At 50.4% G+C, this 57,671-nt stretch carries 51 protein-coding genes and 3 riboswitches (2 of these 54 cut by a window edge); of the genes, 33 read left to right on the forward strand and 18 right to left on the reverse strand.

Annotation, left to right across the window (positions count from 1 at the left end):
* Positions 1–360, reverse strand: partial view of a secondary thiamine-phosphate synthase enzyme YjbQ gene (locus DMN77_RS11420; protein WP_068780056.1) — the 5' portion only. The gene continues 42 nt to the left of window position 1, outside the view; only the first 360 of its 402 coding nucleotides appear in the window; the start codon lies at positions 358–360; its stop codon lies off the left edge, out of view.
* A 997-nt stretch (positions 361–1,357) separates the two neighbouring features.
* On the opposite strand from DMN77_RS11420, the gene DMN77_RS11425 reads away from it, so the two are divergent.
* On the forward strand, positions 1,358–2,422 hold the full coding sequence (locus DMN77_RS11425; RefSeq protein WP_068780191.1) for a sulfate/molybdate ABC transporter ATP-binding protein: 1,065 nt from the start codon (positions 1,358–1,360) through the stop codon (positions 2,420–2,422).
* 303 nt (positions 2,423–2,725) lie between these two features.
* Here DMN77_RS11425 and DMN77_RS11430 read toward each other — a convergent pair whose 3' ends face one another.
* From DMN77_RS11430 to DMN77_RS11440, 3 genes are read right to left on the reverse strand one after another with little or no spacing between them, the layout of a single operon-like run.
* Complete coding sequence (locus DMN77_RS11430) at positions 2,726–3,820, reverse strand: ABC transporter permease (protein WP_179015037.1); 1,095 nt, start codon at positions 3,818–3,820, stop codon at positions 2,726–2,728.
* Complete coding sequence (locus tag DMN77_RS11435; RefSeq protein WP_082790039.1) at positions 3,817–4,830, reverse strand: ABC transporter ATP-binding protein; 1,014 nt, start codon at positions 4,828–4,830, stop codon at positions 3,817–3,819. The genes DMN77_RS11430 and DMN77_RS11435 overlap by 4 nt, the downstream gene beginning before the upstream one ends.
* Before the next feature lie 2 nt (positions 4,831–4,832).
* Positions 4,833–5,993, reverse strand: coding sequence for a COG1470 family protein (locus tag DMN77_RS11440; RefSeq protein WP_179015038.1), 1,161 nt, complete (start codon positions 5,991–5,993; stop codon positions 4,833–4,835).
* A gap of 259 nt (positions 5,994–6,252) precedes the next feature.
* Between DMN77_RS11440 and DMN77_RS11445 the strand changes: the two genes are divergently transcribed.
* Genes DMN77_RS11445 through DMN77_RS11455 form a run of 3 tightly spaced genes read left to right on the forward strand, consistent with a single transcriptional unit; the run spans position 6,253 to position 8,476 of the window.
* Positions 6,253–6,834 carry an RNA polymerase sigma factor gene (locus DMN77_RS11445; protein ID WP_179015040.1) on the forward strand — a complete coding sequence of 194 codons (582 nt, stop codon included), beginning with the start codon at positions 6,253–6,255 and terminating at the stop codon, positions 6,832–6,834.
* Entirely contained in the window at positions 6,827–7,657 is an 831-nt protein-coding gene (locus DMN77_RS11450; RefSeq protein ID WP_179015041.1) for an anti-sigma factor domain-containing protein, read from the forward strand. The genes DMN77_RS11445 and DMN77_RS11450 overlap by 8 nt, the downstream gene beginning before the upstream one ends.
* A 24-nt stretch (positions 7,658–7,681) precedes the next feature.
* Positions 7,682–8,476 carry an MBL fold metallo-hydrolase gene (locus DMN77_RS11455; protein WP_256872357.1) on the forward strand — a complete coding sequence of 265 codons (795 nt, stop codon included), beginning with the start codon at positions 7,682–7,684 and terminating at the stop codon, positions 8,474–8,476.
* 107 nt (positions 8,477–8,583) lie between these two features.
* Here DMN77_RS11455 and DMN77_RS11460 read toward each other — a convergent pair whose 3' ends face one another.
* From DMN77_RS11460 to lplA, 3 genes are all read right to left on the reverse strand, one after another.
* Positions 8,584–9,387, reverse strand: a complete 804-nt coding sequence (locus DMN77_RS11460; protein ID WP_179015043.1) for a Cof-type HAD-IIB family hydrolase — start codon at positions 9,385–9,387, stop codon at positions 8,584–8,586.
* Positions 9,388–9,685: 298 nt separating this feature from the next.
* Complete coding sequence (locus tag DMN77_RS11465; protein WP_068780062.1) at positions 9,686–9,904, reverse strand: hypothetical protein; 219 nt, start codon at positions 9,902–9,904, stop codon at positions 9,686–9,688.
* A 285-nt stretch (positions 9,905–10,189) separates the two neighbouring features.
* Entirely contained in the window at positions 10,190–11,194 is a 1,005-nt protein-coding gene (gene lplA / locus DMN77_RS11470; RefSeq protein WP_179015044.1) for a lipoate--protein ligase, read from the reverse strand.
* A 352-nt stretch (positions 11,195–11,546) separates the two neighbouring features.
* On the opposite strand from lplA, the gene cobD reads away from it, so the two are divergent.
* The 11 genes from cobD (at position 11,547) to DMN77_RS11525 (ending at position 22,931) form a co-directional block, all read left to right on the forward strand.
* Positions 11,547–12,641, forward strand: coding sequence for a threonine-phosphate decarboxylase CobD (gene cobD / locus DMN77_RS11475; protein ID WP_483874236.1), 1,095 nt, complete (start codon positions 11,547–11,549; stop codon positions 12,639–12,641).
* A complete protein-coding gene (locus tag DMN77_RS11480) occupies positions 12,638–13,366 on the forward strand; it encodes an adenosylcobinamide amidohydrolase (RefSeq protein ID WP_179015047.1) in 729 nt (242 codons plus the stop codon). Before cobD ends, DMN77_RS11480 begins: the two co-directional genes overlap by 4 nt.
* Positions 13,366–14,334, forward strand: a complete 969-nt coding sequence (gene cbiB / locus DMN77_RS11485; RefSeq protein ID WP_179015258.1) for an adenosylcobinamide-phosphate synthase CbiB — start codon at positions 13,366–13,368, stop codon at positions 14,332–14,334. The genes DMN77_RS11480 and cbiB overlap by 1 nt, the downstream gene beginning before the upstream one ends.
* Before the next feature lie 140 nt (positions 14,335–14,474).
* On the forward strand, positions 14,475–15,335 hold the full coding sequence (locus DMN77_RS11490; protein ID WP_179015049.1) for a hypothetical protein: 861 nt from the start codon (positions 14,475–14,477) through the stop codon (positions 15,333–15,335).
* A 401-nt stretch (positions 15,336–15,736) separates the two neighbouring features.
* A complete protein-coding gene (locus DMN77_RS11495; RefSeq protein WP_179015050.1) occupies positions 15,737–17,056 on the forward strand; it encodes a hypothetical protein in 1,320 nt (439 codons plus the stop codon).
* A gap of 96 nt (positions 17,057–17,152) precedes the next feature.
* Complete coding sequence (locus tag DMN77_RS11500) at positions 17,153–18,169, forward strand: NAD-dependent epimerase/dehydratase family protein (protein ID WP_068780068.1); 1,017 nt, start codon at positions 17,153–17,155, stop codon at positions 18,167–18,169.
* 29 nt (positions 18,170–18,198) lie between these two features.
* Positions 18,199–19,239 (forward strand): dihydrodipicolinate synthase family protein, encoded by a 1,041-nt coding sequence (locus tag DMN77_RS11505; RefSeq protein WP_068780194.1) that lies wholly within the window; start codon positions 18,199–18,201, stop codon positions 19,237–19,239.
* Between the two features lie 17 nt (positions 19,240–19,256).
* Entirely contained in the window at positions 19,257–19,940 is a 684-nt protein-coding gene (gene sdaAB / locus DMN77_RS11510; protein WP_179015052.1) for an L-serine ammonia-lyase, iron-sulfur-dependent subunit beta, read from the forward strand.
* Positions 19,937–20,821: an L-serine ammonia-lyase, iron-sulfur-dependent, subunit alpha gene (gene sdaAA / locus DMN77_RS11515; protein WP_179015053.1), complete on the forward strand. Its 885-nt coding sequence runs from the start codon at positions 19,937–19,939 to the stop codon at positions 20,819–20,821. Before sdaAB ends, sdaAA begins: the two co-directional genes overlap by 4 nt.
* Before the next feature lie 2 nt (positions 20,822–20,823).
* Positions 20,824–22,011: a M20 metallopeptidase family protein gene (locus DMN77_RS11520; protein ID WP_179015055.1), complete on the forward strand. Its 1,188-nt coding sequence runs from the start codon at positions 20,824–20,826 to the stop codon at positions 22,009–22,011.
* Between the two features lie 17 nt (positions 22,012–22,028).
* Positions 22,029–22,931 carry a Gfo/Idh/MocA family protein gene (locus tag DMN77_RS11525; protein ID WP_179015056.1) on the forward strand — a complete coding sequence of 301 codons (903 nt, stop codon included), beginning with the start codon at positions 22,029–22,031 and terminating at the stop codon, positions 22,929–22,931.
* 368 nt (positions 22,932–23,299) lie between these two features.
* Here the strand turns inward: DMN77_RS11525 and DMN77_RS11530 are convergent, their stop codons facing one another.
* Positions 23,300–23,449: a hypothetical protein gene (locus tag DMN77_RS11530; RefSeq protein ID WP_179015058.1), complete on the reverse strand. Its 150-nt coding sequence runs from the start codon at positions 23,447–23,449 to the stop codon at positions 23,300–23,302.
* 436 nt (positions 23,450–23,885) lie between these two features.
* Between DMN77_RS11530 and DMN77_RS11535 the strand changes: the two genes are divergently transcribed.
* The 15 genes from DMN77_RS11535 to DMN77_RS11605 all read left to right on the forward strand — a co-directional run bounded on the left by DMN77_RS11535 (position 23,886) and on the right by DMN77_RS11605 (position 40,957).
* Complete coding sequence (locus DMN77_RS11535; RefSeq protein ID WP_256872366.1) at positions 23,886–24,533, forward strand: TetR/AcrR family transcriptional regulator; 648 nt, start codon at positions 23,886–23,888, stop codon at positions 24,531–24,533.
* Between the two features lie 16 nt (positions 24,534–24,549).
* Positions 24,550–25,155, forward strand: a complete 606-nt coding sequence (locus DMN77_RS11540) for a histidine phosphatase family protein (protein ID WP_179015060.1) — start codon at positions 24,550–24,552, stop codon at positions 25,153–25,155.
* A gap of 212 nt (positions 25,156–25,367) precedes the next feature.
* Positions 25,368–26,819: an aryl-sulfate sulfotransferase gene (locus tag DMN77_RS11545; protein ID WP_179015061.1), complete on the forward strand. Its 1,452-nt coding sequence runs from the start codon at positions 25,368–25,370 to the stop codon at positions 26,817–26,819.
* Between the two features lie 16 nt (positions 26,820–26,835).
* A complete protein-coding gene (locus DMN77_RS11550; protein WP_179015063.1) occupies positions 26,836–27,885 on the forward strand; it encodes an ABC transporter substrate-binding protein in 1,050 nt (349 codons plus the stop codon).
* A gap of 14 nt (positions 27,886–27,899) precedes the next feature.
* Positions 27,900–28,676 (forward strand): ABC transporter ATP-binding protein, encoded by a 777-nt coding sequence (locus DMN77_RS11555; RefSeq protein ID WP_068780077.1) that lies wholly within the window; start codon positions 27,900–27,902, stop codon positions 28,674–28,676.
* Positions 28,677–28,687: 11 nt separating this feature from the next.
* Entirely contained in the window at positions 28,688–29,464 is a 777-nt protein-coding gene (locus tag DMN77_RS11560) for an ABC transporter permease (RefSeq protein ID WP_179015064.1), read from the forward strand.
* Positions 29,465–30,599: 1,135 nt separating this feature from the next.
* On the forward strand, positions 30,600–31,562 hold the full coding sequence (locus DMN77_RS11565; RefSeq protein WP_256872367.1) for a TRM11 family SAM-dependent methyltransferase: 963 nt from the start codon (positions 30,600–30,602) through the stop codon (positions 31,560–31,562).
* A 132-nt stretch (positions 31,563–31,694) separates the two neighbouring features.
* A riboswitch (cobalamin riboswitch) is annotated at positions 31,695–31,904 on the forward strand.
* Between the two features lie 394 nt (positions 31,905–32,298).
* A complete protein-coding gene (locus tag DMN77_RS11570; RefSeq protein ID WP_256872358.1) occupies positions 32,299–33,312 on the forward strand; it encodes an ABC transporter substrate-binding protein in 1,014 nt (337 codons plus the stop codon).
* The gene (locus tag DMN77_RS11575) at positions 33,309–34,355 is read left to right on the forward strand and encodes a FecCD family ABC transporter permease (RefSeq protein WP_068780081.1); all 1,047 of its coding nucleotides are present in this window, start codon (positions 33,309–33,311) and stop codon (positions 34,353–34,355) included. Before DMN77_RS11570 ends, DMN77_RS11575 begins: the two co-directional genes overlap by 4 nt.
* A gap of 5 nt (positions 34,356–34,360) precedes the next feature.
* The gene (locus DMN77_RS11580; protein ID WP_372775847.1) at positions 34,361–35,140 is read left to right on the forward strand and encodes an ABC transporter ATP-binding protein; all 780 of its coding nucleotides are present in this window, start codon (positions 34,361–34,363) and stop codon (positions 35,138–35,140) included.
* A 120-nt stretch (positions 35,141–35,260) separates the two neighbouring features.
* Complete coding sequence (gene cobT / locus DMN77_RS11585; protein ID WP_068780083.1) at positions 35,261–36,340, forward strand: nicotinate-nucleotide--dimethylbenzimidazole phosphoribosyltransferase; 1,080 nt, start codon at positions 35,261–35,263, stop codon at positions 36,338–36,340.
* Positions 36,337–36,930, forward strand: a complete 594-nt coding sequence (gene cobU / locus DMN77_RS11590) for a bifunctional adenosylcobinamide kinase/adenosylcobinamide-phosphate guanylyltransferase (RefSeq protein ID WP_179015069.1) — start codon at positions 36,337–36,339, stop codon at positions 36,928–36,930. Before cobT ends, cobU begins: the two co-directional genes overlap by 4 nt.
* Positions 36,927–37,733 (forward strand): adenosylcobinamide-GDP ribazoletransferase, encoded by an 807-nt coding sequence (gene cobS, locus DMN77_RS11595; RefSeq protein WP_068780085.1) that lies wholly within the window; start codon positions 36,927–36,929, stop codon positions 37,731–37,733. The genes cobU and cobS overlap by 4 nt, the downstream gene beginning before the upstream one ends.
* A gap of 116 nt (positions 37,734–37,849) precedes the next feature.
* Positions 37,850–39,466 (forward strand): cobyric acid synthase, encoded by a 1,617-nt coding sequence (locus DMN77_RS11600; RefSeq protein ID WP_179015263.1) that lies wholly within the window; start codon positions 37,850–37,852, stop codon positions 39,464–39,466.
* Positions 39,467–39,494: 28 nt separating this feature from the next.
* Positions 39,495–39,635: riboswitch (cyclic di-AMP (ydaO/yuaA leader) on the forward strand.
* Positions 39,636–39,817: 182 nt separating this feature from the next.
* Positions 39,818–40,957, forward strand: coding sequence for a KamA family radical SAM protein (locus tag DMN77_RS11605; RefSeq protein WP_179015071.1), 1,140 nt, complete (start codon positions 39,818–39,820; stop codon positions 40,955–40,957).
* 77 nt (positions 40,958–41,034) lie between these two features.
* Here DMN77_RS11605 and DMN77_RS11610 read toward each other — a convergent pair whose 3' ends face one another.
* The gene (locus tag DMN77_RS11610; protein WP_068780087.1) at positions 41,035–42,723 is read right to left on the reverse strand and encodes a methyl-accepting chemotaxis protein; all 1,689 of its coding nucleotides are present in this window, start codon (positions 42,721–42,723) and stop codon (positions 41,035–41,037) included.
* A 343-nt stretch (positions 42,724–43,066) separates the two neighbouring features.
* Between DMN77_RS11610 and DMN77_RS11615 the strand changes: the two genes are divergently transcribed.
* Positions 43,067–43,768 (forward strand): queuosine precursor transporter, encoded by a 702-nt coding sequence (locus DMN77_RS11615; protein WP_179015072.1) that lies wholly within the window; start codon positions 43,067–43,069, stop codon positions 43,766–43,768.
* A gap of 81 nt (positions 43,769–43,849) precedes the next feature.
* On the opposite strand, the gene DMN77_RS11620 is transcribed toward DMN77_RS11615, so the two are convergent.
* Entirely contained in the window at positions 43,850–44,938 is a 1,089-nt protein-coding gene (locus DMN77_RS11620) for a M24 family metallopeptidase (RefSeq protein WP_179015074.1), read from the reverse strand.
* An 808-nt stretch (positions 44,939–45,746) separates the two neighbouring features.
* Between DMN77_RS11620 and DMN77_RS11625 the strand changes: the two genes are divergently transcribed.
* Entirely contained in the window at positions 45,747–47,273 is a 1,527-nt protein-coding gene (locus tag DMN77_RS11625; RefSeq protein WP_179015265.1) for an MDR family MFS transporter, read from the forward strand.
* A 114-nt stretch (positions 47,274–47,387) separates the two neighbouring features.
* Here DMN77_RS11625 and DMN77_RS11630 read toward each other — a convergent pair whose 3' ends face one another.
* From DMN77_RS11630 to queC, 5 genes are all read right to left on the reverse strand, one after another.
* Positions 47,388–48,371 (reverse strand): 2-hydroxyacid dehydrogenase, encoded by a 984-nt coding sequence (locus DMN77_RS11630; protein ID WP_179015076.1) that lies wholly within the window; start codon positions 48,369–48,371, stop codon positions 47,388–47,390.
* 115 nt (positions 48,372–48,486) lie between these two features.
* Positions 48,487–48,984, reverse strand: a complete 498-nt coding sequence (queF, locus tag DMN77_RS11635; RefSeq protein WP_179015077.1) for a preQ(1) synthase — start codon at positions 48,982–48,984, stop codon at positions 48,487–48,489.
* A 71-nt stretch (positions 48,985–49,055) separates the two neighbouring features.
* On the reverse strand, positions 49,056–49,799 hold the full coding sequence (gene queE, locus DMN77_RS11640; RefSeq protein WP_179015079.1) for a 7-carboxy-7-deazaguanine synthase QueE: 744 nt from the start codon (positions 49,797–49,799) through the stop codon (positions 49,056–49,058).
* Positions 49,799–50,287: a 6-carboxytetrahydropterin synthase QueD gene (gene queD / locus DMN77_RS11645; RefSeq protein ID WP_068780093.1), complete on the reverse strand. Its 489-nt coding sequence runs from the start codon at positions 50,285–50,287 to the stop codon at positions 49,799–49,801. The genes queE and queD overlap by 1 nt, the downstream gene beginning before the upstream one ends.
* Positions 50,284–50,952, reverse strand: coding sequence for a 7-cyano-7-deazaguanine synthase QueC (gene queC / locus DMN77_RS11650; protein WP_179015086.1), 669 nt, complete (start codon positions 50,950–50,952; stop codon positions 50,284–50,286). The genes queD and queC overlap by 4 nt, the downstream gene beginning before the upstream one ends.
* Before the next feature lie 139 nt (positions 50,953–51,091).
* A riboswitch (PreQ1 riboswitch) is annotated at positions 51,092–51,135 on the reverse strand.
* A 190-nt stretch (positions 51,136–51,325) separates the two neighbouring features.
* Between queC and DMN77_RS11655 the strand changes: the two genes are divergently transcribed.
* On the forward strand, positions 51,326–52,828 hold the full coding sequence (locus DMN77_RS11655; RefSeq protein ID WP_068780095.1) for a copper amine oxidase N-terminal domain-containing protein: 1,503 nt from the start codon (positions 51,326–51,328) through the stop codon (positions 52,826–52,828).
* 110 nt (positions 52,829–52,938) lie between these two features.
* Here DMN77_RS11655 and DMN77_RS11660 read toward each other — a convergent pair whose 3' ends face one another.
* The 3 genes from DMN77_RS11660 to DMN77_RS11670 form a co-directional block, all read right to left on the reverse strand.
* Entirely contained in the window at positions 52,939–53,550 is a 612-nt protein-coding gene (locus DMN77_RS11660) for a DUF2087 domain-containing protein (RefSeq protein ID WP_068780096.1), read from the reverse strand.
* 161 nt (positions 53,551–53,711) lie between these two features.
* Complete coding sequence (locus DMN77_RS11665; protein ID WP_179015088.1) at positions 53,712–56,699, reverse strand: glycoside hydrolase family 48 protein; 2,988 nt, start codon at positions 56,697–56,699, stop codon at positions 53,712–53,714.
* A gap of 64 nt (positions 56,700–56,763) precedes the next feature.
* Positions 56,764–57,671 carry the final stretch of a glycoside hydrolase family 9 protein gene (locus DMN77_RS11670; protein WP_179015089.1) on the reverse strand. Its footprint extends 1,822 nt past the window's final position, so the window shows 908 of its 2,730 coding nt (coding positions 1,823–2,730); its start codon lies beyond the right edge, outside the window; its stop codon occupies positions 56,764–56,766.

The raw sequence follows: 57,671 nt of genomic DNA on the forward strand, positions 1-57,671 counted from the left end.
ACCGTCGAATTCACAAAAATAGATGCCTTGCCACCGCCCGAGCAGCAGCTCGCCATCCTCTAGGATCACAGTCTGGGACGTACCGGTGGTCATTGCCTTCAGATGAGCGGCCGTATTGCCCTCCGCATGACGGTATTGCGGATGTTCCCAAGGGTATACTTCATTCAGCCTCATTAACACATCACGCTTGACGTCCGGATCGGCATTCTCATTAATCGTAATTCCTGCGGTAGTGTGCGGACAATAGACGATGACATGACCCTGTTTAACCCCGCTTTTATGTACAAATGCCGTAACTTCTCTTGTAATATCACGCATTTCATCCCGCTTGGCTGTGGATAATTCAAGCTTATAAAGCATCGTTGACCTCCTCTGATTAAATATTTTTGGCTTAGTATATCACAATTTTAGCATATCGCCATCATGAGACCTATTTATTGAAACATCAGAACTCTAACGGAAACCACAGCCGTTATTATGCCCATTTTGGTCAGGTTGGAATTATAACGGAAATCAGGTTCGCTATTTGCTGGCTAACAGCCTGTTTCCATAGTAATTTTCTGACATAAGGTCGTCCATTTCCGTTAGATTGAAAAATGTGGCTTTATCGCCATAATAGCGTCTTCTATTTCCGTTAAAAGCAGTATCCCTATGGTTTGTCAGAATCGGTCAGAATTCAAGCCCTATTTTTTTCTTTTCTGGCTGTCAGGCGATGGATAGACGACTTCCTTATTGTTTACGGATACTGGAAACCTTTGATTGACTGAGGTTAGACGGTTATAAGCATTTTGGCAATTTCCACGCTGCTTAACATAAAACAATAACCAGAATGTTATGAGGCTTGCTAAAACCGGGCAAGAAAAGAAGCCACGGCATAAGCTGCGACTCCTGTTAAGCTATTTATTTTACCCGCTACTGAAAATCGACCTAATTGAACCCATATATGACTTGCAGAATTTACTAAGGGAATTCAACGGCTAAAAAATCGAGAATAGCTTGGCTAAACTCAATATCTTGAGCGGGGTCCTCTGAATATTGTTCATAACAGACAAAGTGTTCGTTGCCTTGACGGATAAAGGTCGTTACGTCTATATCATGTTTCTTGGCCTTATTAAGCAGCTTCTCGAACTGTTCGTAGGGGATTTGTGTTGTTCATGAAGCTATCGTTTCAGCTTTTTAGTGCGCCGCGGAGACTAGAAATATTTGGTTGACTGAGGTTGGACGGTTTGATAAAGTGTTTAATAAGAATAAAACCAAGTAATTTCATATGAAATTATGGGATGTTAATTATACGCAACTGGTGGCCCTGCTCCAACGACCTGCTGCCGGAATTGATGAAAGGATGTGGCCTCTTCCGATGCATATAGAAGTACGAAATCTGGATAAGCATTTTGGCAATTTCCATGCCGTGAAAGACGTGAGCTTTGAGATTGAAAAGGGACAGTTGATCGGATTGCTCGGACCGAGCGGAGGGGGCAAAACCTCGATTCTTCGCATGCTGGCAGGGCTGGAGCAGCCGGAATCAGGGGAGATTCTGTTCCATGGACAACGGGTGAACGAGCTTGCGCCGCAGGAACGCGGAATCGGCTTTGTATTCCAGAGTTATGCATTATTCAAGCATATGACGGTATTCGATAATATCGCTTTTGGACTCCAGGTCAAAAAAGTGACCAAAAGTGCGATAAAAGAGCGTGTGATGGAGCTGGTGGAGCTAACGGGGCTTAAAGGGTTCGAGGGGCGTTATCCGCATCAGCTTTCCGGTGGGCAACGTCAAAGAGTCGCCTTCGCCAGGGCGCTTGCGCCAGAGCCGCAGCTTCTGCTGCTCGATGAGCCCTTCGCCGCGATCGATGCGAAGATCCGCCAGGAGCTGAGGTCCTGGCTGCGCGAGTTGATTGAACGTGTCGGCATTACATCGATCTTCGTCACCCATGATCAGGACGAGGCGATTGAGGTCGCGGATGAGATTATGATCATTAGCGAAGGCCGGCTGGAGCAGAAAGGTTCGCCATGGGACATCTACCGGGAGCCGCGGACACCGTTTGTCGCTTCCTTTATCGGACAATCAACGCTGATTGATAACCCGTCCGAGCTAAGAGGCTTCGAGACGGAGGTATCCGGTTCACAAGCAAAGGCCTTAATCCGCCCGGAATATATCGAGATCGGCAGCGAGCGGGATTTCTCCCTACTGTCTGCTACGTCTGTCGGAGTTGTGAAGCATGTACATTTTCGCGGCAGCGAATGGCTGGTTGACGTTGAAGTGGGGGGGAACGTATTAACGACCTTCCGCTCGCTGGAGAAGGAGACGCTTGAGATCGGGCAGGAGATTCGCGTTCTTGTCCATCGCGCCTATCTATACAATGAGCAGCGCAGTTGGATTGTTGAGAATCCGTTGAAGCGTGATCCGATGAGCGCTATGATATAGACGGGTGATGAGGCAATGGTTGAAGGGCTATCGTATTTGGATTACCGTTCCTTGCAGCGTTGCTTTATGTGAATACAGCCAGTCTCTTTAAGAAAATAAAGCGCGAAGAAGATACGACGAACAATACGGCTTGGGGCGCTATATTAGTTGCTATTATTGTTATTGGGTTCCTCTTACTAATTCGTATTTCAGGATAGAATAAGCAAATGACCTGGCGTTTCCGCCAGGTCATTTATGTGTATGAGCATAGTATCTAAGGAGAAGACAGGGGGCTGATTAGAAGTCCTTGGCTCTCAGCAGAGCTTATACCCTTGAACGGATCTCCTGGCGAATGAACAGATAGTAGGAAATACCGAAGCAGACCATCGTCTCGGCGATCATCCCGGTTAACTGCGGCCATACCAGAATAAGGCTTTGTCCCAGGGACAATGGGCTGGAAATGGCTCCGACAAGCTGATCCATCGTGAGCGGACCGAGTGAGCGGATTCCCGGTGAGAGCATCGTCGTAATCGTCTCCGTAAACAGATAGGTTGGAGAAAGGCGATTCAGAGTGAGGATCAGGTTCATCTGGTGAATCTGCGTCGCGACGTCCGCCGTTTGCGAGACGGCGGTGATGCTGTCGATCAGCCCGGTGATCATGCTATAGAAGATGGCAAAGAACAGCCAGATGGCCATCGAAGACAACGCAGAGGTTGCCGCCTGCCGAAACCGGATGGAGAACAGGATTGACAGATTGAGCCAGAAGCCGATATAGACGACGGCGATAATCAGGAACAGAATGACCCTCAGGAATTCCTCCGGTGTTGGCGGATAGCCGATGACGAACAGACCGAGTCCCATAATTAAAAAGCCAAGGGAGAATACGACGACAGCGATCAGGAACAAGGATGAGACAAATTTGGCGATAATAAAATCATCCCGGTACATCGGCTGCGACAACAGCTTTCCAAGTGTGCCTTTGTTGCGCTCCGAATTGACAGCATCGAAGCCAAGCGCGATGCCGATCAACGGACCAAGCCAGGCCAGAAAACTGGAGAAGGGCGGTATGGCGAGCGTTGGGCTCGTAAGTGTGAACATCCGCAGGAACATAAAGGTATTGCCCGATCCCTGGCTATTCGCTGAGCCACTGCGGATTGCCGTTACAGCAGAGAAGACCGAACCGATGCAGGCCAGCACGATGATGCCGATCAGAATTCCAAATCTCCAGCTGCGGATGTGGTCACCGATTTCCTTATGGACCATCACCCAGAATGGTGAAGTACTTCGTTCATGTTCATCCGCAGCTTGATCGCTGCTATGCCTTTGTCTCGGTGGAAGCCCAAGCTTCGCCTCGAAGCGGTCCAGGATCTCAATCCAGCGTGACCAGGCTGATTGTTGTTTGGCTGTAGTGTCTGTCATCGCTCTCCCTTCCTTTCGAAATATCGATGATATATATCGTCAAGGCCATAATCCTTGCGCCGCAAATAGACTAGATCAGCATTGCTGCGAATGATGGTCTCGGCAATTTGCGAGGTAAGATCCCGATCACAGACAATGGTCGCCAGATCGTATTCCTCGTTATCCTTACTCTCCGCAGTGCTCTGATTCCGATAAATCTCCAGCACTCCTTCAAGCCCGGATATGCTGCTCAGAAGTGGTTCAGTCCACTGATTTGTTCCCACCTCAATATTAATCGAGCCATCATCGTTCAGCTGATGTGAGAGCGTTCGTATATCTCCGCAGGCGATCAATTGTCCTTGGACAAACAGGCCGACCCGGTCACATATTTGCTGAACCTGATGCAGGTGATGGGATGACAGCAGCACGGTCAGGCCTTGATCGCGGCTGAGCGATGAGATTAGCTGCAGCAGCTCGCGCACTCCCTCGGGGTCAATCCCTAGCGTAGGCTCATCGAGAATGATAACCTCCGGATTCTTGATGAGAACATCAGCCAAGCCCAGTCGCTGCCGCATCCCGCGTGAGAACGCACCGACCTTCTTGCGCATTTGCTCGGCAATACCGGTCTTCTCCAACAGAGTAACAGCGCGGGATTCTGCTTCGTCCCTTGATATTCCATTCAGCCTCGCCGTATAGATCAGATTGTCGAGCGGAGTTCTGTCTTCATAGAAGCCGATATCATCAGGCAGGTATCCGACTCTTCTCTTTACTTTCAGCGCTTCACGGGTAGGATCGAATCCACAGATCCTTGCTTGCCCGAAGCTGGGATCGGTAAGTCCGAGCATCATCAGGATGGTAGTCGTCTTCCCGGCGCCATTAGGTCCAAGCAGCCCGAAGATCTCCCCTTTATTGATGGTCAAATTCAAATGATTAACCGCTTTATAGTCGCCATAGCTCTTGGTTAGCTCTACAAGTTCAATGACCGGCTGATTCCGCACAGCTTGAGTGGAAGTTGCCATCGTGTTACTCATCTTCACCGTCTCCCAAACTTGCGGAACAGATAGTAGATAGCTGCACAGACGGCCAGGATGATAATAACCCCGATCCAGCCCCAGAGGACAGAGGATTTAACCGTGATGCGCAAATCGGCAGATGAACTCTTATTTGCGGAAGAGGCGGTCAGACTAACGACATAATCTCCGGCCAGCGATTTATCGCTTGATTTGATCGTTGCGGTGACTTGCTTGCTTTCGCCCGGGGCGATCGAGGTAATCGACGAAGGCTCAAAGGAGACCTCCCAGTCCGTAGGCGCATTGGAAGTGAAGGAGAGATCCTGCAGCTCCGCCGATCCTGTGTTGTTCACAACAAAATTCAGCTTGCGCTCTCCTCCAGCCTTAATATCTGCGCTCAGCAGATCGTTTGTCGTCGTGAACTGCATATTGTATGTTCCGGTGACGACTGCCTCCAGGGTGGCTTGAGCGTTCGATTCCCCGCTGGTCGCGGTGATCGGAATTTTGTAGGAGCCGGCTTTCACCTGCTCTGATGGCTTCACCTGAATGGAGATCGTCTTGTCCGTGTTCGGTTCAATCTCGACGGAAGTTACACTGCTTGAATCCGCATTGAAGCGGACATCCCAGCCCTGCTCTGCCTGTGCACTCAGCGCGTAGGTTTGCTTCTGAGAGGTTCGATTCTTGAGGACAGCGCTATAGGTAAAGGTAGAATCAGAGTGTCCTTCCATATTGGCTTGGTCCACAGACAGTTCCGATTTAAAAGTACCTTGCTCCGAGACGTTAATAACGAGCGGGAGAGAGGTATCATCTGCATTTAGCCTGAAGTTATAGCGACCTTTATTAATTTTGAGCGGGACTTCGAGCTGTAAATTGATGGTCTGTGTATCACCTGCTTTGACGGCCACACGGGAGATCTCTCTGCCTCCAGCGGTTAGGTTGTATTTCCAATCCGCAGAAGCGGAGTCCAACGATAGATTGGCAGAAGACGTAGAAGTACCGTGGTTAATCATATCTATGGAGTAAGAGACGGTTTCACCTGGAGCTGCTGACCATTCGAGGTAGGGCGTATAAAGTTCGAGTGCGCCGGCAGCGGCGGCCTGATTCGGGCCTGTAAAGGATGTGCCAACCAATACAAGGAGCATGAGCAGCAGCATGGCCGCTGTCTTTCGTAAAGATCGAAGCATATTGAATCCTCCTAAGTTAAAATGATCAAGGCGAACGACCGGGCTATTTCAATATAAAAATGTGTTAGCGATGGGCCCCTCGCTAACCTTGACCCCCTTCATCGTTGCCATCTATGGATGGTACGAACGAGATTTCAGTTTGGATCTATCATGTTCAAAATTTTTTGAACTCTCACGCAAAGGGGTTTTCAAAAGCTGAGCTTTTTGATACAACGGGAGATAGAAGAGAAGAGGAGAAAAATTGCGGGAGGGAAGGGGCATGGACCTGCAAAATGAAGAGATGTCAAGGCGGCTTCGCGAAATGTGCGATGGTTCGGTCGAAGCCTTTGACAGCTTCTACGGTTATTATTCTCCCTTTGTGATGCAAGTGGCCGTTCGCCTGTTGGGCGAGCGGATGGAAGCGGAAGATGTATGTCATGAGGTGTTCCTTGAGGTGCTGCGGCGGGGGAGTCAATACGATGCTGGCCGGGGTTCGCTCAAGGCCTGGCTTGCAGTGATGACGAGAAGCCGCTGTCTGGATCGGCTTCGGCGAAATCGACGGATGCAGTATCTCGATGCGGAGGAGCTTGAACAAGCTTCTGCTTCCCAGGAGGAAGTCGTCATTTCCAGACTGGAGCGAGAAGCGCTGCGATCGGCTGTATATAGGCTGCCGGATACTCAGAAGAAGGCGATTCTCGGTTCTTACTACTCCTCCCGGACGCAGCAGCAGATGTCTGAGGCTTGGAACATACCGATTGGAACGGTAAAATCCTGGGTCAGGTATGGAATAGCCAATCTGCGCAAGCAGATGGAGAAGCAGGGTTGGGTCAATACGGCGGAAAGGGGGCGGCGGCATGAATAATGATAAGCTCCATAGCGATGCGGGGACGGACTTGCAGCATTTATGCCAGGAAGGCTATACAGAGGAAGCTTGGATCAATTACCTGATCGGTACGGAAGGTTCATTCAAGCGAACAGAAATGAGCCGCCATTTAGCACGGTGCCCGGCCTGTCAAAAAAGGTGCGAACAGTGGCAGGAATTGCTGCCGGACAAGGATGGAAAGATGACGCTGGCGAGCGATCTGCGGGCCATAGATGACACCACTCAAATCGAGCAGGCTATGAAGCCATCGAAGCGGATTTACAAAAAGCTGCGGTTCAGAGTGCGGATGCTTGGAATAAGGCGGAGCGCCGGAAGATTCCTGTCTGCCAAACGCAGGCTGGTGATAGCGCTTGGGGCCGTATGCATATTGCTAGCGGCGGTCGGCGGGATTATGCGGATGAATGACCCTGAAACGGAATGGAACAGCTATGTGAAAACCTATGAACCCGCGGCGATGAATGTGATGTCGAGTCCGGACAGCGAATTCTATCCGATCAGTCTGGGAAGACCTGTACCAAAGTCGGGAGTTGTCTGGTACAATTCTCACTCTGGAGAGCTGCTGATGCTTGTGGGCGGTCTGATACCTCGTGAAGATCAGGTCGTCCGGGTATGGGCGGTCAGGGAAGGAAGCCGCGATGACCTGGGAGTGCTTCAATACCATGCTTACCGAGCCCATTTGTATGTTAGAGACCGGGTTCTGGATCAAGCTGATATCATTCTATCGATCGAGCCGAAGTCTGGCCCGTTCGATCTGTCTGAGACGGAGACGATTTCGGTAGGAATAACAGGGGCGACAGATTAAACAGAAAAGGGATGGATTGCCGAAATGCAGAATACCGGGACAGATCAACTGGTGTTTCTTGGTACAGGTGATGCGATGGGTGTACCAAGACTATATTGCGATTGTGAAGTATGCACGGAAGCAAGGAGCTCCGGAAAGAACCGGAGGTATCGTTCTGCAGTGGCCGTAGAATGCGAGGCGGGGGAGCAATTTATGATCGATTGTGGTCCGGATTTTCGGGTCAGCATGGAGCGGCGCAGCCAAAGATTTATAGGGCACATGCTGATCACGCACGCTCACTTTGACCATATCGGAGGTTTGCCGGAATGGGCCGATGCCTGTCGCTGGCTGGGTAGAAGAGGGCAAATGTATGCTCCTCGTGAAGTCGTGGACATCATTTTATGTCAATACCCTTGGTTGGAAAGGAACCTCGACATCCATTTTGTAGATGAAGATATCGCATTAGCTGGATGGAAGATACATGGCTGGAAAGTAAACCACGGCAAGAACGGCTATTCCTACGCCTATCGCTTTGATAAACCCGGTTATGCCTGGGCTTACTGCTCGGATTCTATCGATCTGCCGCCGGAGCAAAAGGCCCCGCTCCATGGGCTGGATCTGTTGATCCTTGGAACAAGCTTCTATGAAGAGCTTGCCGAATTCTCTACGAGGTCTGTCTATGATGTAACGGAGGCACTGGGTCTGCTGCAGGAGATTAAACCAAAGCGTACGATATTTACACATATGTCTCATGATATTGATCAGCGCAAGGATTATGTACTGCCTGGGAGCGCATCCTTTGCGAGCACTGGAATGAGCGTACCGCTAGGGAAGGACTAGATGGTTATAGTCTAGTCCGATAACAGCAGGACAAAGAGAAAAGGGCCTCAAACCCACTTCTGCATGGATTTGAGGCCCTTTAAGCTCGAAAACAACCTGTGGGCTAATTATTGCTCCGGTTGCAGTACAAACTTATCGATGGCTGCTTTAACTCCATCTTCATTATTGCTAAGCGTTACATAATCGGCAAGCTCCTTCAGAGCTGGAATTGCGTTGCCCATTGCTACACCAAGGCCGGCAGCCTTCAGCATTTCGTGATCATTCCAGGAGTCACCAATGGCTATTGTCTGCGACATATCACAGCCAAAATGAGCAGCCAGGAACTTCAGGGCATGGCCTTTTGTACCTTCACGGTGCATAATTTCCAGAAAATTCGGCTTCGACTTCGTAATATGCACATCCTCGCCCAGCAGCTCGCGAAGCCGAGGAGCGATTTCATCCAAATAGTCGGGGTCATCGATGATGAGCAGCTTCGGTGTTGGATGAGCGGCCAGCTTGGCGACATCAGGTTCTATATAATACTCCGTCCGGTTCAGCGTCGTGTAATCGATCAGCTTCTGATTTTCTTCCCGGGCGAAGAGCTTATCATCAATATAAGTCTGCAAGTGCAAATGGTGCTGCATGCAGTAATCGAACACCTTGCGGACCGCCCCCATAGGCACATAACGTTCATATAGCACCTTCTCATCGAGAAGGTTTTTAACTAGGGATCCCTGATAGGTTATGATCGGTACATTCATTCCTATCTGGCGGGCAATCGCTTGGGCCGAGGCATAGGCGCGTCCGGTGGCCAGTGTAACGATGACCCCCCTGGCAATCGCTTGCTCCAGCGCCTGCTGGGTGGCCGGGGTAACTTCCTTGCTGTCGTTGATCAGAGTATCGTCGATGTCGATGGCAATCAGCTTGTACATGGTCCCTCTCCTTTGATGGTTTCTTTATCTATCGATAGCTTAACTACCTCTATTGTACCTTTCAGACTATATAATTCAATTCCAATCCAGAAAAAAGAAATAGAATCAACATTCTCATTCAGGGGATGTATGCAGCCTTATGGGCTCATCTCATGCCAATTGCGGTTATGTAGGCTGTCCTGAACCCTGATCTCTCAGGGCGAGGACAGCCTTGTTTGTCAATGTGCTGACGGCGGCGTCAAGCAGCTTGCGGAGAAGGGAGGATTCCACAGCTTTGCATCCTTGCTGCATCCGTTGATTATTCACCACCACAAGGGAAAATTTCACGGATTTTACAGAGCGGAATCTTTACGCGAAGAAGTACTTCACCGCGGCAAATGCGGAGCACAAGGCAGTTACTGGATACAAAAATAATAACACCTTCGAGCTCGCGGCCGTCTCTTAATACGATAAGAACCTCTTGATGCAAGAGTCTCCGCGCCCTGTCGTGCAGCGTTTCTCGTCTTTGGTAGCCCATATGATAGCTCACCTCTTTCTATTAAGATAATGCATCATATGAGAATCTATTTGATTTTGATAGGGCTAATAGATTGATATGAAGGAAAATTGGAGATTAGCTTGGCTCAACTAGCTTAATAGAGAAAGCTAGAGTAGGGGGGAGCTAATAATAGAAGGTCAAGAAATAGAGGATTGCGTTGACGATTCGCAGAAATTGGCAAGCTGAAAATAAAAAAGGCCCGGACAAGAACGCTTTGGGAAAGAGCTTGTCCGGACTGGGGTTTACTATCTAATTTTCCAGGTACTATTCCTCCAGGAATACGAGACCGATGAAATCATCCTTGTCGATGTTGCCGAAATAGTATTTGACATCGATATCTGCAAGTGCTTCACGAACCGCGCTTTCTTCATAGCGCAGTCCTCTAAGCTTGTCCTCAATATCACCTACATCTCCAACACCGAAGAAGTCGCCATAGATTTTAATGTTGCGAATATGCCCCTCTTCGATATCCATACGCAGGTCAATAATGCCTGCAGGGAACTTCTTGGCATGCTTCACATTGCTGGCTGGGGACAGACCGTAGTTCCAATCCCAGTTCTTATAGCGCTGCTGTGAAATTTCATTGATTTTTGCCCAATCGGCTTCAGTTAATTTGTATTGCGGCACTTGATCTGCTTCCATTCCGAAAATATGACGCAGCAATTCTGCACGGAATTCCTCCACCGTCATTTTGTGATCCATGAAGTCGCTAATATTAGCGACACGGCTGCGCACCGATTTGGTACTCTTGGATTTGAATTTTTCCGGATTAGCCTTCAAGGAAGCCTGGACATCATCCAAATTGGAGTTGAACATCAGTGTGCCGTGGCTGAACATCCGTCCCCGTGTGGAGAATTGGGCATTGCCGGATATTTTCTGCTCACCGACCTGAAGATCGTTGCGTCCCGATAGCTCGGCATTAACGCCCATCGATTTCAAAGCTTCAACAACCGGCTGAGTGAATTTGCGGAAATTGTGGAATGAATCACCGTCATCCTTTGTAATGAAGCTGAAATTGAGGTTGCCGAGATCGTGATAGACTGCGCCGCCTCCCGATAGACGACGAACCACTTGAACTCCGTTCTCCTTGCAGTATTCCTGATTGATCTCTTCGATCGTATTCTGATGCTTGCCGATGATGATCGACGGAGCATTGATATAGAACAACAAATAACTGTCGTCCTCAAGCGGGAGATGCCTTAATGTATATTCTTCAATAGCGAGGTTAATCGAAGGATCGTTAATTCCTTGATTGTCAATAAACAGCATATGTTTCAGCCTCCATTGCCGATGAGATGTATTCTTTGTATTTTCACTTCTATTGTAAACCAATTGCAAGTCAAACCAAAGTGCTGTCGTCATTTATTCATGAAAAATGCATGTAATTCTTCGTCCACATGTCGGCAGGGAGAGGAGCGCCGTTTTGCCGCAGGCAAAACGTGATACAGCGTATTGGAACGAGGAGGCGTGAATCCATGTGAAAACAGCAGCAAATATTGGCGGCTGATGATTGACGTGAGTCAGAGCATATCTTCATAATGGTATAATCATATTTAATCATACCTGAGAGCAGTTCAAACCTTTGGACTTTTTTGATAGAGAGGAAGAGAGCAGTATTATGTTGCTGGAAGTGTACGGACATGGCGGAGATTTGCAGACCGCCGCAGAACGTTACGGAATAGCCCCGGAGCAGATGATGGATTTGAGTGCCAATATTAATCCGCTTGGTCCGCCGCCTGGCTTGCTGGATAATTTGCAGAGGGTTCTACCGGAAATTATGAAGTATCCGGACCCCGGACATCGTCGCTTGGTGTCCTTGTTAAGCAGGCGTTATGCTGTGGAACCGGGCTGTCTTGTGATCGGCAACGGAGCTGCCGAGAATATGGCACTGGCTTTGTTGGCCCTAGCTCCAATGAAGGTGGGCATCATTGAGCCATGCTTCTCGGAGTACCGGACATTGGCTGAACAGTTTGGCGCACAGGTCAGCTCTGTGTTTGGATCAGCGAAAAGAGCCTTCCGGGCGGAGCCGCAAGATGTTGAACGCTTGATAAGGGAGACGGATCTTGTATTTCTGGGACAACCCAACAATCCGAACGGGGTGCAGTATCCGCTTGATGAACTGCGCAGATTTGCGGAGGCTGCCGAGCGGAGCGGCACTTATTTAATAGTCGACGAAGCTTTTGTTGATTTTATACCTGAACTGCAGAGACAGACGCTGCTGCCAGAGCTGACAAAGTATAGCCAACTTGTACTCATCCGCTCAATGACCAAATTTTATGCAATTCCTGGGCTAAGGCTCGGCTTCGCGATGGCTGCGCCGGAGCTTGCGGCCAGGATGCGTAGCAAGCAGGTAACCTGGAGCGTCAATTCGCTGGCACTGGCCGCCGGAGAGGTATGTTTGCAGGCCGACGAGGCTTATGAGCAGGCGACGATCGCCCTCATTGCGGAGCAGCGCAAGCTGCTGCAAGCAGCCTTGCTGGAGCTGGGCTGCGAGACATGGCCAGGAGAGGCGAACTTCATGCTTGTCCGTTTGCCTGAGGACTGGACAGCAGCTGGGGTTCAAACGGAGCTTGGGAAGCGCGGAGTGCTTGTTCGTAGCTGTGCGATGTATGCAGGGCTTAGTGAGCGCGATATTCGGATAGCCGTCAAAGGAGAAGATGAAAGCCAGAGACTGCTTGCGGAATTGAGCGCTGTGCTGGGAGGTAAGACAAGATGACTTTGCCATTTATAAATGGAGCTGAACAAGGGCTTTATGAATCGCAGGCTTGGCCGGGGCTGAAGCTTCTGCGAGAAGAGCGCCATTTGATGCCTGCGCCTCCGACTCCGCTTCGTGTTGTCAGCAGCGCCGTATACGGAGGCGGCATGCGAGAGCTTCGCCAAATTGTCAATATATATGTGGACAAGCATTATCGCTGCGATGATCCGGAGAAGGATATTCGCAAATTGCTGCAGGAGTGGGGGATCCCCGAGCAGGAGACTGCCGGATTGCTGACGGCGGTGAGGCTGCGCTACGCGGCGGTTGCCGAGGAGCGCACCAGGGATTACGCCGTATTTTGCTGCGCAACGGCGGGGGCTTCGAACTCCGCGCGAGCGGGAGTTCAGCGGACAACGTTCCCGGCGCTCTGGACGCCGGGGACGATCAACATCCTGCTGGCGGTCGACGGCAGGATGACGGATGCAGCGCTGGTGAACGCCGTCATCACGGCGACGGAGGCCAAGACCGCAGCGCTGCAGGACCTCGGCGTGCTTGACGCCGAGAATGGGCTTGCGGCCACCGGTACCACGACGGATGCGGTCGTGCTTGGCGCCAGCCAGCGGGCCGATTGGCCGCTGCTGCATGCCTATGCCGGGACCGCGACCGATCTGGGCGGCACGGTAGGCCGTCTGGTGTACGCCACCGTGAGGGAATCGCTGCGCGCCGCAGCGGGTGAGCGCCGATGATGGCGGCGTGGTGGGTGCTGCCGGCGGCGTATGCCCTCGATCGGCTGCTCGGCGATCCAAGATGGCTTCCCCACCCGGTCATCGGGATGGGGAAGGCGATCGCCGCAGTCGAGGCGCTGCTGCGCCGCCTGTTTAGGCCCCGCCACTACCGGGCGGCGGGGCTGCTGCTGCCGCTGACGGTTGTCGGCGGCAGCTTCGCCCTCACCTGGGCCGTGCTGTATTTGCTGGCCCAGGTGAACCCGTGGCTGTCCGCAGCCGCAGAAGCGATCGTCATCTGGACGACGATCGCTTCCAAGGGCTTGCGGGACGCCGGGATGGAGGTGAGCGCCCAGCTGCGCAAGGGCGACCTCCCGGCAGCCAGACGATCGCTTGGCATGATTGTCGGCCGCGACACGGGCCATCTCGACGAGCCGGAGATGGCCCGCGGCGCCGTCGAGACCGTCGCCGAGAACATCGTCGATGCGATCGTGTCGCCGCTATTCTTCGCCCTGCTCGGCGGCGCCCCGCTGGCGATCGCATACCGGGCCGTGAATACGCTGGACTCGATGGTCGGCTACAAGAACGATAAGTATATCGATCTGGGTTGGGCCTCGGCCCGGCTGGATGATGTGGCGAATTATATTCCCGCGCGTATAACAGCCTTACTGCTGTTCCTTGGGGCCTGGCTGATGAGGCTTGATGTGAAGGGGGCCGTACGCGCTGTACGGCGCGATGCTCCGAAGCATCCCAGTCCAAACAGCGGTTACCCGGAAGCTGCGGTAGCCGGAGCGCTAGGTGTTCAGCTTGGCGGAGAAAATTCGTATCATGGTGTCGTATCGTTCCGGGCTCACATGGGCGAGAAAACTCGTGAGCTTCATGGCGAGGATATTCCACGTGCGGTTGGACTGATGTTTTTCACAGCGAATGCGGCAGTCTTGCTGGGGACGTTGATTGTGGTCTGGGTGAATGGCGGATGGCATGGGATCTGAGTGTGAAGTGACATGTGAGGTTTTCATAGTAGAGATGTAGTTCAGATTAACGCAGGTTCACACATTTGCCTTGTATCAGCAGCTTGTGAATGGTCAAGTAATGAATAATAGAATCTTATGGATGGAAAGGTGGAGGAGCAATGGGATATGAATTTGTGATCGAGCCGCTAAGCTATATCGCTTTCGAGGATGAGACGGCGCAGCTGGAGCAATGCAAGGAATGGGGACTGGTCTCCGGCAAGGCAATAAAGACAAAGGCGTTCTATTACAAGGGATACGGCCAGAATCTTCCCTGCAATATTGTTGGAATGGTGGATAAAAATACCGCAGTAATTGAATTGGAAAATAAGCAATTGCACTGCATTCACCCTTCTTATTTGAAGGAGATGCAGGCGGCGAGCTATGGACAGAAGCCGGTTGCGGAGGAGGCGGGGGCGGATGATCCTGAAAATGCAGTGTCTGAGACTGATGAAGCGTTAACCTCTTCCGAGCTGGATCATAACGAAGTACAGGTGGAAGAGGGAACCTCGGAGGATGCTGAAGTGGTAGTGACGGCAGCGGCGGATCAAAATACGGAAGCAATAACGGCTGAACCCGAACCTGCTGCTGAGTCTCCCGAGGGGGTCGAACCGCCTATCGTTGATATTTCGGACCCCGATTATGCACCGAAGGAAAAAGTGAAGAAAACGAAGAAGGCGAAAATTGAACTGCCTGAGGGCAAAGTGAAAATGAAGGCTACAGTGCAGGATTTTACGACGGTACCGAATCATTTTGCCGATCGGGACGATGAAGTAATTATCTACGAGGCGGTTGCAATTCTGGAGCCGGACACCGAAATCGGAGAAGCCTGGTCCAGCCATAGCGCAACCCTTAAAAAGCTTGAGCTTGCCATCGGGGATACAATTACTTTTGAAGCGAAAATAGTGGCCAAGAAGCTGACCAAACACCCGGTAGCTTATAAAATCAACAACCCGGCCAAAATTCAAAAGGAAAACTCCTGAACAAATCGAATAGCGCCTCTTTAAGCCATTTCTAACGAAACTGAGAATCGTTATTTGGGCTGTAAAAGGCCGATAAAAATTTTAACGAAACTGGGTATCGCTATTTCAGCAAAAAAGTAGCAAAAGGCCTGCTTTTTTCGTAAATAACGATCTGTAGTTTCGTTAGATATGATTTAGTGCTTTTTTAGGTGGAATAACGATCCGTAGTTTCGTTAGATTTGAATTGACGCTCATTTTGGTGAAGTAGCGATCCGTAGTTTTGCTAGGTCTGAAATTAATGCCTGTTTTGATGAAATAACGATCCATAGTTTCGTTAGAGGAGCTGTAAAGTTCAAAAAGCAGTTTTGGGCGTTTCAATCTATCGACTTTTATTTTTAGTCAAAGAGAGGAGGAGGCTCATCATGCAAATCAAGATTGGTATTATTGGCATACGGCCGGTTGTGGACAAGCTGCTCAAAGTGCTTAAGGCGTTTCCGACGTTTATGCCGATTGTGAGGATTGTGCAGGACGAAGGCGAGGTTCCAGCGGCCGCTGAGCTGCTGATGGCTGAGGTGGAGGCGCTGATTTTGTTTGGGGCGCAATCGCACCGCAAGGTGAAGGAGAAAGTCAATGTGACGATTCCAGTGCATTATGTTCCATTAACCGGAGCAGGGCTGTACCGGACGCTGTTTCAAGCTCTGCAGACCGGTCGTTTGGACGGCGGCATCTGCATCGATTCACTGACCAGGACGATGGTTACGAATGCTCTTCAGGATCTCGGGATCGAGCAGACGAGAATCGTACTCTACAATGGTCCTGCACATGCTTCAGCGGACAAGCTGTTTGTTTTTCACCAACAACAGCTGAACGCCGGGGCCTGCTCTTTGGCGATTACCGGGGTAGAATCGGTTGCCCGCAGATTATCCGCTGCTGGTGCTGCCAATGAGTGGCTGGTTCCATCGGATCAGGATATGAGCGTAACCCTGGAGCGTGCGCTGCTGTCCACAGAATCCAGGCGGATGAAGGAATCGCAAATTGTGGTGGGCATGATCAAGGTCGATGAGTTCGGCAAGCTTGTGATGAAGCGCGGCAGCGAGCATGAGGTACAGAAGCTGAAGCTTGACATCCACCGGATGGTATTGGATTATGTTGAGTCGCTGGATGGCTATCTGACGCCGATCGGTGGCGATGAGTATTTATTTTTTACAACGCGAGGCATCTTCGAGCGGGAAACCGGCGGGTACAAGACGATTCCGCTGGCCAAGGATGCCAACCAGTCCTTCGGGATTTCCCTTAGCTTTGGAGTCGGGTTTGGAACCTCAGCCAATGAGGCGGGAACCAACGCGCGGGCTGCGCTGCGCAAATCTAGGGAAGCCGGCGGGAATACCTGCTTCATTATCCGCGAGGATCAGACGTTGATCGGACCGCTGGAAATGTCGGATCCTATACAGACTGTGCTGTCTCCTACCTACTCCATCTTAATCAAACAAGCGGAGGAAGCGGGGATGACAAGCGCTTATTTGAGCAAGCTGCTGTCTTATACGGCGAAATTCGGCAAATATGAATATACGGTGCATGAGCTTGCTGCTTTGCTTGATATTACAGTCAGAAGTGCCCATCGGCTGCTGCTGCTCTGGATCGATAACGGACTTGTTGATATTGCCGGAATGGAGAAGGTGCCAAAGGGGCGACCTCGGCAAATTTACCGTTTTTCCTTTTTAAAGGATAAGGCCATGATTTAAATTTTTTGACTATTTAAAGACTATTTAAAGATTTGTCTTTATATATCCCCCGTCGTTATGATGGAGACAGATCCACAGACGAAAGGGGAAAATGCGTTGAGAACAATTGAGGAATTGGAAGCAAAATTGGCGGAGCCCTCCGAGGCATTGGTCAAGGATTTATCTACCATCGAAGGAAATATTCTGATTCTTGGTGTAGGCGGGAAAATGGGCCCTAGCCTAGCCCGGCTGGCGCAAAACGCTGTGCGTGAGGGCGGCTTGAACAAGCGCATCCTCGGCGTATCGCGATTTTCCAATGAAGAGGCGAGACGCGAGCTGGAGGACGCAGGTATAGAGACCATTTCCTGTGACCTGTTGAACGATGAGGAGCTGATGAAGCTGCCCCATGCTGACAACATTATTTATATGGCTGGCAATAAATTTGGAACTACGGGCCGGGAGCATTTCACCTGGGGCATGAATACGTATTTGCCGGGCCGGGTGGCCGAGAAATATAAGGATTCGCGGATCGTCGTATTCTCTTCGGGGAATATTTATCCGTTTATGCCGGTCGGCAGCGGCGGAGCCAGCGAATCGATTACACCGGAGCCGGTCGGGGAATATGCCCAATCGACCCTGGGGCGGGAGCGCATCTTTGAGTATCATTCGCATAAGAACGGAACGCCGATGCTGTTCTATCGCTTGAATTACGCGATTGATATGCGCTATGGCGTACTGCTCGAAATCATCAAGTCTGTCCAGGAGCAGCGGGCGATCAATCTGACGATGGGGCATGCGAATGTGATCTGGCAGGGGGATGCCAACCAGATGGCGCTGCGCTGCCTGACGGAATGTACGAATCCGCCAAGCATTATGAATATCACCGGGCCGGAGACGATGTCGATCCGCTGGGCAGCTGAGGAGTTCGCCAAGCGGCTTGGCAAGGAAGCGATCTTTGAAGGTATGGAATCCGAGCTGGCGCTGCTCAATAATGCCTCGAAGTCCCATCAGCGCTTCGGCTACCCAACGGTGTCCTTGCTGCAAATGATCGATTGGCTGGCCGAATGGGTTGAAGCCGGAGGAGCGACATGGAATAAACCGACTCATTTCCAGGAAAGAAAGGGGAAATTCTAGTGGCTGCTACAACACTTTCACCGGAATTGATGAAAGCGCTGCACGAGGGGCTGGTCATCCCTGCCCACCCTCTGGCGTTGGATGAAAACCGTCGATTGGATGAGAAGCATCAACGGGCGTTAACCCGTTATTATGTCGCATCGGGGGCCGGTGGGATAGCGATCGGCGTTCATTCCACTCAATTTGAAATTCGTGATCCGGAGCATAATCTGCTTGAGCCTGTACTTAGAATGGCTGCAGAGGAGATCGCCAAGTCCGATATAGATCGTCCGTTTATTAAAGTGGCCGGCGTATGCGGGCCAACGGAGCAAGCGGTCAGTGAGGCGCGGTTAGCGAAATCCCTGGGCTACGATGCTATTCTGCTCAGTATGGGCGGACTGATGTCCTGGAGTGAGCAGGATATTCTGGACAGGACGAAGCAGGTTGCCAACATTATACCGGTTATCGGCTTTTATTTGCAGCCGTCTGTTGGCGGGCGGATTTTCAGCTTCGATTTTTGGCTCCAATTTGCCGAGATTCGGAATGTGGTCGCGATCAAGATGGCTCCGTTCAACCGTTACCAATCGCTCGACGTGGCGCGTGCAATCTGCTATTCCAGCCGACGGGATGAGATCGCGCTGTATACAGGCAATGATGATAATATCATTAATGACCTGCTGACCACCTACCGTTTTAAAGTGAATGGAGAGCTTGTGGAAAAGGCCGTTGTTGGCGGCTTGCTGGGCCATTGGGCCGTCTGGACGAAAAAAGCCGTCGAGCTGCTGGAAGAAATCAAGCTGGCCCGCCCTCATGGCGAAATTGCCAAGGAATGGTTAACCCGCAACATTCAGGTGACAGATACCAATGCGGCCTTTTTTGATCCTGCGCATCAGTTTGCCGGCTGTATTCCGGGCATTCATGAAGCACTGCGTCGTCAGGGCCTGATGCAGGGCATTTGGTGTCTAAATCCGCATGAGACGCTGTCGCCGGGGCAGATGGAGGAAATCGACCGTATGTATCGGGATTATCCGCATTTGCATGATGATGAATTTGTAGCAGCACATCTGGCCGAATGGCTTGAAGATCAATAAATAAGGAGGGCTCAAACATGCGATTCAAGGATGTATTTTCTATTATCGGTCCGAGCATGGTGGGCCCCTCCAGCTCTCATACTGCAGGTGCTGTGCGACTGGGAAGAACTGCACGTCATGTCCTTGGGGAGCAGCCGGAGCAGGTGGAGATCATTTTCTACGGTTCCTTTGCGACGACGCATCGCGGCCACGGTACAGATCTGGCTATAATCGCCGGTCTGCTCGATTATGATACGGATGATCTGCGAATCCGGGAGGCTTTTGAACGGGCTGAAGAAGCCGGGATGAAGGTGAATATCCGCTCTGCACAGAAGGCTGGAGTGCACCCGAATACCGCAACAATGATTCTACAACGAGGAGATCAGAGGATCGTTGTAACGGGCAGCTCTATTGGCGGAGGAAACATAGAGGTTGTCAGCATCGATGATTTCGATGTTAAATTTACGGCGATCTATCCGACGCTGCTGATCTTTCACGCCGATCGGCGCGGTATTTTGGCCGAGATGACGGATATATTCAAACATGCCAACGCTAATATCGGTTATATGGAAGTCGATCGGAAGTCGCGAAGCGGAGATGCTCTGACTGTGATTGAGTGCGATGAAATATTAGCTGGTGAATTTATCGATAGAATCTGCGGCTTGCCGGATGTTGATAGGGTTCGTCTTATTCATCTTGGTGCTAAGGGGGACAAGGGATGAGGTTCGCAAATTTAGAGCAATTGATTCGGCTTTGTGAGCAAGAAGCGGTTGCGATCGGGCAGTTGATGGTTGCAGAACAGGCAGCCGAGACGGGAAAAACGGAGCAGCAAGTCATTCTGCAGATGACGGAGTACTATGGAGTTATGAAAGAGGCGGTTCAAAAGGGGTTAGTGAGCGAGATGTTGCCTCGCAGCGGATTAACCGGCGGGGATGCCAGGCGGGTTCATGCCTACTTGCAGGAAGGCATGCCTTCCCTCGGCGAGGAAACCTGCACCGCAATGGCATATGCACTGGCGGTGTCTGAGGTGAATGCTTCGATGGGAAGAATTATTGCCACTCCCACGGCAGGCTCCTGCGGTATTATCCCCGGGGTGTTTGTCAGCTCGCAGGAACGATTTGGCTGGAGCGATGCGCATATGGTTCAGGGACTGTTCAGCGCGGGAGCGATCGGATATGTTATTGCTAATAATTCATTCGTATCCGGGGCGGAAGGCGGATGTCAGGCTGAGGTTGGCTCGGCCATCGGTATGGCTGCCGGAGCACTGGTTGAGCTGCGTGGAGGAACGCCGGAGCAGGCGGTGCATGCCGTAGGCCTGGCGTTGAAAAATACCCTCGGACTGATTTGTGATCCGGTAGCCGGTTTGGTCGAGATCCCCTGTATCATCAGAAACGGCTTTGGCGCGGTTACGGCGATGGCTGCCGCGGATATGGCATTGGCCGGAATAAGGAGCGTTATTCCGTCGGATGAGGTTATCGATGTGATGCTGGAGGTCGGTAGCATGATGCCCGAGAAGCATCGCGAGACAGCGCAGGGCGGGCTCGCGCAGACCCCTACTGGCAAGAGGATTATGAAGGAGCTGTATGAGAAAGAGGAGGGATGAAGATGAGATTATCATCATTCGTTCATGCGGGCAAACAAATTGAGGCGGAGCTGATTGCTTTTCGCAGGGAGCTGCACCGTTACCCCGAGTTAAGCTTGCAGGAATCGGAGACAGCCGCGAAGGTAGCGCAGCGGCTTGGCGAGCTTGGGATTGATTTCCGCAGTAGAGTTGGTGGAAATGGCATCGTTGCTGAGCTGACCGGGGAGCAGCCAGGGCCGGTTATTGCGCTGCGGGCGGATATGGATGCTCTGCCGATTCATGAGGAATCAGGACTGGAGTTCGCTTCTACGCGCCCGGGAATTATGCATGCCTGCGGGCATGATGCACATACAGCTATTTTGCTAGGTGCAGCGGAGCTGCTGGCCGACAAAAAAATAAAGGGTACCGTGCGCTTTCTGTTCCAAGCGGCTGAGGAGATTAATGCAGGAGCGAAGGCGATGGTTGAGCAGGGCGCGCTGGAAGGCGTTGATGAAATCTACGGACTGCATAATCTCCCGACCTTATCCGCAGGACTGGCGGCTACGAGGTATGGTTCCCTGATGGGCTCGGTCGATCGCATCGAGATTCATCTGGAAGGCCGCGGCGGACATGGAGCGATTCCGGATCAAGCCGTCGATCCGGTTGTATGTGCTGCCAATATCATTATGGCGCTGCAGAGCATTGTCAGCCGGGAGGTCTCTCCCTTTGATCCGGTTGTCGTTACAATCGGCAGCATCAAGTCGGGCGAAGCGAACAATGTGATTCCGCATTACGCGGATATGACCGGTACAATCCGTACCTTTGACGCCAAAATGCAAAAGCAGATGCCGGAGAGAATAGAGCGAATCGTCAAGCAAATAGCCGCAGGCCATAAATGCCAGGCGGAGCTCAAATATATCGGGCAGACTCCTGTGTTAATCAATGATGAGGAATGCAATCGTCATGTTGAGCAGGTGATCGATCAGATGATAGGCTCTGAGCGCAGAGTCGAGGCCCCTCCAACCCTGGCTGGCGAGGACTTCTCTGTCTATTTGCAGCATGTGCCGGGTTGCTTCTTCTGGCTGGGCTCAGGCCCCGCTGTGGATGCAAGCAGCGCTTATGGACTTCATCATCCGAAATATAGATTGAATGAAGATTGTATTCCGCTTGGTGCGGCCTTACTTGCAGCTGTAGCACAGCATAGATTAGCTGTAAACGAACATACCGTCTGAGAAAGGGGATAACAAGGTTGAAACACTTGAATATTGGAATTATAGGTACGGATTCCTCCCATTCCGTTGCATTCACCAGGCTGCTCAACGACTCGTCCGACGCCAATCATGTTCCGGGCGGGAAGGTTGTAGCAGCTTTTTTGGGCGGCTCTGAGGATTTCGCGCTTAGCGCGAATCGGGTTCAGGGTTTTATGAGTACGCTAGAGACTGAATTTGGCGTACGCCGGATGGATAGTCCGGAGGAAATCGCGGCAAGCTGTGACGCGATATTGCTTACATCGGCGGATGGGCGAGTGCATTTGGAACAATTCAAGCGGATCGCTTCCTATGGCAAGCCGGTTTTTATCGATAAGCCGTTGGCACTATCCGGCGCACAAGCGGACGAGATCTTCCGCACCGCCCGGGAGCAGCAGGTTCCATTGATGAGCAGCTCGGCTCTCAGATATGCCCGGCAAATTACCGATGATCTGGCCTTGCATGGCTCCGTGTCCGTGATTCGTGCCGATGTGGGGGGACCCTTGGATGTCGAGCCCACGCAGTCTTATTATTACTGGTACGGAATACATTCCGTTGAGCTGTTATATGGCATTATGGGCAGCGGCTGTGCGGAGGTAAATGTATTAGGAGGGGAAAAGGTGGAGCAACTATCCGCAGTCTGGTTGGATGGACGGATAGGAACAGCGAGTCTCAGCCGTCAGGAAGGAACTCCGTTTAGTGCAACAATTCAGCGCCACGGTCAATCCTCATCGATTGAGATTGATTTTGCGGCCAAGCCCTTTTATGCAAGCCTGCTTGAACAGATTATGATTTTGTTCCAGACGCGGATTTCTCCGCTAAGGTGGCAGGAGACGCTGGAGGTCATCCGCTTTGTTGAAGCCGCTGAAGAGAGCAGAAGGCTGGGCAAGCCAGTCCGTCTGTAGAGGTAATCAGGGAGTCCCAGCATCAAGTCTTGAATTCAGCCGGGCCTAGGAAGAAGCTTGCGAGGTCGTTTCATGCGAACACGTATAGCTCCGCTCCCAGGCCTCTTTTTCATCCAAGCTTCACGTTGCTGAATGGCTTGTTAAACAAACGTTTGTAAGGAATTGGAAGCGGTTGATTGGCTACCTCCTCATTGGTTTATGGGGAAGAAATTCGGAAGATAAAGAAAAAGACAAAAAAACGAAGATATGAATATAGCATTTTCCACCTCTTTACATTTTCCACACCTCAAAACACCTGATACATCAAGGTTTCTTCGTTATTTTATATTTTACATACCAAAAAATCGCGGTTGATGAAAACGCTTTATTTATGAGGTATTAACCCTCATCCTACAATTTGAATTGTCCGATACGAGAGACTCAAATTGAAGCTCCTCCGGGTGTTGCAATGCGTAGGTGGCATAGGCCAGGGCACCACGATTTCCAGCTCCGATGAGAACAGCTGTTACTTTTTTCATGAATAACTCCTCCATTGTCGATAATCATTCATTCGCTACGGTTGATGGGATAAGCCCATAAGCGTAAAGCCTCAAAATACTTAATCCACTAAACAGGGAGATACACTCAATAAAGTATATTTACATAGTGTAACCCCATGTTTATTGTAATTATATTATGGTGTTAACACAGTGTCAACCCTTATAAAAAGCTTGTAGAGACTGGCGATCGCTCGCTCGTTGGCGTAGATCTGGATTTATGCTAACCGGTTTGGTTGCGGGGAAATAGCTCAGTCGCAGTAGGGTTGATTGCGGGAAATAGCTCAGTCGCAGTAGTTGTTGATTTCAGGTACCGGATAGAGTAAGCTAGGCAGCATAAAGATTGTTTACGCAATGGAAACACTATGAACATCGAATATAAATACGTAGCGTGATGAAGGAGGGAATGCGCTTGGGTATGAAATGGGAGCAGGAATTGGATTTAATGCGTCAGTCGCGACGGGAACAAATTATGGATGCTGCCTATGAGCTTGTACTAGAGAAGGGGCTTATTTCGATCACGATTGTCGATATCGTCAAGAAGGCGGAAATTAGCCGGGTAACCTTGTATAAGTATTACAGCTCGATCCATGAGATTGTATTTGATATTCAGATCAGAATATTGAATGAGATGAGCGTGCTGTTGGGGGAGAAGCTCAAGGGCAAAAATGGGTTGGAGAAGCTGCATGATTATTTTGCTACCTTCGTCCGTATGTACCAGACCCGACCGGATTATTTTCGCTTTGCCGCCATGTTCGACCAATTCTACCAGTCCTCTTATCCAACGCCGGAGCTGGAGGAGCAATATCAGAGTTTCACGAAGCAGGGGATCGACTTGATTGAACATATTATTGAAGAAGGAATGGTTGACGGCTCGATTCGTGCAGAGACAAATCCCCCGATGATGGCGCAAATGCTGTCGCATATTATGATGGGAACAACACAAAGAATTGCGGCGCGCAGCGAAATATACAAGACAGAGAGTAAGGTCGATTCCGAGGATCTGCTTCATTATTTAGCGGATTTCTTAACCACTTCACTGGCGTCTGCCCCATCGCAGGCATAACATGGAGGGCGATACAATGAGTAAAAGCCACGAAGATGTGGAGTGGTGGCTAATCCGGCATGGGGTGACCGCATGGAATTTGCAGCGCAAATATCAAGGCCATAGCGACGAGAAAATACTGCCAGGGGAAGCTGGCGGGTTAACTCCGCTGCAAAGCCAATTGGCTGGGATATCTTTCGCTGGTGTATATTGCAGTGATCTTGAGCGTTGTCGTCAGACCCTTCGATTTATTCGTCCGGATTGGACCGGACAAGCGGTCTATGATCCAAGACTTAGAGAGATGAACTTTGGGGCCTGGGAAGGCAAAACCTATGAGATGCTGGAGCATGACCCGCTCTACCGTGCCTGGATTGACGATCCCAAGCTGCATACCCCACCCGAAGGGGAATCATGGGAGCTGTTCCATAACAGGGTCGCCGATTTTCAACGGGAGCTGGTGCAGATATCGAGGGAGCTTGCGAGCGGGAACGGTAATCCTGCAATCCTGCTCATTGTGACCCATGGGGGTGTGATATCAACGCTAAATATGCTAATGAATCCTCATGTCGGCTTTTGGGACAGCAAGGTTTTGCCCGGGGAAATTATGAAACTAAAGCTTCGTTCTAATGAGTTGGAGTGGTAAGCGGCGATTCGGACATAATACCTGAAATTTGAATTAAAATCACACTTGACAGGTATGAATTGTTGTTTTAATATGATGAAAAATCATTTTCATTTCATTGGCTTCGTATGGAGCTCGCCGATTGGATCGCCAAAGGCTTCTGGAACTCTTTTAAGGGAGAGTCCTGGGGGCCTTTTTTGTTATGAAAAAAACAACGTAAGGAGAGTGTGAATATGGGACACCCATCGGTTTATCCGACAGGGGCTACGGTCTATAGGCCAGAGCTGGCCTGGAGCGGATATACCCTCTATCAAGCTGCTGATCTGGGGGCACTGTTAGTCGATATGAACGGGAAAGAGGTTCATCTATGGAAAGGGCTGCGCGGGTTTCCAAATAAGCTGCTGCCCGGAGGATATGTACTTGGAAGCACTGCTGAGCGTGATCCGAAGTATGGATTTCAGGACGAATCTGATCTGGTCCAGGTCGATTTTGCGGGGAATATCGTATGGCGCTTCAACCGCTATGAATGGATAGAGGACCCGGGGCATGAACCGCAATGGATGGCCAGGGCGCATCATGATTACCAGCGGGAAGGCAATTCGGTGGGCTACTATGTACCTGGCTCCGATCCGAAGACAAGCGAAGGGAACACGTTGATCCTCGTTCACAAAAATGTGCATAATCCGGCTATCTCTGACAAGCCGCTGCTGGATGATGCGATCATCGAAGTCGATTATGCAGGCAATATCGTCTGGGAATGGAGTTGCAATGAGCACTTCGAAGAACTGGGCTTTGATGAATCAGCCAGAAATGTTCTGTTCCGCGACCCGAATACCCGTTTCTTCGGCGATCATGCCGGTGACTGGATGCATATCAATTCCATGTCGGTACTTGGTCCTAACCGCTTCTATGATCAAGGGGATGAACGCTTCCATCCGGACAATATTATCTGGGATGCAAGGGAGTCCAACATCATAGCTATCATTGACAAACGGACGGGGAAAATCGTCTGGCGGCTGGGGCCGGATTATTCATCCCCGGAACTTAAAGGTCTAGGCTGGATTATCGGCCAGCATCATGCACATCTGATTCCACGCGGTTTACCCGGAGAAGGCAATCTGCTGGTGTTTGACAACGGCGGTTGGGCTGGCTATGGCGCCCCTAATCCCGCTTCTCCTTACGGGGCGAAAAACGCCGTTCGTGATCATTCCCGCATTCTGGAGATCGACCCGGTGAGCTTGGAAATCGTCTGGCAATATACGCCGACAGAGGCCGGATTTCAGGAGCCGCTGGATTCTTATCGGTTCTACAGCCCCTATATCAGTTCCGCGCAGAGATTACCCAACGGCAATACGCTAATTACGGAAGGCGCGGACGGCCGGATTCTGGAAGTTACACGGTCGCATGAATTGGTATGGGAATATATTTCGCCTTATAAGAACACACGAAATGCCAATATGGTGTACCGGGCTTACCGGGTTCCATATGAATGGGTACCCCAGCTTCCGCGGCCGGAGGAGAAGGCGATTGAACCGCTTGATATCGCTAATTTCAGAGTGCCCGGTGCGGCGCCCAGGGGAGCTCATTCCGTCGTTGAAGTTGCTGGAACGATATCCTATGGCGACGGGGCGGCCTGCGTAGCCCGAACTGATGAAAAGTCATTTTATCTGAATAATATAGATTAGTTGAGGGGGGAGGGCTATGCGGTTACAACGAAATATAGGAACAGGCATAATCTATAGTCTTATTCTGCTGCTTCTGCTCAACCTGCTCGCAGGCTGCGCTGCAAATCGTGGGGGAACAGCGGCAAAAGCGGGTGCAGCCTCGGAAAAGAGCGATGGCGAGGTGGCTGTGAAGCTGAATATTGCTGATATTTCAACAAATCCGGTGTTCCGGGTGGCGGTACATCAAGGATTTTTGGAGAAGTATGGAATCAAAGCTGAGCTTGTTAATTTTGCAACACCGGCAGAAGGAATCAATTCATTGTTTATTAAGCAGGCGGATATCGGCTGGGGGGCGGATTATCCTATTCTGAACGCCGTAAGCAAGGGAGAATATACGATCATCGCTTCGACGGGCACTTCCACCGACAAGAACGCCGCTCAATGGAAGCTATTCGTACGCGATGAAATCCAGCAGCCTGAGCAATTAAAAGGGAAAGCTTTAAGCTTTTTGCGAGGCACATTTATTTCTTATTTATGGGATGAGTATTTGGCAGAGCATGGGATTGAGATCAAGGAGACGAAGCTGGTCGGACAGGGCGGCTCAGATGAGTCCTATATCGCGCTAAAGAAGGGCGAGGTCGATGCGGTCTGGGTCAGCGGCGCGGCGATGACGCAAAAATTTTCGGAGCTGGAGGGAGTGCACCAGTTGACGGATATGTCACAGACCGGAGTGCGAATCGGCAGTCAGATTATTGTCCCGAATTCGCTTATTATTCAGCATCCGGATAAGGTGAAGGGGTTCCTGCTGGCGCTTGATGAATCCTCCCGATATATTAAGGAGCATCCGGACGAAGTAGCGGATTTGCTATACAAAGAAGTGAAGCAGCCCAAGGAATCAACGCTGAAGGATCTATCGGTGACGAACTGGGAAGTAAACTTTACGCAGCAGGCCTATGAGAGTCTGGAGCGGCAGAAAAAATATATGGTCGAAAATAGCATTATCCAGCAAGATTTCAATCTGACGGATAAGATCGATTTGCAGTTTTTACGGGAGGCATTGCCGGATCGCGAAGCTTACACGCCTTAAGGAGGGATTTGAGTATGTCCGCAGCCAAGCCGATTCATACCATAACGATCGAGCAACTGAATAAGAGCTATAACGAAGGCGGTATCGGGGAGCTTCATTACATTATCAAGGATGTAAATCTTGTAATTCGCGGCGGTGAATTTTTTATATTACTTGGCCCAAGCGGGTGCGGCAAATCTACATTGCTGAACATGATAGCCGGATTCGTCTCTAAGACGGGCGGAAGCCTGCGGGTCGGGGGCAAGGATATTCACAAGCCGGACCGCGATCGCGCGGTTGTGTTCCAACAGGCGGATTCTTCGTTGTTCCCTTGGTTAACCGTGCGGCAAAATATCGAATTTGGCCTGAAGATGAAAAAGGTGCCCCCGCAGAAGCGCCGGGAAATTAGTGATTACTATACCGGGCTTGTAGGGTTGAACGGTCATAGTGACAAGTTCCCGAAGGAACTGTCGGGCGGGATGAAGCAGCGGGTCCAGCTGGCCCGCGTACTCGCCAATGATCCCGAGATTCTGCTTATGGATGAGCCCTTCGGTGCACTTGATGCGATGACGCGTCGCACGATGCAAAAAGAGCTTGTCCGAATCTGGCAGCAGACGAACAAGACGATTGTATTCGTGACCCATGATATTCAGGAAGCAATTTTGCTCGGCGGAAGGATTGGCATCATGTCGCCGGGACCCTCCTCGCACATCTCGCAGATTTACGAGATTCCGCTCTCTTATCCACGCGATGTGACTGCTGCGGAATTTTATGAATATTACCATCTGATTCAGTCGCATTTCGAGGAATAGGAGGGAGATATATGCGCAAATGGAGAAGTAAAGGCATTAGCCTCCTGTTGATTTGGATATTCGCTCTGGCGGCCTGGGAAACGGGCTCACTGCTGTACGGCCCGGAGGTGATCCCTGGTCCGCTTGATACGGCGGCTGGGGCCCGGGAGCTGCTGCAGGACGGGTCGCTTTTGCAATATATCGGCATCAGCTTTTACCGGGTATTTACAGGCTGGGCGCTTGGCAGCTTAATCGCGATTCCACTGGGCCTGCTTATTGGGAAGGTTGCAGCGATCCGTTCCTTCGCAGAACCTTTTCTCAATTTTATCCGGTTCATTCCGCCGATCGCTTTTATTACTTTGTTCCTCGTCTGGTTCGGAATCGGCGAGCAATCCAAGATCGCTCTGATTCTATATGCGACTCTATTTATCGTCATTATGAACACCTTGACCGGGGTGCTGGCCGTTGAAGAGGATAAGATCCGCGCAGCCCGCAGTATGGGGGCATCCGAATGGCAGATCGTCCGCTATGTCATCATTCCGGCAACCGCGCCGTATATGTTCACCGGTGTACGCCTAGCCATGGGCACCTCCTATATGGCCATTGTCGGGGCAGAGATGATTGCCTCGAACGAAGGCGTAGGCTTCCTGATCTGGAACTCGCGCTTATTCTTCCGGACAGACTGGATTTTCGTTGGTCTGATCAGTCTGGGCCTGATGGGCTTTATAACCGATCGCCTGTTTGGCCTGTTCGGCCGCAAAGTGCTGGGTCGTTATGGCGTGATCAGCTTAGCGCCTGTGCGCCGATAGGCAGATATTTATAGAAGAGTTATAAGAAGAGGTCTCGTAACTTGCGTTACGCGGCCTCTTCTTATGCGTCTATGGAGTCCTTTTTCGCACTGCGCGCAGGGGACTGCGCGCGGTCCTTTGCTGCATGACGGTGGTCGGTCGACCCCACGGTTTGCCTTATCAGCTTATTGGATTAGCTGTTGGGTGTTATCTGTTGAGTTATTAGCTTTTGGGCCGTTAGATTGCTGGGCGGTAGGGCAGCAGGGCTGTGGGACTGTTGGCTTGTTGAATCTATAAATTTATGGATGGTTGGCCTGTCGGATCGCTGGATCGTTAGACTATCGGCTTGTGGGCTGGTTGGATCATTGATTTGTTAGATTGTTGAATTGATAGATTGTAGGACTGCCGGTTAGTTGGTTAATTGAATTGATAGATTGCAGGACTGTTGGTTAGTTGGTTAGTTGACTTGTTGGCTTGTTAGATAGTCGGATTGCTGACTTGTTGGGTTGTGGGATTGTCGGACTGCTGGTTGTCGGATATCAGATTGTTCTAACGGAACTCACAGCCTCTATTTCCCCTAATTTGACCCCTATTAAATTGTAACGGAAAGGGGTTCCGCTATTTGTTGATAAAACAATCAATTTCGTAGAAATTCCCCCTAATAAGGTCGCTCATTTCCGTTAGATTTTCTAAAATCGCTTTTTTGTTCAAATAGCGCACCTCATTTCCGTTAGGTTCTTAGGACAAAGAGCAGATACTCAAGGAACCACCTAATATATGCGCTCAACTACGATTATCTTATCGAGATTCGAAGGTTACAGCGTATGAGGCCATCGCGGAGGCAGGTTATAGATTTTAACAATGTACAGATACCTATGATCGATCTCATACATGAGCCCTGTTTACAGCTTATCTTATTAAAATTCAAGAGTTACAGTGTATGAGGCTCTTGCAAGGGAAATCCAGCCTTTAACAAGGAGAAGAAACCTATGGACGACCTTATAAGTGCGCTCAATTACGATTATCTTATCGAGATTCGAATGTTACAGCGTATGAGGCCATCGCGGGTTAGTCTCTAGCTTTTCTTTTTGCGGGGAAAAGGGGTATGATGGTGCTCTGAGGAATTCAATTGGTCAAAAGAGGAATGAGAGATTTGATGCAGCAAATGGAGAGTTCCAGCCGATATATTTACCCTTTTGCCTGTCATGAGACAGAGCGTGATCTGTGCAGGATGGAGCTTCAGGCGCTATTTGGATATGCTGTTGATCCTGTTGGACCGTATCCATTTGTGGATACGTCCATTGTAATCGATCCGAGCCGCAGTCCTTATCTGTCGCTGAGGATGGATGTATGGATTAGCGAGGTTTCTTGGGAGGAACTGCTGCGGCAGGCAGCTGAGCTGGAGCTTCAGGATAGGACATTTAAAGTAAAATATATCAAAAATGGTGATCCGCGCAGCTTTGACGAGCAGCGGCAGATGGAGCGTCAGGTTGGGAGTGTGATTCGCGGCAAGGCGGAGATGCGTACGCCGGATCTGATCTATGGCTTGCTCTCTCATCACGGGCGCTGGACGCTGGGGGTCTGTCATCCGGCACGTTCAGTCTGGCTGGAGCATAAGCATAAGCCGCAAAATTACTCGACAGGACTCAGCACCGCAGTTGCTCGCGCATTAGTTAATATCGCGGCTCCTCAACCGGATGGCTTGCGGTTGATCGATCCCTGCTGCGGCATGGGCAATGTGCTGATCGAGGCGTTGTCGATGGGGATCGACATGGTCGGTCGGGATATTAATCCGCTGGCGATTAAGGGCGCACGTGTGAATTTGCACCATTTTGGCTATGAGTCGAAAGGCTTGGTAGAGATCGGTGATATGAACGACATAACTGAACATTACGACGCCGCGGTTCTTGATATGCCCTATAATCTCTGTTCGGTGCTTCCACGAGATGAACGGATTAGGATGCTTACGAGTCTGAAGCGAATTAGCATCCGTTCGGTGATTGTCTCTTCAGAGCCGCTTGAGGAGGAGATTCGCGAGGCCGGTCTGACGGTAATGGATCAAGGGAAAATCTTGAAAGGTTCATTTATTCGCAATGTATGGCTGTGCAGGAGCGAGTGAGGGGGGTTAAGGCCATCTTAATGCAGAATTGCTGCAGTAGATAGAGCTATATGAACGGCTCTGGATATTGTGTTCAATCTTCTTTTCCCCTATAATCCAATAGAGAAGATAGCCTTGCTTCGAGCTGATTAATTGAATAAAAATACTTGCTGGTCCTGAGTTAGCGGCGCATGACGCCATACGCTCGGGTGAAAAGGGAAGCCGGTGCAAGTCCGGCGCGGTCCCGCCACTGTAAACAGGAACGAAGCCTAATTTGCCACTGTCAGCGCTCAAGTTGATGGGAAGGCGGGCTTCAAGTCTTAACCTGTAAGTCAGGAGACCTGCCGCGAGTATATGAGACGGTCCTTCGAGGAAAGGATGGCGTTCTGCTAAGCTAAAGATGCTGATCTGCGTATGGAGGTTACTTGTTCTGTCCGGATCAGACATAATACTTTGTAGACGTAACCCATCCTATCGGATCGGGTTTTCTTTTTGTTGTAGTAGTTTCAAAAAGTCCGCTTTTGATCAGAAATTAAAAAATCCTGCCGGAAGCAGGAGCCTCGGTGCTGAAAGGCGACCTTTTTGAACACCACTTGCAAGGACTCCAAGCATAAGCAATGGCGTGCAAGAACAAAAGCAAGAACAAAAGCAAGAACAAAAGCAAGAACAAAAGCAAGAACAAAAGCAAGAACAAAAGCAAGAACAAAAGCAAGAACAAAAGCAAGAACAAAAAATTATTCAAAAGGAGAGGGAAAACTTGAAGAACTGGAGAAAAATATGGGCGGCCGCCCTACTGACGCTCGTCATTATGGTCGTTGCAGGATGTGGCACCAATGATTCAACGAATAATGCTGCGAACGGGGCGGCAAATAACAGCACGAATCAGGCTGTTGAACAGAGCAACAATAGCGGAAATGCAGGGGAAGCACAGCATACGGCCTACCCGCTTACGGTAAAGGATGATTTCGGCACGGAGGTTACATTTGACGCGGCTCCGCAGAAGATTGTCTCCTTGTCTCCTTCGGAAACGGAAGGTTTGTTCGCAATCGGTCTGGACGAGCAGATTGTCGGCGTCTCCGATAATGATGATTACCCGGAAGCCGCGTTGTCCAAGCCGAAGATGGGCGGCTTCCAAGTTAATGTAGAATCCGTTGTAGCGGCTGAACCGGATCTTGTCGTTGTAACAGGGACGATGATCAAGGAAGAGACGATCAAGAGCTTGACTGATCTCGGGATTAAAGTATTTAAATCCAATCCGAAGACAGTGAATAACGTAATGGACCATATTAAGATGATTGGACAAATTACGGATCATCAAGCTGAGGCGGAGCAAGTTGTAAAGCAGATGCAGGATGAGCTGAACCAAGTAACAGAAGCCGTAAAATCGGTTAAAGAAGAAGATAAGAAAAAAGTATATATCGAGTTCTCGCCAGGCTGGACTGTTGGTAAAGGCGAGTTTATGGACGAGATGATTACGCTCGCCGGAGGCGTTAACGTTGCTTCCGATATAGAAGGCTGGAGCCAGATCAACGAAGAGAATATCATCAAGGCAAATCCTGATGTGATTCTGTATGCCAAGAGCGTAATTGAAAATGACAAGACCTTGGCCGAGATTGTAAAAGGACGCAGCGGCTGGGATCAAATTACGGCTGTGAAAAATGATCAGGTTATCGGACTGGATGATAATTTGCTTAGCCGTCCGGGCCCACGCGTAACGCAAGGACTGATTGAAGTGGCCAAAGCGATCTATCCGGAATTGATGCAGCCATGAGGACGAAGCTGGCCGGATACGGAATCATAGGTCTTGCTTTGCTCGCAATCACCGTCTTGATCTGTATCGGGGTTGGCTCGGTATATTTGCCGGCCGGAGAGATTATCGCCATTCTCGCGCATCATATTCCGTGGGTTGGCGATCATATTACTCCGGATTGGAGCATGGCTTCTGAACAGATTGTTATGAAGGTTCGCCTTCCGCGAGTGATGCTGGGCCTGCTGGTCGGCGCTTCGCTCGCGGTAGCGGGCTCTGCTTTTCAGGGAGTACTGCGCAATCCGCTCTCCGATCCATTTACACTTGGCGTGTCATCGGGCTCAGCGCTAGGGGCCGCAGTATTAATCTTTCTTGGCTGGCAGTACTCCGTAATCGGAGTGTTCACACTGCCGGCTGTTGCATTTTTAACAGGATCTTTAACGTTATGGATCGTGATGTGGCTGGCTCGGGAGAACGGGAAAATACCGATCGAGAATTTGATTCTATCAGGCGTTGTGATGCAGTCTTTCCTCGGGGCTGTCGTCTCCTTTCTGACAGCGATGTCGAAGAAGACGGTGAATGAAATTTTATATTGGACGATGGGCTCCTTAAGCTTGCGAGGATGGTCGTATACGGCCATCCTGCTGCCATATTTGGCGCTGGGGTTCATTTATCTCTGGAGTCGGGCCAGGACGCTGAATTTGCTCGCGCTTGGCGAGCGACAAGCCACCCATACGGGACTCAATGTGGAATTTACCAAGTTATCGGTGTTGTTCGTGGCCACGCTGCTCACGGCAGCGGCTGTCTCGGTATCCGGAGTGATTGGCTTTGTCGGCCTGGTCGTACCGCATATTATTCGCCTGATTACGGGTCCTGATTATCGCCTGATTATTCCGCTCTCCGCGCTTGGCGGGGGCATCTTCATGATGTGGAGCGATCTGGCAGCGCGTTCGCTGCTGGCGCCAATCGAGATACCGTTGGGAATTGTCACAGCCTTCGTAGGGGCGCCTTTCTTCGCTTACTTGCTGTATCGCAAGAAGAAGGAAAGAGAGGTGGAGATGCGTTGATTGAAGTGCGGCATATTGATAAATCATATGGAAGTTTGTCCGTACTTGAGGATATAAACTGGCGGGTCCAACGCGGGCAGTTCTGGGGCATCATCGGTCCAAATGGCAGCGGGAAATCAACGTTGATCAGCCTCTTGTCCGGAGTAGAGAAGCCGAACCGCGGCGAGATCAGCCTGGATGGCAGGCTGATTGCCGAATACGGGCGCAAGGAGCTGTCGCGCAAGCTGGCGGTTTTGCAGCAGGATGGGCTTCCGGCAGTAGCCTATCCTGTCCGGGAAGTGATTGAGATGGGGCGGTTTCCGTTCCAGAATTGGCGCGGCAGAGAAGATAGTGAAGCCGCTCGGCAACTAATGGACGGTATTATGGATAAGCTTGAGCTGAATGCTCTGGCTCATCGGCCGCTTCATGTATTAAGCGGCGGACAGCGGCAGCGGGTGGCCTTGGGCAAAGTGATGGCCCAGCAGCCTGAGATCGTCCTGCTCGATGAGCCAACGACTTATCTGGATATCCGACATCAGACACAGTTTATGGAGCTGGTCGCCAGCTGGCAGCGTGAAGCGGGCTTGACGGTCGTATCGGTCATGCATGATCTCAATCTGGCCGCGCTGTATTGCGACCATTTGCTTGTGCTTCATCAGGGGAAAATTGTGTCAGAAGGTTCACCTGCGGAAATTATTAATTCTGAATTGATTGAAGCGGTATTTCAGGTGCAGTCTCATATCGTTGCTCACCCCGATCACGGAGAGCCCCAGTTATTGCTGCGTAAGGAAACTAGTAGTGAATGATAGAGCATCTAAACTGGTGAACAGGTCATCGCTAGTTCATATTTTGCAGCAGGATCTTGCAATATTAGTGATATAGTTATGGTATAGTCGCATATCACGCATCAGGAAGGGGATATACACATGAATCATTTAATCGCACAAGTTATCGATAAAATCTCAGCTCCGGACGAGGCTGCTTCAGCAGCTGCGGCAGAGCATCTCGATCAGTTAACCAAGCCGCCGGGGAGCCTCGGGAAGCTGGAGAATCTGGCCGTGAAGCTAGCGGGAATTACCGGGAAGGTACATCCCGATTTATCCAAGCGTTCTGTCATCGTTATGGCTGCTGATCATGGTGTGTGCGAGGAAGGCATCAGTGCTTTTCCAGCGGAGGTAACTCCGCAGATGGTACATAACTTCCTGGCCGGTGGAGCAGCAGTGAATGTGCTGGCTCGTCAAGCCGGAGCCGAGGTGATGTGCGTGGACATCGGAGTAAATGCCAAATTGTCACACCCGGAGCTTGTTATGAAGAAGATCCGCTATGGGACAGCGAATATGGCCAAAGGTCCGGCGATGAGCCGTGAGGAAGCGGAAGCGGCCGTACTGGCGGGAATCGATACGGTGGAGGCGGCAGTAGCCAACGGATCAAGATTGTTCGTGACCGGCGAGATGGGGATCGGTAATACCACGGCCAGTGCGGCAGTGATGAGCGTGTTGACCGGAAAATCGCCGCAGGAATGCGTTGGCCGGGGAACGGGTCTTAATGACGAACGCCTTCAGCATAAGATTGCTGTCGTCCAGAAGGCAATTGATGTTAACCAGCCGGATATGAACGATCCGCTGGATGTACTATCCAAGATTGGCGGGCTCGAAATCGCCGGCCTGACCGGGGTGATTCTGGCTGCCGCTGCCCACCATTGTCCGGTCGTCATTGACGGATTTATCTCCAGTGCAGCGGCATTAATTGCGCAGCGCCTTGCCCCAGAGGCTGCGCATTATATGATCGCCTCGCATGCTTCGCATGAACAGGGGCATGAGCAGCTGCTTGGTGAGCTGGGGCTTGCCCCGATGCTGCATCTGGACATGCGATTGGGCGAAGGGACTGGCGGCGTATTGGCGCTGCATCTGATTGATGCGATCTGCCGTGTAATGTCGGAGATGGCGACCTTCGAGAGTGCCGGGGTTTCTACAGGCGAAGGGACTGGGCCGGAGGCATCCGTATGATCATTACGGTGACCGGCGGGGCGCGAAGCGGCAAGAGCTCTTTTGCCGAGAAATGGTGCATGAAACAGGCGGAGCGAGGGATTTATATTGCTACGGCACAAGCATTCGACGATGAGATGCGGGAGCGAATCAGGCTGCATCAGAGCGTCCGGGTGGACAGCGGTTTTGCTTGGGAGACGAAGGAAGAGCCGCTGCGGCTTGCCGCGCTGTTATGCGAGTTGGCTCAGTCGAACGATCGCAGTTCTTCCTCGATCAATGAGCCTGTGGCAGACGAACCTGTTGTATTGGTGGATTGTCTCACATTATGGCTCTCTAATATATTGCTCGCATATGGCGACGGGCGGGAGGTGGAGCAGCAGGTACTGGATGAGATCGAACGATTAGCTTCGGTCGTCTCGTCCTATTCCGGCAATCTGGTACTAGTGACGAATGAGGTCGGGGATGGCATCGTGCCTGAATACCGTCTGGGTCGAGTCTACCGGGACTTGTCTGGAATTATGAATCGCAAAATGGCTGAGATTTCGCAGCAAGTATTTCTCGTCACTGCGGGAATTCCCATTGAACTCAAGAGCAGGGAGTATCGATTATGAGACAACAAGGACGGCCAATTTTGGCCGCTTTTCAATTTCTATCGCGTTTTCCGGTGCGAGCCGAGCTTGATTTTACACCGGAGTTGCTGAAGAGGAGCGCCAAATATTATCCGCTCGTCGGCGCGGCGATCGGCATTGTTATTTGGATCATCGGTGTGCTGGCTAGCCTGGCGCTGCCTGTACTGCCGGTCTCGGTCCTTCTGCTGATCGCTTGGGTCTGGCTGACCGGAGGATTGCATTTGGATGGCTGGATGGATTCTGCCGATGCGTTCCTGAGCTATCGTCCCCGTGAGAAAATGCTGGAGATTATGAAGGACAGCCGAGTTGGAGCGATGGGTGTGCTAGCCTGTGTGCTGCTGCTGCTCTTGAAAATGTCGCTGCTTGCCACACTGCTGAGCCGCGGACTGTATGTATCGGGAGCAGCCATAATGACGGCTCCTGTATGGAGCCGCTGGTTCATGGCGCTGGCGATGCGCCATTGGCCGACCGCGCGCGGCGGGGAAGGATTGGCCGGACGATTCCGGGGGCAAAGTGTCCGGGATACGCTGCTTGCGACTTTACTGGCTCTGGTGCTATCGGCAGGACTGCTTCTGCTGGCCGCCGTGCCGCAATGGGGAGATCTGAATATGATCAGCCCAATGATCTATTATGCTCTTGCTCCTTTATTAGCTTGGGGCGTCGGTTCCTGGATGGCGAGCCGGATGAGTGCAAGGCTGGGTGGCTTGACGGGCGATACCTACGGCGCAATCAATGAAGGGCTGGAGGCGGTATTGCTACTGCTCGCCTGCTTGCTTTTTCAATGAGTGAAGTGGAGGTTTGATCGATGAGGCAAGAGGATTTAGGAAGAGAGCAAGTTGCTATAAAGGAAAAAGATACAAAGCGGAATTGCGGAGATTCCAGCCATCGGGGCGCTGTGCTGATGCTGCAGGGAACGGCTTCTGATGTAGGCAAGAGTGTCATCGTGACTGCCTTATGCCGAATTTTCGTTCAAGACGGACTCAGGACGGCGCCCTATAAATCGCAGAATATGGCGCTAAATTCCTATGTTACCGCCGATGGCCGGGAGATTGGGCGCGCACAGGGCGTGCAGGCTGAAGCCTGTGGAATCGAGGCGACAACGGATATGAATCCCGTCCTGATTAAGCCGACGGGAGATATGCACTCGCAGATCGTTGTTCACGGCAAGCCTTATCAGCATCTGAGCGCGATGAAATATCGCGAGGAGTTCCTGCCCGTGGCCCGGCCGATCGTGATGGAGGCTCTGAACCGACTGAGGGATGAATACGATCTCGTTGTGCTGGAAGGTGCGGGAAGTCCGGCGGAGATCAATTTGAAGCAGCGTGATATCGTTAATATGAATCTGGCTGGATGGGCGGAAGCTCCGGTTATTTTGATCGGCGATATCGATCGCGGCGGGGTGTTTGCATTTCTGGTCGGAACACTCGAATTGCTGGAGCCTGAAGAGAGAGCCCGGGTGAAGGGCTTCATCATTAATAAATTCAGAGGCGATCTGGAGCTGCTTCGGCCAGGGTTGGATTGGCTGGAACAGCGGACAGGCATCCCCGTCCTCGGAGTGCTGCCCTTCTTGCCGGATTTGGAGATCGAGGCTGAGGATTCAGTCATTCTCGACTCCTACGCTTCGGTACCTAAGCAGGGCCGCGATATCGATATTGCCGTGATTCGTTATCCGCGTATTTCCAACTTTACGGACTTCGACATGCTGGACGCAGAGCCGGATGTGTCTGTGCGTTATGTCCAGCGAGCGGCGGAGCTAGGAGAGCCGGATGTAATCATCCTTCCGGGCTCCAAGGATACGATCAGCGATTTGGCATTTCTACGGGAACAGGGGCTGGATGGGGCAATTGAGCAGCATCTGGAGCGCAGCGCTCATTCGCAACTGGTCGGTATTTGTGGCGGTTACCAGATGCTTGGGGATGCACTGCTTGATCCGGAGGCTGTTGAATCCGGCAAGGTGAAGCGATCCCGTGGACTTGGCTGGCTGCCGCTGACAACGACGTTTCTCCCTGGCAAAAAAACAATCCGCACCACAGGACATGTTCTACCTGATGCCTCGCTCCGCCTTTATTCAACGGAGCCCGTTATCCCCGTTGGCGGCTACGAAATTCACTCCGGGGAGACGGTATACTCAAGTCAGGCTGGGTTTGGTTTAGAGTCATCGAACTCTGACACCGTAGCGAACTCACACGGTACAACAGGAAGTATAGATAACAGGGAGAAAGAAGCAATGTCCTTATTCCTGGTTGAAAGCGCTGATGGAGGGGAACGCACGGAGGGCGTCTGCCGTGTGGATGGGCGAGTGTTTGGTACGTATTTACACGGTCTTTTCAATAGTGATGAGTATCGCCGGGCTTGGTTGGATGGCATTAGACAAGCCAAAGGGCTGGAGCCTCTGGCTGCGACATTTTCCGCTGCGGCCAGGCGTGAGAGGGCGTTTGACCGACTTGCCGATCATGTAAGAGGCCATCTGGATATGGATCAAATATATGAAATTGCGGGCCTTCCAAAGAATCCTTAGTTTTGACATACGCTTACATTTGTAATACGATAAATATACGCTTAATTTTCGAATGGTAAAGTCGAAAAGCGGGGGAACCATTTTTTGGGGCGAATCGTTGTAAATACACGTAGGGAACCATCTTTCCCGAGTCCGTCAGCTAACCTCGTCAGCAGTGGATGGGTCATCATTTATACCGCTTTGCAATGACCCTGTTACGGGTCTTTTTGCGTTTATGAATCTTTAAATTGTAAGCAATATGACCCGTTATTACTCGGCATCTAATGCCTTGCGCTGCACTGTCATCTTTGGTTTCCATGCTTCTTCTTTACGAATCGGCGATGTTGTTTGAGATAAAGGAGGAGATGGTGTATGGCAAGCCCGAAGTACATTACAAATATCGATAGGGTGACGCAGCTATCCCAGGCGGAACGGGAGCAATTGCGTCCGATTACTGACAAATTCGTGTTCCGGGTAAATGATTATTATTTGAACCTGATTGACTGGGACGATCCTAAGGATCCGATTCGTAAGCTAGTGATTCCGAATACGGGGGAACTGCGCGAATATGGGCGCTGGGATGCTTCTGACGAGGATACGAATTATGTCGTACCCGGCTGTCAGCATAAGTACCGGACAACGGCGCTTCTAATCGTCTCTGAGGTATGCGGCGCTTATTGCCGCTACTGCTTCCGCAAGCGGTTATTCCGCAATGATGTGAAGGAAGCGATGGCTGATGTCACGCCGGGGATTGAATATATCTCCAGGCATCCTGAGATCAACAATGTGTTATTGACGGGCGGGGACAGTCTGATCCTTGCGACCTCCAAGCTGCGCATTATCCTCGAACGGCTACGGGCGATCGATCATGTGAAGATCATCCGGCTTGGCTCGAAGATCCCTGTGTTCAATCCGATGAGGATCTATGAAGATCCTGATCTATTGCAGTTGATCTCTGAATTCTCCTCAGCGGAGAAGCGCATTTATGTAATGGCGCATATTAATCATCCGCGGGAGATTACGGCGGAAGCGCGCAAATGCTTCGAGGCACTGCATAAAGCTGGAGCCATCGTTGTGAATCAGACGCCGATCCTGAAGGGAATTAATGATGATGAGAAGGTGCTTGGGGAACTGCTCGACAAATTGTCCTGGGCAGGCGTGACGCCTTATTATTTCTTCATCAACCGCCCGGTCGCCGGCAACTCCGATTTTGTGATTCCGCTGCAGCGGGCCTATCAACTGGTGGAAGGGGCTAAGGCCCGTACTTCCGGTCTGGGCAAGCGCGTTCGCTTATCGATGAGCCATACATCCGGCAAAATCGAAATATTGGCGATCGAGCACGGAATGGCGTACTTGAAATATCATCAATCCCGTGAGGATGAATATGGGAAGTTCATGGTGCTTGAATGTCCGGAGGATGCAGCCTGGTTTGATGATCTTCCCGGTAATGAATCGTATTGGAAAAGACCCGAGAAGAAGCTGGCCGAGGCTGTCTCGGTGAATGAACTGTAAGAGGCAGGTAGGTCTTTAACCAAGAAGAACCGCTGGAATATTAATTCCGGCGGTTCTTCTTGGTTTACTGATCTCATTTAAACTTTGAATTTATCTACAGCCTCGCTTAAGGAAAGAGCATGGCGGTGGAGCTGTTCAATCGCTCCTACATGGTTCTTCATTTCCTCGATTTGTCGGCTGGTGTTGTTGGAGATTTCTTCGATGCTAAGAAGGGATTTCCCGGTTATATTAGCCGATTCTTCAACAGAGGCGGTGACTTCCTCCGTGCTGGCCGAGATTTCCTCGGTTGCCGCCGAGACGGATTGAACGCTGGAGTTAATCTCCGAGATCAGCTCGGTCAAATGGCTGAACGCCAGCTCTGCCTGATTCACTTGCTCCGTACCGGAACTAATCTCACGGGTGGCACGCTGCATCGTCTGCATCGAGCTTACAGTCTCTTCCTGGATGCTTAGCAAGTATTCGCTGATCTTCGTTGTGGCATCCCTCGTCTGTTCAGCAAGCAGGCGAATTTCTTCGGCGACGACGGAGAAGCCTTTGCCATGCTCTCCAGCCCGTGCTGCTTCAATCGCTGCATTCAGCGCCAGGATATGAACCTGTTTTGTAATACTTGAGATCAAATCTACGACTTGAATGATGGATGAAGCACGTTCGTTCAGAGTTGAAATATGCGTGAGCAGCGCTGCGGCGGCCTGCTCGACAAGCTGCATCTGACCGGTTGCCGATTTGGCCAGCTCATTCCCGTTGTCAGCTTCATCTGAAGCTTGACCGATGCGTTCCGTCACTTCAGCCGAGGAGCCGGCGATATGCTGAATTCCTAACGAGATTTCTTCCATCGCACGGGCATTTTCTGCGGCGGCTCCGGCGATGATGGTGCTGCCTTTCTCAATTTCCTGCATCGAATTGCCGGAATGCTCGATCAAATTCTGGAAGGTATTCACAGATTGATAGATCTGATCGGAGCCCTGGATCACCCCGTGGGAGCTATTTTGAACCTTGGTGATCATTTCCTTTAGCTCGGTAATCATCGTTTGGAAGCTGGCCGAGAGCTCCGCGATCTCATCGCGTCCCGTAATAGTAATCTGTTGGGTTAAATCTCCCTGCGCCATTTGTCTGGTTACTGCCGCCAAATTCTTGATCGGCTTGATAATGCGTTTGCTGTTCACATAAGCTGCGATCAGCGCCAGCACAATGACAAGGGCAGCGATCACGATTCCGGTCCATAGAATCTGATCTTCCTTCTGCTTGATAAAGTTTGCATCCATACCTACAGCCAGAACAGCCGTGCTGCCGGACAGGCGGATATAGGCCGTTTTGTGCACGCCGTATTGATCGCTGTACAGCTCGCTGACGCTCAGTTTGCCAGGATCTTGTACTTTCATCGCTTCATGGATCTCAAGCTCGTCTCCAACCTTCATGATCGAATCTTTATTGATTCCGATTACGATTGCCTTATCTTCTTGGACATCGAGAAGATAAGCGGTATGCAGATGGAATTCCTCAACCTTCTTGCTGAGGTAAGACTCAACGGCAAAGCGGGAATTTTCGTTGCCTTTAATAAGCTGAAGAGCCTGTGAATTATCAAGTCCTTTGTAAATATCCCTGGAGCTTGTATGCAGAACCTCATCGAATTGAGGAAGTACATTCTCGTCAATAATACTCATGGCAATAAAATAGAAGGTTGTGCTGAATAAAATGGATGACAGGATTGTGATGACCGCAAAAGTCAGCATAAATTTGCGACCAATGGAGTGATTAAATTTTCGCATTGATATCCCCCTGAGTTTCTATTAATCTAGTTCTTAATACCTATTTATGTATGATGCATTAGAATAAAAGACATATAAAGGTATTGTAAGATAAAATGAAACATTTAAACAATGATATTATTTATTTTTTTATTGATAGCGATTTCATTGTTTCGAGATAGTGAATTTTAGCCGTTTCCCGGGCCTGTTTTATTGATTAAAAACAAACTTTTTGTACAACTCTATAATGGAAGAAATAATAGGGTGGCAACTTGCGAAAAGCTATGTTATCGTAGAAAATGCTGATTTGAATATCAGCCGCGGTTCGTAACCATCCCGCGTAACCAAAACTAGGAGGCATGTTATGTTTAACTTTTTCTGGGGCCTTATATATATGCTCATAAATCTCACCTTCTTCCTGATCTGTTATCGCTGGTTCGGCAAGAAGGGATTATATGCCTGGATCGGGGTTGCCACGGTTATCGCCAATATTCAAGTCGTTAAGACGATTGACATGTTCGGCATTGTGATGACACTTGGCAATACAATGTATGTAAGCCTGTATTTGACGAGTGATTTGCTAAATGAGAAGTATGGGCGTCAAGAGGCCAAGAAGGCGGTATGGTTCGGCTTCTTCACGCTGATTATGACGACGATTCTGATGCAGATGGTTCTTGTGTTCCAGCCGCAGCCAGGTGATCTGGCGCAAGCTTCGCTTAAGACGATCTTCGGGTTGATGCCAAGATTGGCGCTGGGCAGCTTGACCGCTTATTTCATCAGTCAGTTTCTCGATATCCGCTTGTATTCTTGGATTCGCCGTTTCTATCCTTTGCGCAATCAGCTCTGGATTCGGAACAACGGAAGCACGATGATCAGTTCCTTTGTCGATACGTTGATCTTCTGTTCAATTGCCTTTATTGGTAAATACAGCTTTGACGTATGGCTCGAAATTCTGTTCACTACTTATATAATAAAATTTGCACTGACCGCGGTGGGTACGCCTTTTCTGTACATTGCACGCAACTTCCATCCGGACGGTGAGCCGGAACTCGATCAAGTGAAATAATAGCCAAAAAACCTCCAGGGCCGCATTCGCGCGTTCTGGAGGTTTTGTTGTTGACTAGAGCACGATGTTGCTTATGGCAGATTAGTCGATAAAGGTGAGCTGCTTCGGAAATTGGGTCAGCACGTCAACGCCGGCTTCGGTAACCAGCACATCGTCTTCAATCCGGACGCCGGCGATCCCGGGAACATAGATACCAGGCTCGACGGTAAATACGTTGCCAGCGGAGAGCGTGAGTTCATTTAATCCGTGCACGGAGGGGAATTCATGAACATCGATGCCGAGTCCATGACCAAGGCGATGCAGGAAATATTCCCCGTAACCCGCCTCGGTAATCAAGTCTCGGGCTGCTTTATCGATCGAGGCGAAAGTAACGCCGGGACGAATGTGGGCAATTGCCGCTTCATTGGCGGCAAGTACGGTATTGTAGATCCGGGTCTGTTCGTCCGTGATCTCTCCATAGGCGAAGGTGCGAGTAATGTCCGAAGCGTAGCCGTCTGCGTAGACGCCGATATCGAACATAACCAGATCGCCGCGGCGCAGCTGTCTTTTGCCTGGAACTCCGTGTGGCAGTGCGGCATTCTCACCGAATAATACCATCGAATCGAAGGAAGGACCGTCTGCCCCCAGCTTGCGAATCTGGTATTCGACCTCAGCTACCATCTCATTCTCGGACACGCCTTCCTTCACCTGCTTGAGCGCCGCCTGCAATACCTGCTCGATCAGGGAAATGGCGTGGCGCAGCTTCGCGACTTCCTCAGGAGACTTATGCATCCGCAGCTCACGCAGCCAAGGGCCGACATCGAAGCTTGACGAGAAGGAGAGGGCTTCTTGCAGCGCTTCATAGCGGGCCATGGACAGATTTTCTTTCTCAAGACCCAATGTTCCGATCTTGCCTTGTACCTTTGCTGCTAATATCTGATAAGGATTATCGGTATCCTGATGCGTGATAATATCGGTAATATCCGCCGCCGCACAGGCGGCTTCTTCATCGAGGGCCGGAACGAGCAGGAATGGCTCATGGCCAGTCTGCAATATGGCTCCCAGAAATCTCTCATGGGGGTCGCTCAGAAAGCCCGTTAAGTAATATACATGTTTGGGATCCGTAATGAGCATGGTATCGATCCCGGATTGCTTCATATTTTCTTCAAGTCCGGACCATTTAGCGTTCATAAGTATTTGATACTTCCTTTCTGAGATAACTATTAAGAGGTAATTCAAAAATTCCACTTTGGATAAGGAAACCGATCGGGGCAAATTCAAGGCTGAGCGATCGCGATTCAGGGCAGGTATTCTTCCGAGATAGAATTTCTTCAACTCCGTGGATATTCATAAAACCTATATCTAACACGAAGTAACACGGAGAACCTATTCACCATCGAAGCTTGACTTGAATTCAACCGGGCCTAAGCGAATGCTGACGAGTCCTGTTTCCTCCAGTTATTATTATAGGCCAATTGAGTCATTAACGATAGTTGGCTGGAAGGGACCAGCGCCGAATAAAGAAGATGCTCAGGATAGTATCCCAAGCATCTTTTCTAAATATCTATGGATGAAGCCGTCGTTTTTCCTTGTCGGAAACATTCGTACGATTTGATGGATGAGCGGGGCAACGGCTGCGGAAGGCCAGAAGCAAAGAATCTATAATGCAGCTGTTCTTCTTGGAAGGACCTATTCTTATAATGAAGAACTTTGTTCTTCTGCGCTTATGATGTTTCTTGCGAAGCCCGCGGATATACGGGTATTGAATAACAACTTTGATAATAAAATTAGGGAGAAAGACAACTGCCGATGATCCGGATTGTTCAGCTATCGACAGTGGAGCCCTTCTCCTTTTTAATGAGGAATAGAGAATTCCCTAATGAACGTTGAACTTTTCAGGAGATAAAGGAATGTTGATTGAAAGTTATTTACATTTGCTGTATTCCTACATACAATGAGATTGTTATTCAAATTTTAGTTATTGGGAGGTTGCAAAGTGATCGCTGAGAGAAAGGACAAGACCAAGTTCATATTGTTCGGCTTGCTGCTCGGCATTCTAATGTCAGCCATGGACAATACGATCGTAACAACGGCGATGGGAACGATCGTCTCCGAGCTAGGCGGGATGGATCAGTTCGTATGGGTCACCTCCGCATATATGGTAGCAGTTATGGCAGGGACGCCGATCTTTGGCAAGCTGTCTGATATGTACGGACGGAAACGGTTTTTTATTTTTGGCATCGTAACGTTTATTGTCGGTTCAGTATTATGCGGAATTGCAACGAGTATCGTTCAACTCAGTATTTTCCGGGCGATTCAGGGGATTGGCGGCGGTGCGCTGATGCCGATAGCTTTTACAATTATTTACGATATTTTTCCGATTGAGAAGCGTGGCAAAATGACGGGCCTGATGGGGGCTGTATTCGGCACATCGAGTATATTCGGTCCGCTGCTGGGTGCGTTCATTACAGATCATCTCGGCTGGAACTGGGTATTTTATATTAATGTGCCTATCGGGATTGTCGCTCTCGGCTTGATTATTGTGTTCTATCATGAGTCGCTGACGCATGAGAAACAACGGATCGACTGGGGCGGGGCGTTTACGCTGGTCGGCGCTGTCATCTGCTTGATGTTTGCTCTTGAACTGGGCGGAGAGAAATATGCCTGGAGTTCCGTGGAAATTATTAGCCTGTTTGCCGGATTCGCAGTATTGTTCGCTGCCTTCCTGCTAGTGGAGGTGCGGGCCAAGGAGCCGGTTATTTCGTTCTCCATGTTCAAAATTCCATTGTATGCTACAAGCTGCTTGCTTGCGCTGTTCTATGGCAGTGTATTTATTATTGCCACGGTATATATTCCAATCTATGTGCAAGGGGTGTACGGCGGAACGGCGACCAATTCAGGGATTATTCTGATGCCGATGATGCTGGGTTCTGTATTTGGCAGTATGCTGGGCGGGATTTTAACCTCGAAAATGTCCTACCGCAGTGTAATGATGATTTCTGTGGTGTTCTTCTTAGGGGGGATATTTGCCCTGAGCACGCTAACTGGTGATTCCTCGCGTACTCTGTTGACCATATACAGTATTTTAACCGGGTTCGGGGTAGGTTTCTCGTTCTCTGTGCTTGGGATGGCTGCGGTTCATCACTTTGATGCCCGGCAGCGCGGGGCTGCTACCTCAACGAACTCATTCCTGAGATCGCTTGGTATGACGCTGGGCATTACGATCTTCGGGATCGTTCAGCGCAATCTGCTGGCCAATAATATGATCGAGGCGTTTGCAGGGATGGGGCAGTCCGGACAGAGCTTTGGAGATACGAGAGATATGTTAAGTCCTGAGAAGAGGGCTTTAATTCCAGCCCCGATATTGGAAAAAATAACCGGAGCATTGTCTTCATCGATCGCCCATACCTTCCTGTGGGCCTTGATTCCTACTGCATTATCCGTTGTTGTCGTCATTCTTATGCCGAAGGATCGGATTAAGCCCAAAGCGGTGCAAGCTGCTGAGGTTTCGAAACAGCATGTGTAGATCAAAGAAAGAGTAGCCCGCCTGGCTGTTGCCCCTGATCGAGCTCCAGTAGCTGAATCGACAGGGGCGCAGAAAAAGGCGGGCTTTTTATTTTACGGTGATTGTTAGAGCTGGTTATGATTCGTATAGATGCTGCAGCTCTTTTACTAATTGGGACGGCTTTCTTCCATAGAGGGCATCCACTAAATTCCGCGCTGCAAGCATCCCCATTTCCAGCCTGGTTTGCGAGGTAGCTGAGCCGATATGCGGCAGAACCACAACTTGATCTATCGTAAGCAGCGGGTTATTCGGGTCGACCGGCTCCTGCTCGAATACGTCCAGACCTGCACCGAAGATTTGCTTCTGGCGAAGGGCGTTAATCAAGGCGGCCTCATCTACTGTAGCTCCACGGGAGGCGTTGATAAATACAGCGGATGGCTTCATCATGGCGAATTCGCGTTCACCGATGTAGTGCCTGGTCTCCGGAGTTAACGGGGTCATCAGTACGATAAAATCGGACTCGCGCAGCAGTTCTTCTTTGGAACGATAGGCCGCATCCAAGGCTTGTTCAACAGCAGGCTTAGGATGACGATTATGATATAAAATGTTCATGCCAAATCCCCATTTGCCCCGCTGAGCTACCGCTTGTCCGATATTTCCCATGCCGATGATGCCTAATGTTTTGTGATGAACATCTATACCAAAAATATTCTCATCGTCCTTGCTGGACCAATGTCCGGCTCTAACATAGCGATCTAGTTCAGGGACACGGCGTGCTACAGACAGCATCAGGGAGAGGATTAAGTCAGCAACCGTATCATCAAGCACTTTCGGTGTGTTGGTTCCAACAATTTTACGTTCCCGCATCGCTTCCAGATCGAAATTGTTATAGCCGACGCTGATATTACTGACCGCTTTTAACTTTGGAGAGTGTTCCAGCAGTTCTTGATCGATTCGCGTTCCAGAGGTTAATAATCCTTCACAATCTGCCAGTTGCTCAAATAAGTACTCACGTGGGATGGGTTCCAAGCGATCCCATTTTTTGTAGCGGAAGTGCTCCGCAATATAACTTTCGACCTCGACGGGGATTTTTCTGGCGATATAGATTTGCGGTAACATAGATGGACCTCCTGTATCTGAGTTATATAATTCTTATTGTAACAAAAAAGAGGCTTCGAGAGCCTCTTTGAAGCTGAGAAACCTTGTACTTTAGTACAAGGCGGGTGCTGTTTGCTTAACGGTTATCAACTTTCTCCGGGTACATATCATGATTCATCAGTCGGTGCTCGGCCATCGCTTCATATTTCGTCCCTGGACGACCGTAGTTGCAGTATGGGTCGATGGAAATGCCGCCCCGCGGGGTGAATTTTCCCCATACCTCAATATATTTGGGCTCCATCAGCTTGATCAGATCATTCATAATGATGTTGACGCAATCCTCATGGAAATCACCGTGGTTGCGGAAGCTGAACAGGTACAGCTTGAGCGATTTGCTCTCAACCATTTTCAGGTCGGGCATGTAGCTGATATAGATCGTAGCGAAATCAGGCTGCCCAGTAATGGGGCAGAGGCTCGTGAATTCCGGACAGTTGAATTTTACAAAATAATCGCGGTACGGGTGCTTGTTATCGAAGCTCTCCAAAATTTCTGGTGTATAGGTCATGGGGTAGTTAACAGCTTGATTACCCAGCAGGGTGACATCCTGCAGTTCTTCTTGTTGTCTTCCTGACATAGAGGTATCCTCCTTAAAATATGAGTCATAGAATAAAGCATAATACGATCCGTAGTGGGCGGCGTTTAACCTTAGACTCCGCGTTTGTTGCCCCATACCAAGGCATGCAGCTGCGGCAGTACCCTGACGTCATTAAGCTCTGATGAGTTCATGACACGATCGATCAGATGCTCATAGCGCTCTAGCAAATCGCTGGCATGGTTCTGAGTATCCATGCGGCGTACGTCGGGATTGCCGACTTGTATATACATAGGTATATCAAAATAACGCTGATGTACCGCTGTGGCATAATTCAGATCAAGATCGTCGAATACGACCACCTTCAGACTCATACTATAGGAGGCAGGGCGATGGTGAAGTTTATTCACAATCTCGTCCAGCCTCGACCAGTCCGTCTCCATTCCGGAGCTTGGCGGCTTCGGGGAGAGGGTGACTTGTTCCACCTCGCCCAGCCAATCCTGCCAGCGTGAGCCTTGGGTTTCTATCGCTAGCGTAATACCCTGTTGATGGAGCAATTCAACTAGAGACTGCAGCTGCGGAAGCAGAACCGGGTTGCCGCCAGACAGCGTGACATGAGAGAAGCGTTCTTGCCCAATCTGTTGCAGTTCTGCCCAGATCTCCGCCGCCGTTATCAGCCGGATCGACTCCTTGGCACTTCCGTCCCAAGTGAAGGCTGAGTCGCACCAACTGCAATGGTAGTCACAGCCGGCAGTGCGCACGAACATCGTCTTCTGACCAATGACCATCCCCTCGCCTTGAACGGTTGGTCCAAAGATCTCCAGAACAGGAATCCGGGACTTTTTCACTGTGCTCATCAATACATCCACTCCCGTCTGGCCTCAGCATAGCTCGTTCCCGTCTCGTACAGCCGGACGAATTCTGTACGTCCGCCGAGAACGGAAGAACGATAGGCACCCGATTGCAGGGCGTTCTCCATCCGTTCAAACAACCAGACCACCATATTCTCGGCTGTCGTGTTCATTAACGGCAGCGTCTCATTTAAATAGCGGTGATCGAGGAAACCCTCGATCTCTTCCTTCCAGATCGTCTTGATCGCTCCGAAATCGACGGTAATGCCGATATCATTGGGGATGCCGCTGATGCCAAAGACCACTTTATAGGTATGTCCATGCAGGTTCTTGCATTTGCCTTCATAGGCATGCAGATGATGGGCAGCATCGAAGGTGAATTCCTTGCTCACTAATACGCGGCGCTGGTGGTATCGAAGCTGTTCATGCTGTATATCCTGTTCATATTTTTGCAGGCGGTCTACAATCCGAAATTCTCCAGGGGAGCGGCTCATAAAGACATCTCCCCTTGGCGCATTTCCAGGTATTTCTCCAGGCCGGATCTTCTTAGCTTGCAGGCGGGGCACATTCCGCAGCCGTCGCCGATGATTCCGTTGTAACAGGTTAATGTGCGTTCTCTGACAAATTCAAAAGCTCCCAGCTCATCGGCCAGCTTCCAGGTCTCGGCCTTATCGATCCACATCAGCGGGGTGTGGATGACGAAGTTGTAGTCCATAGCCAGGTTAAGTGTGACATTAAGCGACTTCACGAAGGAATCCCGGCAATCGGGGTATCCGCTGAAATCCGTCTCACATACACCGGTAACGAGATGCCGGGCGGAACGGCCCTTGGCGAACACAGCTGCAAAGCTCAGGAAGAGATGGTTGCGCCCTTCGACAAAAGTGCTTGGCAGCTCGCCTTCCTCTTGAACGATCGGCATGTCGCTGTTCGTGGGCGAGTTCTGCGTAATTTGACCCAGCAGACTCATGTCGAGGACGGTCAGCTTCACGCCCAGTTCGGCGGCGATTGCTTTGGCGCATTCGATCTCCAGCTTATGGCGCTGGCCGTAGTCGAAGGTGATGGCCTCCACTTCACGGAATTGCTGCAGGGCCCAGAATAGGCAGGTAGTGCTGTCTTGGCCGCCGCTGAAGACGACGACCGCTTTTTCATTTTTGAGCATAAAAAAACCTCTCATTCTCCTTAAATTTGTCATCGGAAGAAAGAGAGTTCTTGAACTGTATTAGCGTTTGCTCAAAAAGCCGGAGCTTTTTGAACAACCTCTATTACAAAAAACAAGCCCATGCGAAATAGAAGGCAGGGCGCCATTAGTTTTTTATAGAGGGAGTTCGCGAACCTCTCTCATGCAGCGTCTGCATGAACTTCTTCAATTTTGATGGCGGATACGCAGTCATTATAGCATATTTATATTAGGGAGGAATGTGATAATCTATGGAATCTATCAGATGGACACGTAAAATTCGAAAATCTATTTACAAGTAAACGCCGTTGAAACATAATGGAATATATTAACTAGGGAAGGGGACTCATCGATAATGATCAAAAGAATGAAATGGTTAGCGATCCCAATGGCATTGCTGTTGGTGATGTTGACTGGCTGCCAGGCTGTAGGAGGGCTTGATATCAACAAAGCGCTCGCGAACAGCATGAACCCGTTGTCCAGCGAGTCGAAGCAGAAGATCTCGATCGAACTCGTGCCTGCGGCCGGTATATCTGCTGAAGATCAGCAAATGATTGATCTGATCAATTCTTTGTATCTCACAATTGACAGCGGTAAAGTTCAAGATAAAACTACCGCCTCGATAAAAGGGTCTATTGGATTCCAAGGCAAGGAATTGCCTTATCAAATGTCCATGGACAAACATGGAATGGCGATTCAATTGGAAGGAGCCAAGCAACCGCTCTACATATCGCTGGATGACAGCGAGCTGGGATACCCGGATATGAGTCAATATGAAGAGAAGATTCAAGGCTTCTCTCAGAAGGTAGTCCAATTCGCTATCAACCATGCTCCAAACCCGACGAAGCTGTCCGTGAAGCAGGTGCAAGACAAAGTGAACGGCGAATCCTTGGCTTTGACGAATCTTCACGTTGAAGTGAATGGTGAAGAGCTATTGGCGATGGTTAAGCCATTCTTGACAGAGGTAGTGAAAGACGAGGCTGGTCTGAAGGAATTGATTAACGCGTTCTATGATACATTCTATCCGGTCTTCAGTTCGATGGAAGAAGAGGGGTATGATGTAGGAACGGATCTTCCGGTGGACTCCAAGGGAGCTGCTGTTGGAGCGATCCATGGCCAATTGATAGAGAGCCTGACTGAGTTCCTGAACAATTATGATGCCAGTCTGGAAGAATCGCTGAAGGAAGCTCCTGAGCTGACGACGGTACTTGGCAAAGATTCCACACTGAACTTGGATCTCTACCTTGATAGCAAACAAAATATTCGCAAGCAAAACCTGGATCTTGCCATTGCACTTCCTGCCGATGAGTATGTTCCGTTCTCGGCGATCAAGCTTCATACGGAGAGTGAGGTCTGGAATGTCGGCGCTGAAGTATTGATCGACAAGATCGATACAAGTGCAGGCGTGCTTGATATTACAGAGGGAGACTTTACTCCGGGACAGATGCTGCGCAATTTCGAAGGGGACTCCTTGGCGTATAAGACGCTCAAAAATGATTTGAAGATCACGGAGAAGCTGATCTGGCTCGATCCTGAGGATGAGTATGACGGTATCATTTCCAAGAAAAATGTATCCTTCGCTCCGCTGCGCTATTTGTCCGAACAACTGGATGCAGAAGTGAAGTGGACCAAGGGCTCTAAACAAATTGTTATTATCGATGACCTCAACGGCCGGGAAATTGTGCTGACTGTTGGTTCCGACAAAGCAACGATTGGCGGTCAGTCCGTTACAATGCCACAGCCTGTATTCGTTCATAGCGATGGTACCACCTATGTACCGCTGCGCTTTATTGCTGAATCGCTGGGCGCTACAGTAACAAAGGATGCGGATGGCTGGATTATTATTGAACGTAAATAATATTTGCCGTTAAATGAAGAAACAACCATAGTCCTGATTAAGGGATTGTGGTTGTTTTTCTTTTTGAAGCATCTGTACAGAACGGATCACTAAATTTGAGTATGGGGCGTTTATTTCAGCGTCTCCCATTTCATCCACATCTCTGGAGGGTTCATCGTGTATATTCCGTTCTCACGACTCATGAATTGATGCATGATGAACTCCCGGCGAAGGGTTGCAAAGTCATCATGGTATTGCTTGATGAATTCATTGATTTCCTTCTCCGTATAGCTCTGTCCTTGTGTAAGTCCGCTGATCATATGCTCCAGCACGATTAACTTCTTCTTCAGTTGAGCCGGGATATGCTGCAATCTTCCCGCCGATGTGAAGAAATTGGATAACACAGATTGTTTAAGCTTTTGATTTTGATCTTCCATCGGATGATCCTCTCCTTCGGGCAGGCGAGTAGCATTCTTATAAATGATGTTGGCCGTCGCGGTTCCATAAGCATTAATAAAATAGTGGTTCAATGAGAAGTAGATCGTATTCTTCTCGCGACGTTCATTGATCAGACTCGCAGCGCGAAGTTTGGCTGCATGATGCGTTATCGTGGCCGGTGTCACGAATAATTTCTCAGCCAGCACCAGTCCGTTCAATTCCCCTTCGGCCAGCAGGATCAATATTTTGATCCGGGTAGGGTCGGCCAATGCTTTATGGTAAGCAACGATTTTATCCAGTTGCACAGCTATCACCTCTGCCAATGTAGTGCTGTTAAAACTAATTTAACATACATCTAATTTAATATATATCTAATTATAAGTAAAGGATTCTTTTGCATATTTAATAAGAAACCGCCTGGCAAATAACTTGCCGGGCGGTATGGCTTCGATAACTTATTCGCTGATTATGGCTCCAAGCCGGATACGAGGGCCCCGTTCAGATAGACAGGAACGCGCTCCCAATCCGCGTAATTCGATTGGGTTGCATCATAGGAGTAGTCATCACTTTCAGCGTAATTACTCCAATCGGTCTTATTGAACCGAACTTGAATTTCCCCGGTATTTGCCCCAGGTGCAAGGGTGCCGGCCCCGGGGCCAAAGGAGACCTCCAGATAGTAATCTGCTCCGGCTGCCGGGCTGTTCAGCTTGACGAAATTGCCGATGATATTACCGCTGCCGAGCGCGGCATAGTCACAGTGGAATTCCTGCGGCTTGTCTCCATCGATCGTATAGTAATAACGAAATTTGACGTTGCTTAGAGCGATGGGCGTATCCCCGTTATTTACGATGCGGAATTGGGCGCGAATCTGATTATCGTTCGGATTGGTGTCATTTGTACGATATTGGAGGACCAGATCTCCGGCAGCAGGTACCGGAATCGCCTTAGGAGTCGCGCTGACCTCTGCGGAATACGGGCTTTCTCCAATGGCGTTCACTGCACTGATGACGTAATAATAGGTTGTATCATTCACGACGCTCTTATCCGTGTATGAAGTGCCGGTGATTGTCGCTATTGCCGTGTAAGGGCCGCCGCTTACAGTTGCCCGATGAACCGTATAGCTGTCTGCACCGGATGCTTTGCTCCAGGACAGGTCGATCTTGGCATCTCCCGCATTTGCTTTGGGATTAGCCGGAGCTTTCGGAGCAGTCGGCTCAACCGGACCGCTGCCGCCGCCTTGAATCAAGCGATCATATTCTGCATAGGCAGTGGCCATATCCACCTGAGCCCAGAAGCGGTGATAGGTGAATTCAGGCGCACCATTTTCCCACTTCTGTGTGCTAGGGTTCCAGGAGGTGTTGTATTTATTTAATAAATACGACCATGAGGAATCATTTTGGATGTTCGGGAGAACATCAATGTAGCTGGCATATACGCCATTTCCGCCCTTGGCCGGATCGGAAGGGACCGTATTGCTGCCGGGAATCGTATTGCCTTGTCCAAACGTGCCGCTCCATCCATTCGGGAAATAGATCTCCTTCGTGAAGTAACGGTAGTAATCGGCACGCGGTTCTGAAGTAGTTATGCCGATTCCGTCGTTATAGGCCCATGCCGTATCCAGCAGCGATTTGGCGGCCTGTTCGGCCTGGGACCCCAGGCCGGTATCATTGCCATTCTCCGCTTTAGTTGCTGCGGCGAAGAAAGTGAGGGCTTTGATGTAGCTGCCTAATACACCAACGTCCTGTCCCGGATTGTTGACTGTGACATGCAGGTTCGGATTGCCTGTATAACTGCCAAGGCCGTTCCAGGAATCCGGTTTGCCCTGCCATTCGAGATTGCTTGGAATCCAGAATTCGCCGGGAGCGGAGACCGTAGCGATTTGCGGGTTACTGCCGCCGAGCACACGGATGCCTTGGCCATCCAGGTAGTATCCCTCGCCATCCGTTACCGGACGCTCGTTCACAAATACATAATCAAGCGACCAGTCTACCCATTTCTGCGTAATCTGCTTGGCCATTTGGAAATTGGCCGAGCTTGTATCGCCGTTTGAAGCAAGGATATAGTACAGCTCGGCGATCCGCTCTACCGGCCAGGCTTGCATGCCGAACCAGTTGTTTGATGGAGGATCATGATAGACCGGGGCTTCATCATAGGCCATTTCATAGAATGTACTAGCTCCGGCCGGATAGGCCGCATAAGAACCATTCCAGCTATTCGTTGCTCCCCCGGCGATCGCTCCTTCGCTGGATTGCAGCCAGGTGTAGAATTCAAGCTGGCGGGAGAGGGAGGTCGCCCAGTCCTGCCCGGCTGTTGGAGAGGCTGGAATGAGCCCGCCGTCCGGATCGGATAAGGCGTAGGCTGCAACGACGTTCTGATAGCCTTGATGCGCGTGGCTTGCTCCGATGCGCCAAGCCCAGTTGCCGGTTTGTCCTAGCCCGCCGCCCCAGGCTGTGTACCAAGCCATCAGATAATGGCTGGCATCCTTGCCAGTACCGGCGGATGGGATGCCGTTGGCGGCGCTGCCGATTTTTTGGAAGTATTTATCGTACATGCCGTAGCGCAAATAGTCGCCCATTTTCTCCGCTTTTTGCAAATAAACCTCGTTATCATAACCCAGTTCTTTTGCCCAATACATGGCCTGAATGGCCCGGGCGTCGGCATCGGTCGCATTGGTATAACGCCACTGCGCCGCAGGAGCATTGCTCTCCTTGGTGAACAGGGTCATGAAGCCTTCCCCCGATTTGCCGAAGGTCTTGTCATCCTGAGAAGGGTGGGGGACCGCCTCCCATACAGATTCCTGCTCGCCTCGCTGGAAGGTGTTAACATATGCTGCAGTATGGGACGGATTAAGCAAATTCCCATACCCATACCAATTATCTACATCGACGAGCCAATGCATCAGATAGGTCTGGTTGTTCCCGTAGGTAGCCTTCAATTCAGCATCGAGCGGGTCCTTGCCAGGGGAGTATTGGCCGCTAAGCTGGCTGGGATATTGGTCCGGCTGTGCGTATTCGGCCGCGTAGGTAGCCGGACTATTAGGATCGTAGTAATTCATCGTTGGCTGCTCCTGAACACCATCGCCTTCGTTAATAGGGATAATATAAGTCTCCATATTGTCCCATGCTGCTTCGAGCTTGCTCCAGTCCTCGGTATAATAGCCGTACAATACTTCAAGCCACATCCAGTAGCTGTACGCTTCCGAGGTCGTCATATGCCCGTAGTTAGGCGCTTCGCTCATCAGTGTCTCGATGGCATGATAAGGGATTCCCTCTGCGGAGTAATAACCGTGGGAGGGATCTTTGATTTGCGCATATAGCTGCAGGAAGCGGGTCTCTTCCAGGGAAGCGGCGGAAGCTTTATTAGCACCCAATCCGAAGGCGCCTGTCATAAGTGATACGAGTAACGCGGCGGTCATGACGATCGATGCGGTTTTTTGGAATACGGTCGATTTCATAGTTGTCACCAACCTTTCTTCACATTATTTGAATCCTTCTTTGAGATATTCGTCTGTATAAAAATTAAGGCTCAATCCCCCAGATGAGTGTTCCGTTCTGATACAGGGTGGCTCGCTCCCAGTCCACATAGGACTGCTGGGTCCCGTCATAGGAGTAGTCATCGCTTTCGCTATAATTGCTCCAGTCCGTCTTGTTGAAGCGGACCTGGATATCTCCGCTGTTGGCTCCCGGGGCGAGAACGCCGGCTCCGCTTGAGAAGGAGAGCTCCAGGTAATAATCGGCTCCCGGAGCCGTCGGATTCATCTTAGTGAAGCTGCCGCTTACATTGCCGCTGCCCACATAGGCATAGTCACAATGGTACTCCTGCGGCTTGTCCCCATCGATGGTGTAATAATAACGCAGCTTCACATCGCTAAGGGCGATGCTCTCCGTGCCGGTGTTAACGATGCGGAATTGGGCGCGAATCTGGTTATCGTTCGGACTCGTGTCATTGACATGGTATTGCAGCTTCAAGTCACCGAGGGCCGGTGCAGGAGCCTCATTTGGTTTGGCGCTGGCCTGGGTAGAGGGCAGGCTGTTGCCGACGCTATTTCTGGCTATGATGACATAGTAGTAGGTCGTCCCGTTAGTCAGTCCGCTATCTGTAAATGACGGGGAGTTGACCACGCCGACAGTGGTATATGGGCCACCGTTGGTTGTGGAGCGTTGGATCAAGTAGTCATCTGCCGAGTAAGCCGCATTCCAGGTGAGCTGGATCTGTGCGTTGCCGGCCGTGGCTTTAACATTTTTCGGAGCTGCGGGTACCGCAGGTTGCCCCGGATTGCTTCCGCCTTGCGGCAGTTCGCCGAAGACATGTACGCCAGCATCAAAGACCGGGATATAGAGGGACTTGGCTGGTCCGGCGCTGTTGGACGGCATCCCTTGATAAGAGAAGTCATTGCTGTTATCCCAGAAATTCGTATTGAGCGGAG

This window comes from Paenibacillus sp. 79R4 (assembly GCF_013393165.1).
GTDB lineage: Bacteria > Bacillota > Bacilli > Paenibacillales > Paenibacillaceae > Fontibacillus.

What these genes read in the sequence shown, in the direction of transcription:
- DMN77_RS11540 (WP_179015060.1), top strand. Translation starts at nt 24,550, where the DNA reads ATGAGTAAAAGCCACGAAGATGTGGAGTGGTGGCTAATCCGGCATGGG.
- DMN77_RS11610 (WP_068780087.1), bottom strand. Translation starts at nt 42,723, where the DNA reads ATGCGAAAATTTAATCACTCCATTGGTCGCAAATTTATGCTGACTTTT.
- DMN77_RS11450 (WP_179015041.1), top strand. Translation starts at nt 6,827, where the DNA reads ATGAATAATGATAAGCTCCATAGCGATGCGGGGACGGACTTGCAGCAT.
- DMN77_RS11480 (WP_179015047.1), top strand. Translation starts at nt 12,638, where the DNA reads ATGACTTTGCCATTTATAAATGGAGCTGAACAAGGGCTTTATGAATCG.
- DMN77_RS11465 (WP_068780062.1), bottom strand. Translation starts at nt 9,904, where the DNA reads ATGGGCTACCAAAGACGAGAAACGCTGCACGACAGGGCGCGGAGACTC.
- queF (WP_179015077.1), bottom strand. Translation starts at nt 48,984, where the DNA reads ATGTCAGGAAGACAACAAGAAGAACTGCAGGATGTCACCCTGCTGGGT.
- cobU (WP_179015069.1), top strand. Translation starts at nt 36,337, where the DNA reads ATGATCATTACGGTGACCGGCGGGGCGCGAAGCGGCAAGAGCTCTTTT.
- queD (WP_068780093.1), bottom strand. Translation starts at nt 50,287, where the DNA reads ATGAGCCGCTCCCCTGGAGAATTTCGGATTGTAGACCGCCTGCAAAAA.
- DMN77_RS11615 (WP_179015072.1), top strand. Translation starts at nt 43,067, where the DNA reads ATGTTTAACTTTTTCTGGGGCCTTATATATATGCTCATAAATCTCACC.
- DMN77_RS11490 (WP_179015049.1), top strand. Translation starts at nt 14,475, where the DNA reads ATGGGATATGAATTTGTGATCGAGCCGCTAAGCTATATCGCTTTCGAG.
- DMN77_RS11565 (WP_256872367.1), top strand. Translation starts at nt 30,600, where the DNA reads ATGCAGCAAATGGAGAGTTCCAGCCGATATATTTACCCTTTTGCCTGT.
- DMN77_RS11560 (WP_179015064.1), top strand. Translation starts at nt 28,688, where the DNA reads ATGCGCAAATGGAGAAGTAAAGGCATTAGCCTCCTGTTGATTTGGATA.
- cbiB (WP_179015258.1), top strand. Translation starts at nt 13,366, where the DNA reads ATGGCGGCGTGGTGGGTGCTGCCGGCGGCGTATGCCCTCGATCGGCTG.
- DMN77_RS11575 (WP_068780081.1), top strand. Translation starts at nt 33,309, where the DNA reads ATGAGGACGAAGCTGGCCGGATACGGAATCATAGGTCTTGCTTTGCTC.
- DMN77_RS11440 (WP_179015038.1), bottom strand. Translation starts at nt 5,993, where the DNA reads ATGCTTCGATCTTTACGAAAGACAGCGGCCATGCTGCTGCTCATGCTC.
- DMN77_RS11665 (WP_179015088.1), bottom strand. Translation starts at nt 56,699, where the DNA reads ATGAAATCGACCGTATTCCAAAAAACCGCATCGATCGTCATGACCGCC.
- DMN77_RS11605 (WP_179015071.1), top strand. Translation starts at nt 39,818, where the DNA reads ATGGCAAGCCCGAAGTACATTACAAATATCGATAGGGTGACGCAGCTA.
- DMN77_RS11430 (WP_179015037.1), bottom strand. Translation starts at nt 3,820, where the DNA reads ATGACAGACACTACAGCCAAACAACAATCAGCCTGGTCACGCTGGATT.
- DMN77_RS11630 (WP_179015076.1), bottom strand. Translation starts at nt 48,371, where the DNA reads ATGTTACCGCAAATCTATATCGCCAGAAAAATCCCCGTCGAGGTCGAA.
- queC (WP_179015086.1), bottom strand. Translation starts at nt 50,952, where the DNA reads ATGCTCAAAAATGAAAAAGCGGTCGTCGTCTTCAGCGGCGGCCAAGAC.
- DMN77_RS11495 (WP_179015050.1), top strand. Translation starts at nt 15,737, where the DNA reads ATGCAAATCAAGATTGGTATTATTGGCATACGGCCGGTTGTGGACAAG.
- DMN77_RS11530 (WP_179015058.1), bottom strand. Translation starts at nt 23,449, where the DNA reads ATGAAAAAAGTAACAGCTGTTCTCATCGGAGCTGGAAATCGTGGTGCC.
- DMN77_RS11455 (WP_256872357.1), top strand. Translation starts at nt 7,682, where the DNA reads ATGCAGAATACCGGGACAGATCAACTGGTGTTTCTTGGTACAGGTGAT.
- queE (WP_179015079.1), bottom strand. Translation starts at nt 49,799, where the DNA reads ATGAGCACAGTGAAAAAGTCCCGGATTCCTGTTCTGGAGATCTTTGGA.
- sdaAB (WP_179015052.1), top strand. Translation starts at nt 19,257, where the DNA reads ATGCGATTCAAGGATGTATTTTCTATTATCGGTCCGAGCATGGTGGGC.
- DMN77_RS11655 (WP_068780095.1), top strand. Translation starts at nt 51,326, where the DNA reads ATGATCAAAAGAATGAAATGGTTAGCGATCCCAATGGCATTGCTGTTG.
- cobS (WP_068780085.1), top strand. Translation starts at nt 36,927, where the DNA reads ATGAGACAACAAGGACGGCCAATTTTGGCCGCTTTTCAATTTCTATCG.
- DMN77_RS11545 (WP_179015061.1), top strand. Translation starts at nt 25,368, where the DNA reads ATGGGACACCCATCGGTTTATCCGACAGGGGCTACGGTCTATAGGCCA.
- DMN77_RS11520 (WP_179015055.1), top strand. Translation starts at nt 20,824, where the DNA reads ATGAGATTATCATCATTCGTTCATGCGGGCAAACAAATTGAGGCGGAG.
- DMN77_RS11535 (WP_256872366.1), top strand. Translation starts at nt 23,886, where the DNA reads ATGAAATGGGAGCAGGAATTGGATTTAATGCGTCAGTCGCGACGGGAA.
- DMN77_RS11555 (WP_068780077.1), top strand. Translation starts at nt 27,900, where the DNA reads ATGTCCGCAGCCAAGCCGATTCATACCATAACGATCGAGCAACTGAAT.
- cobT (WP_068780083.1), top strand. Translation starts at nt 35,261, where the DNA reads ATGAATCATTTAATCGCACAAGTTATCGATAAAATCTCAGCTCCGGAC.
- lplA (WP_179015044.1), bottom strand. Translation starts at nt 11,194, where the DNA reads ATGCTGTTTATTGACAATCAAGGAATTAACGATCCTTCGATTAACCTC.
- sdaAA (WP_179015053.1), top strand. Translation starts at nt 19,937, where the DNA reads ATGAGGTTCGCAAATTTAGAGCAATTGATTCGGCTTTGTGAGCAAGAA.
- DMN77_RS11445 (WP_179015040.1), top strand. Translation starts at nt 6,253, where the DNA reads ATGGACCTGCAAAATGAAGAGATGTCAAGGCGGCTTCGCGAAATGTGC.
- DMN77_RS11600 (WP_179015263.1), top strand. Translation starts at nt 37,850, where the DNA reads ATGCTGCAGGGAACGGCTTCTGATGTAGGCAAGAGTGTCATCGTGACT.
- DMN77_RS11620 (WP_179015074.1), bottom strand. Translation starts at nt 44,938, where the DNA reads ATGAACGCTAAATGGTCCGGACTTGAAGAAAATATGAAGCAATCCGGG.
- DMN77_RS11460 (WP_179015043.1), bottom strand. Translation starts at nt 9,387, where the DNA reads ATGTACAAGCTGATTGCCATCGACATCGACGATACTCTGATCAACGAC.
- DMN77_RS11435 (WP_082790039.1), bottom strand. Translation starts at nt 4,830, where the DNA reads ATGAGTAACACGATGGCAACTTCCACTCAAGCTGTGCGGAATCAGCCG.
- DMN77_RS11425 (WP_068780191.1), top strand. Translation starts at nt 1,358, where the DNA reads ATGCATATAGAAGTACGAAATCTGGATAAGCATTTTGGCAATTTCCAT.
- DMN77_RS11505 (WP_068780194.1), top strand. Translation starts at nt 18,199, where the DNA reads ATGAAAGCGCTGCACGAGGGGCTGGTCATCCCTGCCCACCCTCTGGCG.
- DMN77_RS11550 (WP_179015063.1), top strand. Translation starts at nt 26,836, where the DNA reads ATGCGGTTACAACGAAATATAGGAACAGGCATAATCTATAGTCTTATT.